Source organism: Acinetobacter sp. V102_4, assembly GCF_031799005.1.
GTDB classification, from domain to species: domain Bacteria; phylum Pseudomonadota; class Gammaproteobacteria; order Pseudomonadales; family Moraxellaceae; genus Acinetobacter; species Acinetobacter calcoaceticus.
On the sequence record NZ_JAVQNR010000043.1, the window covers coordinates 1 to 42,516 of the forward strand.

Sequence of the window (42,516 nt, forward strand, 5' to 3'; positions counted from 1 at the left end):
ACCGAAGGTTGTGGCTGAGCTAACTTATCCGGTAACGGGTAAACACTGTGTGGATCGTATTTACACCGATCTTTGTGTGATTGATGTGACCAAAGATGGTTTGAAAGTGATTGAGAAAGTGGAAGGTCTTAGCTTTGAAGAGTTGCAGGCTTTGACTGGTGCAACTTTGATTGATGCGACTCAAAGGTAAGATTTAAACAGCCCCAAATTACGAGTTAAATCAAAAGTTTTTTGTATCAGTAATGCCTTACTTTTTAAGGATAAAAAGTAACAAAAATCCTTTGTTACTCAGACACAACATCCCTGTTGTGCTGAGCAACGAGGCTACATCCATGTCGCCAACGCGAAACACTGAATGGAACTCTTTGAATACGGTTCTTGCTTATTAATTTGGATTTTACCGTAATTCGCTATTGTGACAGGCGACATGGATGTCGCCCGTTGGACAGGGAGGCATGGAAACCTCCTCTGTTCAACAAAGGTTTTTGGTTACTTTTTTTAAAAAAGTGACAAGAATTAGCTACTGGCATTTGGCTCAACACGATAAGACTCCGTCATGACTACTCCTAATTTAGTAATGACGATGAACTCCAGCAAATGCTGAAAAAGAGTCTAACGATGTGGCAATGACAGCAACAGATTTCAAAATGGAAATGTAAGAATGAAAAACGCTTATATCATCGATGCCATCCGTACTCCATTCGGCCGTTATGCCGGTGGCCTTGCACCTGTTCGTGCCGATGACCTTGGTGCTGTGCCAATTAAAGCTTTAATCCAGCGTAACCCAAATGTAGATTGGGAACAGGTCGATGATGTGATCTATGGCTGTGCCAACCAAGCCGGTGAAGACAACCGCAATGTTGGTCGTATGTCAGCACTTCTAGCTGGTTTACCGTATCAGGTTCCAGCAACCACTATTAACCGTTTATGTGGTTCATCACTCGATGCGATTGCCATTGCTGCCCGTGCCATTAAATCGGGTGAAGCAAACTTGGTGATTGCTGGTGGTGTAGAAAACATGAGCCGCGCACCTTATGTGATGGGTAAGTCTGACAGTCCTTTTGGTCGTAGCCAGAAGATTGAAGACACCACCATGGGATGGCGTTTCATTAACCCTAAACTTAAAGAATTATATGGTGTTGACACCATGCCCCAGACTGCCGAAAACGTAGCTGAACAGTTCAACGTGAATCGTGCAGATCAGGACCAGTTTGCCTTGGTGAGCCAACAACGCACCGCAAGCGCGCAAGCCAAAGGCTTTTTTTCTAAAGAAATCGTGGCAGTTGAAATTCCTCAGCGTAAGGGTGATGCTGTTGTGATTGATACCGATGAACATCCACGTGCATCGACCACACTTGAAGCTTTAAGTAAACTTAAGCCTGTTGTCAAAGCAGATGGTTCTGTGACTGCGGGGAATGCTTCAGGGATTAACGATGGTGCAGCAGCTCTATTGATTGCTTCTGATGATGCAGTTCAAGCTTATAACCTAAAACCGCGTGCCAAGATCATTGCTTCAACAGCAGTGGGCGTAGAACCACGTATTATGGGTTTTGCTCCTGCACCTGCAATCAAAAAGCTTCTTAAACAAGCCAACCTGACTTTAGAGCAGATGGATGTGATTGAGTTGAATGAAGCTTTTGCTGCGCAAGCATTAGCAGTGACCCGTGATTTAGGCTTGCCAGATGATAGCAACAAGGTAAATCCAAATGGTGGTGCAATTGCATTGGGCCATCCACTTGGTGCTTCAGGTGCACGCCTCGTGACCACAGCCTTAAACCAGCTTGAGCAAACAGGTGGTCGTTATGCCTTGTGTTCAATGTGTATTGGTGTAGGTCAAGGTATTGCTTTGATTATTGAACGTGTTGAAGCACTTTAAGGAGAAACAAATGCCATCTTTTCAATCTGCAGATGCACAAATTAACTATCAAACCTTTGGCGAACCTTCTTCCCCTGCTCTAGTGTTTTCCAATTCTTTGGGTACCAATTATGGTATGTGGCAAAAGCAGTTTAATGAGTTGAAAGATCAATTTTTTGTGATCTGCTATGACACACGTGGTCACGGTTCATCATCTACGCCTGACGGCCCATACACTGTAGAGCAATTAGGTGAAGATGTTGTCCGTTTACTTGACCATCTAAATATTACTAAAGCTGCTTTTTGTGGTATTTCTATGGGCGGTTTAACGGGTCAATGGCTTGCAATTCAATACCCTGAGCGTTTTAGTCATGTGGTTGTAGCAAATACTGCCGCTAAAATTGGACAAGAACAGGCATGGCTTGACCGTGCAAAATTAGTACGTGAGCAAGGTTTACAACCAATCGCAGCCACAGCAGCTTCGCGATGGTTTACAGATCCCTTTATCCAAAGTCACGCTTCAATTGTCAACAACCTGTGTAACGACTTAAGTGCTGGCAGCGCAATGGGTTATGCCAATTGTTGTGAGGCTTTGGCTAAAGCGGATGTCCGTGAGCAGTTAAAAGACATCAAAATTCCTGTATTAGTGATTGCTGGAACTCAAGACCCTGTAACTACAGTTGCAGATGGTCAATTTATGCAGCAGCATATTCCCCAATCAAAGCTTGCAGAAATAGATGCCTCACATATTTCAAACGTAGAACAGCCAGAAGCCTTTAATAAAATCCTAAAGGATTTTTTTATTAGGTTAATTTAATGATTCAAAAAAATGGCCTATAAGGGCCATTTTTTATATCTGCATTTACTTCTTTAAATTAATACCGAATCATGACCGATTTTAACTCGGTGTAATCTTCAATAAATGCATCTGAAAACTCTCTGCCAATTCCTGAAGCTTTCACGCCGCCAAATGGAACTGACGGATCTAAGAAAGTATGCATATTGACCCACAAGGTCCCTGCTTCAATTTTAGGAATTAAACGCAAAGCTTTGGACAGATCATTTGTCCAAATACTTGCAGTTAAACCAAAGCGTGACTGATTCATAAGCTGAATAAGTTCTTCATCGGTTTCGAATGGCATTACCCCAACCACTGGTCCAAAGGTTTCCTCTGAAAATAATGGATCATCAGTATTTTTGAAGGAAATCAAAGTCGGCTGTACAAAATATCCTGTCTGATCTAAAACCTCACCACCTGCAATAATCTGGTTGTTGGCTTTTGCCATATCTAAATAATGTTTCACTTTATGAAAATGTGGCTGATTAGACAGTGGGCCAAACATACTTCCTTCATCCATAGCCGATCCAATTTTGAATTGAGATAGTGCTTTAGAAAGTTTATCGACCAGTTCATCATATTTTGTGTGGTGTACAAAAAAACGCTCTGGAGATGCGCAAACTTGACCTTGATGCACAAAAGTTGCTTGCAACAAAGTTGGTAAAATCTCATCGATATTTGCATCAGCCAAGATGGCTATGGCATTTTTACCACCCAACTCTAGACTTACGCGGGTTAAATCACTGCTCATCGCGAGCTTACCAATGGCAATGCCTGTTGGTACTGAACCTGTAAATGAGACTTTCTTAACTAACGGCGATTCAATTAAATATTGTCCTGTATCCCCTTTACCCGTAACCACATTAATCACACCAGCTGGAATACCTGCCTCAATGGCAAGTTCGGCTAACCGTAATAAAGACAAGCTGGCAAACTCACTTGGTTTAAGCACAATGGTACAGCCAGTTGTTAAAGCTGAGCCAATTTTCCAAACACCAATCATGAGTGAAAAATTCCAAGGCACGATACCTGCGACCACACCAATCGGTTGTCTTAAAGTAAAGGCCGTATATTTTTCACCTTGCATTGATGGAATAGAAGGTTGCATGGTTTGGCCATTAATTTTGGTTGCCCAACCAGCAAAATATCTTAAGAAAATAACAGATTGTGCCACTTCAAGATGGCGGGAAATATTGATGAGTTTTCCAGTAGATAAAGTCTCGAGCTGAGCAAGTTCTTCACCATATTGTTCAATTAAATCTGCCAACTTGTTTAGTTTAACGCCACGTTCATACGGCGTAGTTTCAGCCCAAGCATTTTGAAAAGCATGTTCAGCACTTTTCACGGCACTTTCGACATCGTGTTGACTACCAATACTAATTTGAGCAACCACTTGTTCAGTCGATGGATTTACAATATCTACTTTATCTAAATGCTCAGCAGCAACTAATTTTCCATCAATAAAATGTCCATGTTGACGCGCCATAAATTGCTGTACGCTTGCTAAAATCTGAACTTCACTCATTTTTATTTCTCTCAATTCATTTAAAAGGATCTATTAATAGATGTATTGCAGAATCAACTGTGCATACACATTGGTTTTGTCATCGTAGTTTTGAGTGCCGCCACTCTGGATATCCTGTTTAGGCTTATAGAGTCCAACCAACGGAATAACGTTAAGTTTTTTATTGACGGACCAAACCGAGAACACATCCAGCTCATGTCCATCCACATTACTTAAAGACTTATTTACTGTTTTGAACTTATAGGCCAAAGCACCTAACATGAAATTTTCTTTTAAGTTCATCATGTAAGAGACTTGATGGATATCTGCATTTTTATTAAATGGGCCAGCATAATTTCCAGCAACTTCTCCCTGAAACCACGTGCCAAAACCGACCGTATTCCCATAAAACATTGGATCGTATTGGTCTGAAAAATGGCTAAAACGGTAACCTAATGAGGGCGTATATTTTGAAGATAAAAAGTTATAGTTCAGCCCTACGTAACCTGCATTTTCTTGACTATCTTTTTTATCTTGAATAACAAACTCAGACTTAACTTGTAACTCAGGTAAAGGTTGATAATTCAAACGCAAAGCATAATTTTTAAGGTCTTCGCGCCCTGAGACGTGTTCAGCATCTTCAAGGTCTAATACATTTAAGTAAGTAAACCCAACGCCCTTATCTTTAAGCTGATACATCAGATCGGTTACAAAGAGTTCAGATGAAAATTGTGCTTTATTATTCGATTTTAAATAAGCCAGTTTTAGCGTTGTATTCTCTTGCGGTTTGTATTGAAGCAGACTGGTAAAATCAAAGCTGCGTCGTGCTGCCAGATAATATGCCCCGCCTCGGTCTAAGGCGCCATCTGCTGGAGGTCTGCCGAGATTTAATGCATCACCCGCAATGAAAAAACCATCACCAATCATGATATTTTGTCGACCAATACTTAAATCATAGGTAGTCAACTCATCTTTATTGGTACCGTCTTTAAAGCCAATGATCCATTCATTTACATCTGTTTTACGTTCTTTGCCATTACTATTTTGGCCTGCGTCGCCATCGCCAAATGTTGCCGAGCTAATACCACTCAAGCTTGCATAGAGCTGATTGTTTTTAAAGGTATATTGACCCTTAGCACCATATTTAAGATGGCCTTCTTGCCAATTGATTCTTTCATCATCTAGGTTTTCACCGTTGTAACTTTTACCGCTGCTAAAAGCCCCAAAAGTTGCTTCAAAAGTCGGTTTAATTTCAAGCTCACCAGCATGAACAGTTGAAAAAAATGAGACAAAGAGAGTCCCTCTCATCACTTGAGAAAGTAGATTTTTCATACAGAATTCCTTTTTGCGAACGGCTTACCAGCGCTCAGGAATGGGTAACTTATTCTTTACCCATTCTGGCTCATGCACATTTTTAGTGATGGTCGTGCTGCGTGTTTTGCTCTTCTTCACCCAAGTTTAAAGTCGGGGTGCTGTCAAAGAAGTTCCAAGGTTTGATGAGCGTATTGACCCACTCTGTAGGCATGATTGGCCATTCTTCAGCACGTGCCACATGCGTTGTCCCAGTTGTCATCCAAACCACGAGGTCTTTATTTTCAATATTTTCGTTGTTGCCAATGAATTGTCCTAACCCGGTATCATGAGTCGAACGGTTTGAATATTTACCTTCAGGATAGCGCTCGTCTGGATTGTACTGAGTCACCCAAATTTGCTTATCCATAAAGTTCAAACGTTTAAATAACCATTCGTCTTTAGAAAAATTAGCACCTTTCGCAACAGGGTGTGTTCCACCCGCAAACGGAATCAATTGGTAAGAAACTGGATTACCTAATTTATTTTCCTTGTTGAAGTTTGTGAGTAAGCGAATAGTTGATGGATCAAATTTTTCAGCTGCATTTTGCTCATTCGTAATGACCTTACTATCAATTTGCATTGTGCTTGTACGCACACCACCTTTGTCATTAGCTTTCACCACAGGGTCCATATGCATAAAGCTGTTGTTTTCCCCGTCTACATCCATATCTAAGCGGAAGTTATAGATGTGCTGATGCGTTGTACCCACAATATTATGGTCAATTAAAGTTCCATATTTAGTGTCTTCTTTTGCGGTACTGTCATGCATGGTGCGTGATTTAACGCCTTTAACAGCTTCAATACCCGTTGCACCCGCATTAATCCCAATTACACCATTTTGGGCAAATACCCAATCAAACATGTAGTCGTAGTTACCCACTGTACTAATCCAGCGCACCACAAGTTCACGGCGGGCTTCACTCGCATCTTGGTTACCAAAAATTTCGTGATGTTTATATTCAGGTCCAGCATAACGTTCAAATACAGCAATGGCATTTGGAATTACTTGTGGCTGGCCTTTATAGTCTGCAATCACAGCATCAAGTAAAACTGCGTTGTCGGGCGCATCTGTTCCCGGAAGAATAGATGAGGTCAGCGTACCCATACCATATTCGCCAGAGTCTAAATAAGATTTGAAGTACCATCCAATATCAGGGTCGCCATATGGGACCACCATTCCACCCAAATTGCCTTCATACATGACTTTGCGCTTTACGCCTTTGTCTTTATAAGTCACGGTTGAAAGCTGTAAGCCAACACGAGAATCTAACGCCACATGTAAACACCAGTTCCCCCAATGTATGGTTTGACCTGTAATGCTAAAGTTCTTACCCTCTGGTTCAGTAATATTGAGTGGTTTTAGCTTACTTGCTACCGGCTTATTCGACATATAAGGTCGATTTGCCATTGGCACAGGAATGATCGCACCTTCTTCAATCTTAATAATTTTTTCTTTATCTAAATCGACTACAGCAACTAGGTTCTCAATAGGATGTGCCCAGTAGTTACCATCTCCAGTGTCTAGGTAAGCGACAACTTTTAATATATTGAGTTGTTTATCAAGTCCATCTTTACCGCCAAAATATCCAACAGTTAGTGGTGTAGCAATCACTTTCTTCACATCACTAATGCCACGTTTGCGTAACGCGTCTTGATATTCTTTACTCGTCTCAATTACACGCTGTACGGCTTCAAAATTATCGAGCAGCACCATTCCATGAGTGTCTTTAAGGACATTCCATTTGGTAACTTGTTGAGTGTTAAGATTAACTTCACCTTCAATCGCTTGACTCCCCTTTAATAAAATAAATGAGGCAATACGATCTTCTTTAAATTCTTTGTGATTAATAAAATAATCCCAAACTTTAGCTTTTTCTGGTTCTTTTAACTTTAACTCGGCAAAACGCATATTTTTATAGGCGTATTTCGAGCGATTAATGACATCAAATGTCTTTTTAATTTCGTCAGAATTTAAACTATTAAGAGGATGAAACGTATTTTCAATTTTGAAAGTTTGATCTAAACCAGACTGAAATACTTCATTAAAAAAGTCTTTTCCAATAACAGGTTTACCATCTTTGATTAATAAAGGCACACTGAGCTTGAAAGGTTTGCCATTCACCAAAACCTGATCTGAATTGGGTTTGGCTCTAACCACCATAGAACCCTTGGTAATCATATAAGTATTGGTAAAATCATCTTTTACAACTTTGGCGCCCTGCTCACTCATATTTTGATAAAGTGACACCATTTCGGCCTTTCCACCATGAGCATAAGCTTGAGTATTTAATCCCCAAAAGCTAGCAGCTATTGATAAGTTAAGTGCCAATATTTTTTGTATGTCATTCAATAATCGTTGTTTACGCATTGGTTTCATCCTTTTCATCTATCCCTGAACTATCTGAATCAGACAGTTAAAAATGCACTTTCCTGTGAGTGAAATTCATTAGACCAACTTAATAGTTCTATAGTTATTAAGCTTATCTAACCTGCTCTAATGAATTTAATTTCAACACAGTTACATAGGGCTAGCTTGTTCAGGAATGACCCAGAACTTGTCTAAAAATGACATCAAAAAATGAAAGGTTTAAGCCGACACACCGTCTCTAAATTCTTTAGGAGAAATACCGTAAGTCTTTTTAAAGATTTTTGAAAAATGAGCGCCGTCCCAAAAACCCCACTTCAAGGCAATTTGGGTAATCGAGCTTTGTTTATTTCTTTTATCGAGTAAATCTGCTTTGACTTTTTCTAAGCGTTTGAGCTGTATATATTTGTTAATAGATAAATTTTCTTGAAGAAACAGACGATAGAGATGACGTAGCGATACCCCTATATGTTCTGCAATTAATTTAGGTGTTAAATCCGGTTTTGCTAAGTTTTCTATAATATAGCGCTCAGCTTTTTCCATCAGATTATTTGAGCTATTAATATTTTTATAATTAATTGTAGGTTTGATTAAAGCAATTAGAGCATCTTCAAAAGCATTACCATCTTCGGTTGCATACCAGAGTTTAATATTTTCAGCAGACATGTTTTTCAAAATATTCTTGAGTAAAAAACCACTCATATTTTGAGTAATCAGCTTTCCAAAATATTCAGTACTAATATTTTCTTTAAGTAATTTTTCACGCGACAAGTGCACTGAAATCTGGCTGACTAACCCTTGCGGATACATAGAAATGGTTTCGACCGGATCGACCAACACAATATCGCCTTCATTCAGGCTTAGCGTTTCATTTTTATACTCGAGCAGCATTTTTCCCGAATACTGCAAAATCAAAAAGCAAAAACGATTATTCACTCGATCGATTTCATCGGCTTTTCGGACAATCTTATTTGCATTATTTCTAATGAACGCAATTTCGGTATCACCCAATAAAAAGCATTGAACTTCTCCAATGAATAAATTACGGGTGCCGTCAAAATCTGTTTCAAAATTTCCGCAAACATTCTTGATATGGTGTGTCCAATTCAACAATGCATCACTTACATATTGGTTCATCCCTTACCTCTCTATACACGTGCCACCGCGAAACATTTTCTTTCGCTGTAGTTCACTGTCTTGGCTTATTTGCAATCATGTTTTATTGATAAACAAATTGTGTGCCAAAAATTCCTTATCCTTGGAATTCTTTTGATTATAGTCAGCTAGATGTAAAGAAGCTGATAAATCAATTCAATTTATCAGCTTAATGAGGCTTATGCTACTCCTGCAAAGTCTCGCAGCATGGTAATAAAAATATCCTTTTGTTCCTCAGAATATTTTTTAAACACTTCATTTTGGTGGCTATCGGCAATATCAAATAAATACTGCGCCGTTTGTTTACCTTTCTCGGTCAGTGCGTATAAATTATCGTGATCGACCAGCAATCCTTCAAATTTTAAAATTTCAGCCGATCTTTCTACCTCTTGCATTGGCATGGCAATATCTCGTGGTAAATCTTCTTTACTTGAAGCAGTACCACTGGCCAAAACCAGCAACAGCCGTGATTCACTGGTTCGAAAGCCAGAAGCCATTTGCTTAGGAATATAGTCAGTCTGATAAGCTTTAAAAGCACGACTCATCAAGTAGCAGACATTATTATATAAGTGACCATAATGTGTTTGGTCTACGCCGTTTTCTTCAGTTTGTTTCACTTGAAGGCTTGGATGCGGCATGACACAAGAATATGCGCCTTGATGATAGACTAACGGGCTTCGACCTTGGTCATGAAAACGAACCACTTTACCAACAATAATCCAGTGGTCACCGCCTTCAATAACTTGATAACGTTCGCACTCAAACACCGCAGAACAATTTTCTAAAATTGGTGCGCGTCCTGCACCAAGTTGAAAGTTCGTGTCTGCAAATTTATCAATATTGCGTCTCGAAAACTTATTAGACAGTTCAATTTGCGTGCCCGATAAAATATTGACAGCAAAATGTGTCGCTTCTTCAAATACCGAAAAACTTGAAGATTTTTTATCAATACTCCACAAAATAAGTGGTGGATCGAGTGACACCGAGTTAAAACTATTTGCGGTTACACCGACTTTCTCGCCTTGTGCATTTTGTGCAGTAATAATAGTAACGCCTGTTGCAAAATTTCCTAATGCTCGTCGGAACTGTAGTGGATCGACCGTAAACTCATCTATTTGTTGTAATACATTCATCATCTTTCTCCTAAACCTTCTCTTACATCCATATAAATCACGAGAGCATTAGATATCTAAAACTAACCTCGGTGTTTTAGAGCGCGAACAGCACACCAATATTTGCTCATTGCTGGCTTTTTCTTCATCAGTAAAATAAACATCTCGATGATCAGGTTCGCCTTCAATCACATCGCACATGCAGGTTCCGCATACGCCTTGCTCGCAAGACATTTCAATCTCGATACCTTCTTTAGCTAAAGCCTGCAAAATAGTTTCGCCAGCTTCTACCATAATGATTTTTCCGCTACGCTCAGCCACCACCTCAAATGAATCTCCCGAGGTGTCGGTTTCGACTTGGAAATATTCTTTATGGATTTGCTGCTCAGGAAAGTCGTGAGTCGTGGCAAGGTTAATCACCCAGTCCATGAAACCGACTGGACCACAGGTGTAAATATGGCTCTCAAGGTCAATACCTTTAATGGCAGATTCAAAAAACGCTCTGTGGCTTGCACCTTCGGATTTAAAATGGAAGGTTGTGTATTTTGCTAACTCACCATTTTTAATTTCATCAACAAAAGCACAGTTTTCAGGGCTAGCTCCACAGTAGTGAAGCTCAAAGGATGTGCCTTCAGAGGCAAGTTGATATGCCATTGTGATTAACGGCGTAATCCCAATTCCACCGCCAATCAATACGCTGTGTTTGGCTTTTAAAAGTGGAAATAAATTTTTGGGCTCACTGACCTGAATTTGCATGCCATCTTTAATTTCATCAAAAGCAGATACTGAGCCGCCACGTGATTCAGGGTCACGTAAAATTCCAAGGCGGAACTTACCTTCATCATTTGGATTTTGGCAAAGTGAATATTGACGCACCATCCCATTTGGTAAATGCACATCAATATGCGCACCCGCTTCAACTTTTGGCAATGTTGCAGAAGTTGCAGATTCAAATTCCATGACTGCAATATTTCCGCCTTCAACATGGCGATTTTTAACGACAACATCATAAAGTGTAGTCATGATTTAACTCCCTTTTCATGCGTTAAGCTCATGGCTTAACGCATGAATAAACCACCGTTAATATCCCATGTTGCACCAGTCACAAACCCCGCATTTGGACTCGCGAGCAACCCACAAGTTTCAGCAATAAAATGCATGCTACCTAAGGCTTTAACAGGAATATTCTGGATGAACTGTTCCATTTTTTCGTCTGGCACCACGCTATGAACGATTGGTGATTCCATTGGTCCCGGTGCAATCGCATTGACTGTTACACCTTTTGCAGCAAATTCTTTAGCAAAAATTTTGGTTAAAGTGACAATGGCACCTTTGGTTGCCGCATAGTGTGCGCCCGTTGCAGTGCCACCGTTTTGCCCCGCTAAAGACGCCATATTAATGATGCGTCCATAGCCTTTTTTAGCCATATATTGACCAATAATTTGGCAAGCCTGAAAAGTGCCACGTTGATTGACTTGAGTCACCCAATCAAAATCGGCTGCGGTAATTTCTAATACCGGAGTTGCCTTGGTGACAGTTGCATTGTTAATCAACACATCAAGTTTAGAAAATTTCTCTTCAATCCATTGCACCACGGCATGAAAATCTGCTTCGACTGAAATATCTAATTTCACTGGAAACATATTTTGTGCATATTGACTTTGTGCCTTGGCGTTTTCGGCTTTTTCAAGCGTACTTGCTGACAAAATCACTTGATGGCCTTGGCTCGCAAAATATTCAGCAATGACATTACCGAGTCCAGAAGCAGCACCTGTCACTAAAACAACTTGTTTCATGTTACCGCTCCTAAAGAATGTAACTAATACCAGCTAAGGTATCGGTAGAATTAACCAAGTTAATGATTTTACGGTTAATTTTAAAACCAGTATCGGCATCACGAGTTAGATGGTAAGTAATATCTGCGGTGTAATGCTTGAGGTTTTCTTTACGGAACTCACGTAAGTTTTGAGCACAGCGTAAAACGATTTCATTATCTTGGTCTTGAATAACTCGTACACGAGAAACACTACGTACCGTATTTGCTTTCGGCGCTGTAGAAATCGCTTCACCATTTTCAAGACGCTCTACACGTAAAGTACGCATATGGTTATCGTCATAGGCATAATTTAAGTTGTTTTCGTAGTCAGTTAGGTTTGGGTCAATCGGAATGATATAAACGCCTTTTTCATTCCATAAATTGAGCCATTCACGATATTCACTATGGTCTAACATGTCTGCTTCAGCCCAGATGAAAGCAGTGACTTCATTTAATAATTGCAGATTCATATCCATTGCTCTCTCCTTAAGCCGTCATCATCTTTTTCCACTGCTGATAGGCTGCACGCATACCTGTTTCAGCACTGACATCACTTTTTAAACCATCCTCGGTTTGCACTTCGCCCGGTAATCCACGGTTCAACATGATCCATAAATCATTGCCTGCATTGGCGCCGTGTTGTACGCGTTCCCAAGCTTCAGAATCATCTGGCGTACCAAAACCAAATGGGCCTTGGAAATGTTCATGCAAACGTAAGCGATATTGGTTGGCAATTTGCGGACCACCATCCATCGTAATCACCGAGTGATGAATTTCTGTTTCAGCAACTGAAATTGGCTGCAACACACGGAAGAACGCCATTGAACATGCAATATTCGGGAATAAATTTAAGTTAAAGCCAGAACCACCGACTGCACGCACAATACGGCGTACTTCTAATTCTTCATGACCTTCTTCACGCAAAGCTTGAGCCAAGTCTTCAAAACGTTCTTGAATTGGACGCTCCATGAGTTCTTCGTCTAAATCAACCAGTTCAGGAATCATCACCATCACACTGTGACCATTTCCTAAATCTTCAACAAAACCCGGCTGGTTTTCGAAGTTAAAGAGTTCTTCAGTTTTTTCATCAACAGAGCTTAAGAATGACTTGTGTACCAACGGGAAGTGATATGCATCGGTGGTATTTTCAAGCTGGATTTTCCAGTTACCAGGGAAACGGAAACGGTGTTCACCTAACACTTTAATTGGATAACCAGCCCCTTGTTTCATAAACAGGTCAATCCATTTTTTTGCAGGTCCAAGGAACTCTTCAAGCGGTTGAATGTCTTCTTTAAATGAAGCGAAGATCATGCCGTTATATTCTTCTACACGTAGACTCACCAGCGGTAACTCAGATTTATCTAAACAATCACCGTAGCTTTCTGGAGATGGCACACCGCGTAAACTACCATCAAGTGCATAACTCCAACCATGGTACGGACATACAAAACTGTTGGTTTTGCCTTTTTTATGTTCACATACGGTTGCTGCACGGTGACGGCAACGGTTTAAAAGTACATGGACTTTCTTTTTACGGTCACGTACCGCAACAACGGGCTGTTTACCGATGTTAATGGTTTTATAGCTTCCACCTTCTGGAATTTCGCTGGCATGAGCAACCCATACCCAAGTGCTATAAAAGATTTTTTCCATTTCTTCATCAAAAATGCGTTCATCTTTATAAAGAGAAGTATGGGCACGGTCACTTTTAACTAAAGTTTCGTAATCAGCGCCAATGTTATGCGTTGGGATAATACTGTTCATATCAATAGTCCTTTTAAATATTCCTGGGTCATTCCTGGGAAGGTACTGGCAGTTCGGCTTCACTGTGCCAATGCGATACGGGACGACTGAAAATATTCTGTGTCTGGAAATGTTTAATCTTCCATGTTCCATCTGCTTGCTTTTGAAACTTCACATTGAGCTTTGCTGTATTCAGATGACTACGGCCATCTTTAAACGTTGAAGTTTGCAACATAAGCCATGAAGCATTTGCATGGTTTTGATCTACATAAATTTGTTCTGAATTTACAAAGTGCGCATTCATAACAAAGTGAGACTCTTTTTGGGTATAGCTTTTAAACATGTCGTAAATCGACTGCCAAGAATCATATCGACCAAACGATTTGGCATATTTCTCGCCAATACCTTCCCAAATGCAGTCCTGATCAAAAAGATTCATTAACTCATCAAGATCTGTATTTGCATTGAGCTCATCACAGATTTCCATATAACGGTTCAGGCAGTTACGAATGGCGTTATGGGCTTCTAACTGTTCTAGCCGCTCTATGATTTCTGCAATATTCACTTTGTCATTCATTGCGGTCGCCTTAACGTTGGATAATCAATTCGCGTCCAACACGAGCTTCAACTTTGCAATATTTCCAAAGTTTGTATGGACCTTCGCCAACCACTGTAGTTCTAAACAAATTACAAGCCGCGTGTACGATTTCAATATCTGGAACATCTGCAAGCAAGTATGTCGTCCACGGCCAACCTGCACTTGGACCAACCATACTTTGGTCATCATCAAGATTTCCAAAAACATGAACACCCGGTAAGTCATGAATGCCATTCCACATTTCACCAAACGCTGCCCAAACCGCTTTTGCTTCAGCAGGTTCTGCATCAAAAAAGTTTTGGTTAATACCCATGCAGAACAAAACACGTAATGATTTTTTAGCTTCCATCTCAATATCCTTTTTAAAAATTAAAAACTTATAAATAACCTGGGGTTGGCTTTAACCCAAAACTGATTGATCCTGCATTTTGTAAAGTCGCATCACCCATAAAGGCATGCTGGGTCACCACGTTGGTGTCATTCACAAAACGGCTAAATGGATTGTTGGTATAGATCGCTGTCATGCCAGCTAGCATTTGCATTTTTCGCGTCACTTTGGCGCAAACTCGAGCTGCATGGGTACATGCCAGACGCATATCGCTAATTTGTTCAGCAGTTGCCTCATGTCCAGCAATAATTTCATTCCAGACAATGTCCATGGTTTGATAAAACCAAGATTTTGCCGCCTGAAACTCTGCATCTGCCTGAGCAAACTCATATTGAGTTACTGGGCGGTTGGCAATTTCTGATCCGCCTGTAATGGATGCTTTACCGGGTGCCAATTTTTCAAATTCTTCTAATGCAGCAGCTGCAACACCAATACCCACCACCGTTAATACTTGAGTAGCTAAAGACAGTGACGGATATTTAAAAAATGGTTCGCTTAGTTTTGAAGGTTCACCACGTACAAAGGTCCATTTCTTTTCGACCAATACATCTTCGACGACTAAGTCATGGCTTCCCGTGCCTTTTAGGCCAACGGTATCCCAAGTCATTTCAATTTTGGCTTTTTTGGCAGGCATCACTGCCATGCGTGGTAAGCCCTGCATTTCATTATTTTTAAGTGGTGAAATTCCTACCCCAACAATGTCAGCTCCCATACACCCACTTGAAAATTTCCAACGTCCACGAACCACTACACCTTCATCGGTAATTTCAGCAGGTTGTGGTGGAAAAATACCTCCAGCAAACACCACATCTGGGCCGTTTTGGTACAATTCTTTAAGTGTATCTTCAGGCAAACTTCCTAGGTACGCAGGACTCATACCGAAACTTGCCACCCAACCCACTGAACCGTCAGCTTTAGATAAAGTTTCGATTAATTCACAAAACTGTCGTGGTGACCATTCTTCACCGCCAAAACGTTTAGGAACTAATGCACGGTAAACACCAATTTGTTTAAGTTTTTCGATAATGTCTTGGCTCACATACGCCTGATTATCGAATTCGCCTGTACAGGCACGCTCACGAATTTCTTGACACAAAGCATCTAAGTCAATTGCTTTGTCTTGAGAAGCAAACTCCATTTTAGACAACTTATTCATCATCTAACTCCTTGTAATTTATTGCATTGCATCAACACAAAATTTAGCTATAGCGCATAATTGCTCATCTTTTTGATGCTTCGATACGATCTGTAAGCCCACAGGTAAACCTTCACTGGTTTCAAGTGGCACTGAAATGGCGGGATGTCCTGATAAATTAAATGGACGAATTAAACCCGTCAGATTCAAAAAAGCGACTGTATTTTCAGCTTCAGCAACTTTTGGTGGAATTTGCGGAAGTGTCGGTAAGATCAATGCATCATACTTTTCTAATAAAGCATCAAGTTCTTGAGTCAGCTGCTGCTTCACAACTTCGGCTTGCTTTACTTGCTCTAAGGTAGTTTCAGCAGCTTTTAAAAGGCGATTATTTACATCAGTACCAATTAAACCTGTTTTGGTTAACTCACCAAAAGCTTGCCAGTTTTCATAATTAATAATCTGCATGCCTGCATCATAAGCAGCTTCAAAATATTCAACTTTTTCTGAAGTGGTCTGTAAATTCGCTTTTTGAAGTGCTTGTTGAATGCAATTCCAAATAACCTCATCTGCTTTTACATCTAAAACAGCAAGTTTTGGTGCGCTAGTACATTCAATAGGCTTGAAAGTTGGGTCAATAATTTGCATGGCTTTTTCAATCATCTCGACTGAATTTGCAAAAGGACCAACGCAATCTAAAGAACTTGACGGCGGATATACGCCTTTTCGACTTACACGACCAAACGTTGGTTTTAAACCAAAAACCCCACAGCATGCAGCGGGCATACGTATAGAGCCACCCGTGTCGGTACCTAAAGTAAAGTCAGCTTGTTTTGCTGCAATAGCCGCAGCCGAACCACTTGAAGACCCACCAGGAATAAGTTCAGGATATTTTGGATTAATGGGTGTACCAAAAGCGTGATTAATGCCAGTAATGCCAAAAGCCAATTCGTGCAAATTCGTTTTCGCAATAATTTCACAATCTGCTTTTAATATGTTTTTAACGACCTCAGCATCATCCTGAGCAGGCTCAACATCTAATAAAGCGCTACTGCCAGCAATGGTTTTTAGACCCTGAATATCAATCGTATCCTTCACCATCACCTTGAGCTTGCCATTTCCTTTATGCACGCTTTGGCTAATAATATTCATTCACTTTTCCATGTATTTTTATCCATTGATTAAAATATGGGAAAATTTAATGGAATTGTCAAGTATTTTTTATAATTTGTACTCAAGGAAATATGCAAAATTTTGTTTATAATAGGATTACCCTTTTTTCCTAAGTTATTGCTTAGCTATGCTTGATCATTTAGAACAATTTCTTCCTAATAAAGAACCGTCGAGTATTCAAAATTTCCCTTTTTTTTGGATTTCCCAAGTTAATGGAAAGTATTCACAACTTATTGAAAAATCAATAAAAAAACTAGGTATCGACAATACACGCCGTAAAATTATTTTAAGTACCAATGCCCTTGGAGAAGCAAGTATTACCGATATTGCTAATCTTTCGACGTTAAAATTAACCACTGCAACCAAAGCTGTATATCGGTTAGTTGAAGATGAAATTGTTGAAGTCTACTCTTCTACTTCGGATGAACGGATCTCAATGGTGAAATTGACCGCTAAAGGTGTTGAGCTAGTTGAACAGATTAATCAGATTAGTGTTGTGACCTTGGCTGGTATTTTGAATGCTTTTTCAGAAGATGAACTCCACAATCTAAATAACCAGTTGAAGAAATTATTTGATCTTATGCCTTCAAGCTAACTTAGGTCTCTTCTTCATCTTGTTTTAAACATGCAAGAGTAAGCAGAAAACCGATATGATCTTCTGCTTACTTTTTAAAAATTATTAATATTTATCAAAAACTTAAAATCATAAAACATCATTTTTTTCCTACAAATCATAATAATTTCTAAATTTTTCGACTGTTTAAATACCTATTAGGTATCCAAACATACTTAATAAGTAATGGAATTTTACATATAAAAAGAAAATAATATTTCCATCATATAGAAATTCTAACCCTCTTCTTTAACTATCTTTGTCTGTATATGCAGTTTGTATGTAAGGCAATTCTTCAATCAAACAGGTTATTTATTTTTCAAAAGTTATTGGGGGGACACCAAACTATCTTTTAGGAAACATAGATAGCCGAGATTCAACTTCTCTAAAAGAGTTTTATACATAAGGATTAAGTGTATGAACCAAAGTAATATTGCTGTTGAAAGGACACAAAAGAAAACCAATGCATATGCATGGTACGTGGTCATACTTTGTATGTTGGCCTATATATTTTCATTCATTGATCGCCAAATTCTGGCGCTTATGATCGAGCCGATCAAAGCCGATCTTCAACTTTCAGATACCCAGTTTAGTCTATTACATGGCCTTGCCTTTTCACTGTTTTACGCCGTCATGGGCTTACCTTTAGCCTATATTGCCGACCGTTTTTCACGCCCAAAGCTTATCTCAATCGGTATTATTGTCTGGAGTTTGGCAACAGCCACTTGTGGTTTAAGTAAAAACTTTATTCAACTATTTTTAAGTCGTATGGCTGTTGGTGTAGGCGAAGCTGCCTTATCTCCTGCTGCATATTCAATGTTCAGCGACATGTTTAGTAAAGATAAACTCGGTCGCGCTGTTGGTATCTATTCTGTTGGAGCATTTTTAGGTGGCGGTATTGCCTTTTTAGTCGGCGGTTATGTCATTAATTTACTTAAAGGCGTGACTTTAATTCAAGTTCCTTTAATAGGCGCACTTAAGGCATGGCAAATCGCTTTTTTAGTGGTGGGTTTACCCGGCATCATTATTGGTTTGTTATTTATTCTGACGGTTAAAGACCCAGCACGTAAAGGTCAGCAGCTCAACCAAAACGGACAAGTTGATCAAGTCAAATTCAAACAATGTCTTCAGTTTATTAAAAAGCATTCAAAAACCTTTGCCTGTCACTATTTAGGTTTTACCTTCTATGCTATGGCGCTCTACAGTCTTACTAGTTGGACACCTGCATTTTATATCCGAAAGTTTCAACTCGCTCCAACAGAAACAGGTTACATGCTCGGTACCATCCTGTTAATTGCAAATACATTAGGGGTGTTTTGTGCAGGTTGGTTAAATGATTGGTTTATCAAAAAAGGACGCCAAGATGCTCCGATGATTACAGGTGTGATTGGTATTGTTGGTCTGATTATTCCAATTTCATTTTTTACTCAAACAGATCAGCTTTGGTTGTCGGTTAGCTTATTGATTCCTGCGATGTTCTTTGCGTCTTTCCCTCTGGTAATTTCGGCAACTGCCTTACAAATGTTAGCGCCAAATCAATTTAGAGCACGCCTTTCAGCTCTCTTCCTTTTGATCAGTAACTTAATTGGGCTAGGTATTGGCACAACATTGGTCGCAATCATTACAGATAAAGTTTTTGCTAATCCTTTAATGGTTGGCTCATCTTTATCTATTGTCGGTGGGTTCTCTTGTGTGCTGGCTTTAATTTTACTTTTCAAAGGCTGCAAATTCTTTAGTGAAAGTATGAAGCTTGAAAAATTAAATTAATTGAAGAAATCACCCGCTATTTAACAGTGCTCCCTTTAAGAACTTAGGGAGTACTACACAAATATTTCACAATACGTAATGCCTAGGACTGGCGCATCTATTTTGGAAATGGATTATGGAATTATTACACCGCTTTAAACCGCAGACTTTAGCTATAGCAACTTTAGTATTGATGTGTGGCAATTCATGGGCTGCAAACCCGAATCAGCAAACTGAAGATGAATGGAAACTCACTTTAAAAAATGCCTACATTAATCGTAATTTTGATAACGATGCACTCAAAGACACAGGTAGCTGGTCGCAAGCAGCATCGTTATTTTATAAGTCGAAAATGCATGACACTCCGTTAGTCATAGCTGATAAGCCTATCACGATTGGGGCTGATGCTTCTGTCCAATACGCTGTGCGCTTAAGTTCTGACAAACACGTCGCAGATACAGTTTTGCCTTTTAATAAAGAAACACAATCTCAAGCATCCGACTATTTAAAATACGGCGCGACCTTAAAGCTAGGCTATGATAAAACTTTATTAAGTGTTGGTGAGCTTTGGCTGGATTTACCTGTAACTGCCGTAGATGCTAGCCGTCAGTTACTTACTTCGTATTGGGGAACCAATCTTAAATCACAACTTTCAGATCAGCTTTATGCCGAAATTGGTCGGGTTGAAAAAGTCTCGCCACGAAATGAAGAAGACTTTAAAAAGTTTTCTTTCACTGCAAATGGAATTACTAAAGAATCTGATGGTTTGAATTATATTGACCTGCGTTATCAATTTACGCCGTCTTTAAAGGGTGAATATTACTTTGGTAATTTAGAGGATCTGTATAACAAGCATTATGTAGGACTTGAGCATACATGGAAGCAGCCAACTTTTGCCCTAACTTCCAAGTTTAAATACTTCAATGCCAAAGATGATGGCAATACTTTTGATATCGATGCGCAGAACATCGGCCTACTTGAAACTGTAAAAGTGAAAAACCATACCTTTGGTTTAGGCTACCAACAAATTATTGGTGAATCAGCTTATCCACTACCAGATGGTTTCTTACCAGAAACCTATTTCATTAACTGGAATGCAACTGGATTCTTTAAAGAAGATGAAAAGTCTTACCATGTCATGTATGGCTACGACTTTAAGGACTATGTACCAGGCTTAAATGCGATGGTGAAATATGTTTATGGCCATGATTTCAAAGCAGCCAATGGCGAGAAAAATCACGAAACTGAGTCAAATGTGATTTTGAACTATGCATTTCAGCAGCCGTTCTTAAAAGGTGTTGCCCTGCAATACATTCGTATTGATTACAACGTCAAACATGGCAATGATTTTGGTGAAGACCGTTTATTTGTCAATTACACCAAGAAGTTCTAAATATAAAAAATTACCCCCTAAAATTTAGGGGGTAATTTTTATCCTAATTTATTGACCAACCTTAAAGGCAAAACCTTCATTGCAATACTCATTGGCAACCATGGCCACTGCGGTACATAAGCTTTTACAGGTTGTTTTTCGATAGCTTTGACGAGTGCTTTGCACCCTGTTTTAGCATCGACTTCAAATGGCAAATGTTTAGCACCTTCATTCATTTCAGTGCGAATGTAACCTGGGAAAATGGTTGAGACTTTAATTGGTGTATCCAGTAATTCAGCACGAATACCTTCAGCCAAGTGAGCAACCGCAGCTTTACTTGCTGCATAGGTTGATAAATGTTTTGGTAATCCACGCATGGCACTCATGGATGACATCACCACCAAATGACCTGCGTTTTGCTCTCTAAAAATTTCAACCGCAGCTTCACATTGTGCTAACGCAGAAATAAAGTTGGTTTCAGCGGTGGCTTTGTTAATTTCAAAATTGCCTTTACCAATACGACGACCATTTCCGACTCCAGCATTGACAATAATTCGGTCCAAATAACCAAACTCTTGCTTAAATGCACGAAAAACTTCGAAAACCTGATCGTAATGAGTCACATCCAAACTTTTTGCAATTACTTTTATACCATACTGATTTTCAAGTTCAGTTTTTAAAGTCTCTAATCGGTCTAAACGGCGTGCACAAATCGCCAAGTTATAGCCTTTCGCTGCAAATTCATGAGCCATACCCGCACCCAACCCAGAACTTGCACCTGTAATTAAAATTGTCTTTGCCATGCTTTTATCCTTATTTTTAAATCCATGTCAGCAAATCTGGACGCTCAGCTTTTATAAAATGATGTTCATTTAAACTTAAAACCTGAGCTTCATTTCCAACTAAACGTAAAGTGGTGAGACTTGTATTGGTAATTGCCCAGTTCAAGGCAAAAGTTCGATTGGGACTCAGTTCAAGTAATTTGCCAATTGCTACAGAAATCACACCACCAGAGGTAAAAACAACTGCATAACGAGGTTTGGTTTTTGCCAATTCATCACAAAGTTGTTGTAGTGCCGTTTCAACTCTATCTTTAAAATGCGGCCATGACTCATCATATTCATGATGAAAATCGCCATCAGTCCATCGTCCAATTGCGCCTTCGAATATTTTGGCAAGATAGGCACGCGGGTTCTGTTCTTGTGCTACGTCAGCTTTTAACAATTCCGGTTGTTCAAAACGCGGTTCATAACGTGCAAAAACCTGCTGATGATTAAACTCGTTCCATAAACTATTGTGATTAATCACTGCATCTGGAAAGCATTCATTTAATGCGAGTTGTGCGGTTTGTTGATGGCGCTGCATGGTTCCGGCCACAACATAAGGTTGTTCTTTCAATATTTGCTTAAAGTATTGCCCTAATAAAGTCGCTTGAGCCTCCCCATTTTCAGACAACTCATCATAGTTACTTTTACCAAATGATGCCTGCCCATGTCTTACCAGATAAATTGTGGTCATTTTCTTAAAATACCCTGTATTTTCTGTAGAGATTGCTGGGCAAATTCCGATTCTTGAATTTTTTGCTGCCCAATAAGTTTTAAAGCTCTTATATGTAACGCATGAATGACGATCCAGAAGTCTTTAAAAGCTGGGTTTCGCGTTTGTTTATGGTAATAGCGGTAGTAAATTTGCTGAGCAATCACTGCTAAACGGAATACGCCAAATACCTCGTAAAAAACCCAATTTTGAGGGTTCAAACCTGTTTTTTGTAGGTAATAATCAACAACTTCTTTACGAGAGAACATTCCCTTCAAATGGGTAGGCTGACGGCGTGTCGATCTGAAAATCATATTATCCGTAGGCTCAACCCAATAGGCTAAAGCACTGCCTAAATCCATTAATGGATCACCCAGTGTTGCCATTTCCCAATCCAGCACGCCAATCACTTCAGTTGGATGCTCTGGATCTAAAATCACATTATCAAATCGCCAATCGTTATGAATAATGCAAGTCGTGGAATCTTGAGGGACATTATCTTTCAACCATTTTCGAACATATTTAAATGAAGGAACGTTGAGCGTTCGGACCTTTTCATAACGCTTATCCCAACCTTCGACTTGTCTACGGCAATATCCTGTACCTTTGCCCAGTTCAGCTAAAGGCGTGTTTTCATAAGGAACTTGATGTAACTCGATTAGCTTATCAAGCACATTTACACAAAGTTGGTGAACATCCTCTTCATTAAATCTAAGCTCTGGCGGCAATTTTGCACGGGGAATAATTCCCTCAATGCGTTCCATGACATAAAAATCACAGCCAATAACGGTTTCATCCTGACAAAGTGCCACCATTTTAGGAAGCACCGGATAATAAGGCGCAAGATTTTTTTGCACCATAAATTCACGGGCCATATCGTGGGCTGACTTCGCTTTTGTTCCTTTTGGAGGACGTCGTAAAATTAAATCGGTATTTTCATACTTTAAACGATAAGTCCAATTTGAAGCACCACCTGTATATTGGGTCACGATTGCTGCGCCAACCAACTCAACACCTTGGTTCTTTAACCAGCTTTCAACTGCTCCAATATCAAGTTCTTCACCTTCACGTACTTCACCGCCTATATCAATTACCGACATTCTAATTTCCTTTAAACTTATACTTTCTTATGACGACCGTAACCACGTTTGGCTAACTCTAATTTGGCAATCATGCCTTTATGTACTTCATCTGGACCATCAGCTAAACGTAAACTACGCGCTTGAGCAAAGAAACCTGTTAATGGTGTATCTCTTGAAACGCCCGCGCCACCATGTAGCTGAATTGCCATGTCGACTACTTTTTCTAAAACACTTGGAGCCACCACTTTAATTGCAGATATTTCTGTTAAAGCGGCCATATTCCCTAAAGTATCCATTTTATAGGCTGCATACAAGGTTAAAAGCCGAGCTTGGTCTATCGCTACCCGTGCATCAGCTACCCGTTCGAGGTTCCCACCGAGTTTTAAAATTTCTTTGCCAAACGCAGTTCTAGACATACCACGGTCAATCATCAGTTCTAAAGCTTTTTCAGCAGCTCCAATACAGCGCATGCAATGGTGAATACGTCCCGGCCCTAAGCGGCCTTGAGCAATTTCAAAACCTTGACCTGCACCACCAATAAAGTTTTCAATAGGTACTCGAACATTATTAAAATGAACTTCACCATGTCCATGTGGCGCATCGTAGTCACCAAACACTGGTAACATACGCTGAATTTCAACACCCGCCGTATCAATAGGCACTAAAACCATGGAGTGTTGATGATGACGGTCTTTGCTTTCATCTGGGGTATGAGCCATAAAAATAATGACTTTGGCATTTGGGTCACCTAAACCAGACGACCACCACTTTTTGCCATTTAAAACGATTTCATTACCTTGTATGAGTGCAGTAGCTTGCATATTTGTTGCATCACTTGAAGCAACGTCTGGTTCAGTCATACAAAAAACCGAGCGAATTTTTCCATCTAATAACGGCTGTAACCATTGCTGTTTTTGCTGTTCACTGCCATAGCGCCATAACAATTCCATATTCCCTGTGTCAGGTGCGTTACAGTTAAAAACGGTGGGTGCCAATAAACTACGACCAGTTAATTCGGCAATGTGAGCATATTCCTGAACTGTTAGCCCTGCACCAAGCTTGTCATCTGGTAAAAACATATTCCAAAGGCCAGCTTGCTTCGCTTTAGATTTCAGCGTTTCTAGAAGTGCTGGCCACTGCCATTTTTTCCAGTTTCCATCCGGATTTAGCTCATGAACTTCTTCCCAAAATTTTGCTTCAACAGGTTCTATTTCTTCTAGAATAAATCTTCTTGTTCGCTCGACAAAATCTTGAGCTGTTTTTGAGAGTTCAAACATTATTTTTCCTTTACATCATTATCTTGTCTTTACATCAACATAACTTGAAACTTAATATGAATGAAATGATTTTATTAAATAATACATCATGAATAATATTCATAACCTGCATGGGCTCGACTTAAGCTTTTTCCATCGAATAGATATCAATTTATATCCGCTTTTTATCGCGATTTATGAGCAAAAAAGTATTTCCAATGCTGCAAGCAGCCTTAATATTACGCAATCGGCAGCAAGCCACGCCTTGCAAAGGTTACGTCAACAACTTGAAGATGATGTATTTATACGTGTAGGCAATAAAATGTCTGCAACGCCTTTTGCAGAACAGATTTACCCCACTGTGAAGCAAGCGCTTTTAACCATTCAAAATATTAGCCAGCAGAAACATGCCTTTGACCCAACCAGTTTAAAAAACTTAAAAATCGCCGTGCATGATGAAATTGAGCCTATTATTCTTCCAAGACTTGCTCAACATTTTCAAAATCTTAATTTAGATTTGCAGTTTGTGAGTATGAAGCTAGATCGAAAACATATTATGGCAGACTTGGCGACACAACAGCTCGACTTCGTGATTGATTTGGAACAATACTTATCTCCGAAAATTACCTTTGACCATCTGGTAACAGATGAATTTGTCATTTGCAGTCAACTTAAAGAAGTCGATTTATCTAGTTATATCAATGGTCGACACATCGGTGTTTCGTCACGCCGTACGGGTGCTTTACTTGAAGATATTTATTTAAACCAACATCAAAAAATTTCAAGAAATGTATTCATGCGCTGTCAAAACTACTCAACGGCGTTACAAGTTTTGGGAGCTCAAGCTAACGCAATATTGACTATGCCCCGAATGATTTTGCAGCATTTATCCTATAGTTCGGAAATTCGTTTGCATTCACTCCCATTTGAGATGACCAATATCAAAATGGGGATGTTTTGGCATGAAGATTTAAGGGATAATTTAAGGCATCAATTTTTGCGACATGAAATTATTAAACTTTTTCAATAAAGCAAATTGATCTACTAACGCCTACATCGTACAAGGACCTGTCATGAGTAAAGATGAACGAATAATCCAGAATCAGGACAACAAGAAAACTATTCGTCATGAAGATTACATTGCTGGTATCGGTAAAGGCATGGCGATTTTAGATAGTTTTAGTAGCAATCAACATCGCCTAAACATTTCTATGGCTGCTGAAAAAACCGGACTTACCCGAGCGGCAGCAAGACGTCATTTATTAACCTTAGAATATCTAGGCTATCTTGAGTCAGATGGTCACTATTACTATTTAACCCCTAAAGTTCTTAAATTTTCGGGGGCTTATTTAGGTGCAGCCCAACTTCCAAAAGTATCGCAGCCTTTATTAAACCTATTAACTAACCAAACCTCTCTTATTTATTCGGTCATGGTACTTGACGGTTATGAAGCCATTACCATTGCACGTAGTGCGGCGCACCAACAAACTGACCGTGTAAATCCATACGGCTTACACTTGGGTAATCGCTTACCTGCTCATGCGACCTCGGCGGGTAAAATTTTACTGGCACATTTAAGCCAAGAAGAACAATTGGACTGGCTTCAAAAATACCCACTACAGCGTTTAACCAAATATACGCATATTGAAAACGATAAATTTTTAGAGTTACTACAAGAGATTCGAGAACAAGATTGGTGTTATTCACGTGAAGAACATGAATTAGGCGTTCACGCACTCGCCGTACCTATTTATGGGCAAGACTTTAAAGTCGTTGCGGCTTTAAACATTGTTTCTCCAACCATGAAAACAACTGAAGAATATTTAATTCAACACATTTTGCCTTTATTGCAAGAGACTTCGCGGGATTTAAGACAAGTTCTTTAAATTTTGCTTAGGCTATTTCTAAAAGTAATTAAATGGGATTTTTAAATAACGGACGCCATTCGCTTCAGGTTCCGGAAAATTTCCTGCATTCATATTAATTTGTATTGAAGGCAAGATTAGTTTTGGCATTGCTAAAGTTGCATCTCTTTCTTGACGCATTTTTATGAATGACTCTTTAGAAACTTGTCGGTTTAAATGAATATTGCTTTGCTTTTGAGTTTTAATGTCTGTTTGACAGATGTATTCATCTCGACCTTCTGGCTTATAGTCATGGCACAAGAACATACGCATCTCATCAGGAAGTGCATAAAGCTTTTGTACCGAGTCATAGAGCTCAGCAGCACTTCCTTTAGGAAAGTCACATCTAGCCGAACCATAATCAGGCATAAATAAAGTATCACCCACAAAAACAGCATCAGCAATTACATAGCTTAAGCAAGCAGGTGTATGCCCTGGCGTAGGAATGTTATAGGCTGCTATATCCCCTATTTTAAAATGCTCATGATCTTCAAATAAATAATCAAAAGGCTGATTTTTATTAAATTTTTTAAAATCAAAATTATAAATAGCAGAAAAAGTTTCTTGTACTACTGAGATTTTTTGACTAATGGCAATTGTGCCACCCAATTTAGATTTTAAATATTGAGCAGCAGTCATATGGTCGGCGTGGACGTGAGTTTCTAAAATCCATTGCACTTTAAAGTTTTGAGCCAAGACATAATCGACAATCAGATCAGCATTGGTTGTTTTTGTAGTCGCCGAAGCTGCATCGTAGTCAAGCACACTATCAATAATCGCGCATTGACGCGTAACCAAATCCGCAACAACATAGCTAAAAGTATTGGTATTTTCATCAAAAAAATCTTTTACTAGAGGTTGTTGCATAGGTTTAATTTCCTTTATTTAAGACTCGGTAAATCAACATTCCTAATAACATTGCGCCAATAAAATAAAGCGCTTCAAAATGTCCTAACCCAATAAGCGTTAAAGCCGGCGCTGGACATATGCCTGCTATTCCCCAGCCTATACCGAAAATAAAAGCCCCGACAATTAACCTTTGGTCAATCTGTGTATTCATTGGTAATTGAATTTGTTCATTAAAAAGTGTTTTAGGTCTTTTTATAGCCTTTTGAAACGGAATAAATGCCACAGCAATAGCACCTAACATTACAAACATTAAGCTGATATCCCACTGCCCAAAAATATCTAGAAACCCTAAAACTTTTTCAGGATTAGACATACCAGAGATCATTAAGCCCAATGAAAACAAGCTACCAAATATAAAAGCAAAGATATTTTTCATAGGATTACCCCAACACATGACGAATGATATAAACAGTTAACATGCCAGCAAACATAAAAACTGCTGTCGCTATCATCGAACGTTTTGATAACCTGCTCATGCCACAAATACCATGACCGCTTGTACATCCAGAGCCTAGCCGTGTTCCAAAGCCCACAATTAGACCTGCTAAAATAAGTGCATATGTGTTGGCTTTGATTTCAATTTCAGGCTGATAAAAATAGCCATATATGAAAGGTGTAATTACCAATCCCGCAATGAACCAGAATGCAGAATTTTTAAAGGTGTCTTTAGTGGGATTTATGATTTGAGCAAGCAATCCACTAATTCCAGCTACACGACCATTTATATATAAATATCCAACTGTTGCGATGCCGAGTAATAAACCACCAAAAAAGGCATAGACAATATTTGACATATAACCACTCTTAACAATATATGTTTTTATAATATGTATTATACGCTGATTCTTTTAGAAATACTTAATATAAAACTTTTGAGTTTATAATTCTTCTTAACAAGAAAAAGCCCCAAGGTTTTGGGGCTTTTGTCATTAAATTAGATCTTTAATGCCTAATTGTTCAGGCAACTTTTCCATGACTTTATTCAGTCTATTATTTGCTGGAGAGATACAACCTGTGTAATGGCTTAATTTTGTTTCCGTGCCATTTGGTTGAATCCAAGTAATGTGATAGCTAGACATATCAGTTGCAGTTTGCTGACAACCCGCAGTTTTTGATTGTGTACCCGTTTCAGGGCGATAAGTTTTTAGATCATCTGCAAGTTTTTTATAATCTTTTACACTACCTTGAATTTCTTTAACGCCTATAGCTTTAGTGTATTGTTTACCTTCAAAGCGAATTAAACCTGTAGGTGTTACTTCTACAGAATAGATTGGACATGCGCCAAAGCATGGACTAGAAGCATAACGAATAGTTTCTTGTGTATTCGGTGCTTGCTGAACAGATGCACAACCCATCAAAGCTAAACCAGATAAAGTTGCAAGAACCAAAAATCTCATCGTATCACCTATTATTATCAAGTGGCTTTAATTTATCAAATCATACACTTCTTGTCATTAAAGACTATTTTTTGTGATTGTTCTCATTAATTCACACACCATTATAATACTTAGGCTATTTTCATAATAATCAAATATCATAATCTAAATTGCATAAAAAAAGGCCCATCTTGCGATGAGCCTTAAGCCAATAAAAGCTTAAAATCCTGAAATACAAATTATTACTGGGTAGTAATAACCTGCAACACCATTCTAACGTAATGCTATAAATTATATAAATATAATATAAATATATATTTACGCTTGTTTTTTCAACAAAAAAAACCTGATTTTTAAGTGTAATAAGTTAATAATGTTTATTTCTAATTAAAATTCACCACCTTAAGTTAAACAAAACTTAACAAAGAAATAAGATTTATTTATAGGTAAAACATTGTGAAAAAAAATCTCACAGTTCGGCTACATCTAGGGTTCAAGCATTATCAATCTTAGGAATATTTTAGGTTTTGCAATAAGTTAAAGCACTTTTTTACTATTTGGTAAAGCTATCTAGTTAAAATAATAGAACTTCCTCTCAGGCTTTAATACAAAAAATATATTAAAGTTAAAGGCAAAAGAGAAATGCTCTCTTTTGCCTTATTTAATTACTTTTCCAAACTATAAGCGACTACATAATCACCATGATCAGGAGACTGACGAGCACCGCCTGCCGTAACAACCACATATTGTTTACCTGTTTTCGGTGAAACATAGCTGATTGGGGTTCCTTGGCTACCTACTGGCATACGTGATTTCCACAGTTCTTTACCTGTAGATGAATCAAAAGCACGTAAGTAGTAATCTTGTGTTGCAGCGAAGAATACCAAACCGCCTTGTGTTGCCATTGGCCCACCAATAGTTGGCATACCAATTGGTGCTTTTAAGCCCATTTTGATACCCATAGGTCCAGTATCCTGTACTGTACCAAGCGGTACTTGCCATGCAATCTGACGAGTTTTTAAATCAATCGCAGTCATGGTACCAAATGGTGGTTTTTGACACGGAATGCTAAGAGCCGACATAAAGCGGTTTTTATTCACTTTATATGGTGTACCTTTCATTGGCACAGCGCCCATACCTGTATTTACTTTCTCTCCACCACTCGCCTGAATCTTAATATCTTCAGGGGTCTGTTCCATTAACTGAATCCATAACCCAAGACGCATATCGTTTACGAACATATAGCGATGTGTCGGATCAAAAGCAATGCTACCCCAGTTCATGCCACCCAAAGAACCTGGGAAGCTTAATGAAACGTCAGTACCTGGTGCAGTAAATAGACCTTCGTAACGCATTGACTTAAAGTTAATACGACACATGAGCTGATCAAACGGCGTTGCACCCCACATATCTGATTCAGTTAAAGTCTGATTACCAATTTGAGGCATTTCAACAGAACGCGGTTGAGTTGCACTGTATTGCTCACCCGGAATATTGGCAGGCTTAACTGGCTGTTCAATCACTTTAGTTAATGGTTTACCAGTTACACGGTCAAGCACAAAGAATTGGCCTGATTTGGTTCCAATTACAACAGCAGGTTTAGTCGTACCATCTTTTAATGGGAAGTCGACTAGGCTCGGTTGCATTGGCAAGTCAAAGTCCCATAAATCATTATGAACAGTTTGATATACCCACTTTTCTTTACCTGTTGTCGCATCAAGTGCCAAAACAGAAGTATTATATTTATGATCTAACGGATTACGGTTACCACCCCAAATGTCGACAGATGAACTACCCATAGGTAAGAACACCGTATTCATTTGCGGATCATAAGACATTGCAGCCCAAGAGTTTGCTGAACTACGTTTATACGTTTCACCCGGTTTAAGAACATAGTTAGGGTTCGGATTACGTGCGTCAAATGCCCAGCGAAGTTTACCGGTAATCACGTCATAACCACGGATAACACCACCCGGCATATCTGCAGCAACGTTATCGGCAATACGGCTACCCACTACAATGGTTGTACCCGCAATAGTCGGTGCAGAAGTCACTTCAAAACGTGGAGCTTTGGTTCCAGCCCCAAGACCTTCTAACAGATCAACCGTTCCATTTACACCAAAATCAGCACAGCGCTGACCGTTATCTGCATTGACTGCAATTAAACGACCATCAGGTGTATTTGTATATAAACGGCGTGGACATGCCGTATTGGTTGCAACTGTGGTTACTGCATTTGCACCAGCCAAAGTTGGTTGTACAAGTGGCTTAGTCGAATCAAAATATGCAACACCACGGCAGCGCTCCCAAGCATCGGCTTTAGAGTTCACCTCAGCTTTCCAGAGCTGTTTGCCTGAATCAGCATCGATCGCAAAAATATTATTATGCGGTGTACATAAAAAGACTTTATTCCCAACTTGTAGTGGGGTCATTTGGTCTTCCGCACCATTACCGCTACCCGTTGTAAAATCACCGGTTCTAAAACGCCAAGCTTCTTTTAGTTTATGAACGTTATCTCGGTTAATTTGATCGAGAGCAACAAAGCGACTACCACCTGCATCATTTCCATAATTTTCCCAATTCACCTGTTTTTTAGCAGGGTCAACTGGTACTAAAGGTAGCTTTTCACCTGAACTTGCTACTGTTGGATGTGGTTGAAACATTTGGTAGAGCGCAATCAACATACCAACAACAACTAACCCACCAACTGCATAAGATGAAGATGCCAAGCTAGTTTGAAATTGGTAACGTCGAATTGAAGGCAAGGTAAATAACAATGCGGCAAAAAGACCAGCAGGAAACATTAACCGCGAGAATAACGGCCAAAATTCCCAACCTGCATCAATCAGCGACCAAATTACTGTGCCAACGAAAACAGCCGCAAAAATCCAGACACCAAGCGCCTTTTTACGAAAAATACTAAATGCAGAAATGGTAATAAACAGCCCTGCGACGAGGAAATACCAAGATCCACCTAATGACACTAGCTTTCCACCGCCTACGATGTAAAAAACACCAGTAGCCAATAAAACTAGGCCTAATAGAAAACACCATATTTTGAATAAGATATGAAACTTAGAATCTGACTCAGACATAGATCCTACTCCACATATACTGAACACAATAGTTCAAGCATTTGGGCCAGTTAAACTATGTCTAACCAGCCATCAACATTGTTAAAAATTGACTTTCACGCTAAGACCAGCCACCCAAGCATCATCGACCGCTTTTACACCAGCAGGTTGATGGATATATTGAATGTTTGGACGTAACATAACGGCCGGAGACCATTGATAGGTATAGTTCAACTCGACATTTAGTTCGTCGTCTTGAATTGGAATATAGTCAGATGCAATCGCATCATAGCTATAATATCCACGACTTTCGTTCGTTGCGATCTGCTTATCTTTAGCACGATCATTGACCACATAATTGGCAATACCAAAACCAATCGAATCATTTGGACGGCTATCAAACGGCCCTTTATACCAAAGTGCAAGTTGTTGTGTACTTTGAACAAAGGTAGTTGCTTTATCATTTACAACACCGTTCAAGCTTAGGTATAAACCACGTTTAGGGTCTTCACCTTTATGGGTAAGTTGTTGCTGAGCATTAATCCAGAAACTTTGTTTTCCGTCATGAACTTTGCCGGCAGTTTTAATGTCATTCGCTTCTGCTGTTGAGTACAACGCCCCTACTTTATATTCACCCGGTAAGCCATTAAAAGCAGCAAGTTTTGGTTTCCATGCAAGCTCAACAGGTATGGTTGCACCCTTCACGTTGTTCATATCCAGATTAAAACCATCACTGTTTGATTCGGTTTTAATGTTGTCCGGATTTACCTCATAAACACCGACACCCAATGTCCACTCAGGCGCAAACTGATATTTAACGTTTGTAGCCCAAACACCGACTGGTGAGTTGTACCAAATTGAACCGATTGATTTTCCTAACTGCCCACCGCAAAGCAATAAGTTCTGAAACTCACATTGAGAACTATTAAAGTCCTCTGACATACCCATACGGCCCACTTTGACCTGTACTGTGTTATCAACAAAACCTTTTTTGACCCATGCCTGAGACAGACGCCAGATTTTACCGCGACCATAAATCTCTTGGGCATTGCCCAATTGGCTAGAACGCGGGTCTTTAATACGCTCGAGAGTTAATGCATTCCCGTCACGTTTAGTCACGACTAGGCTCGCTGTTGTATCTTTCCATCCAGCAATTTTTTCTAAGTCGAAGTTTGCACCTAAAGAAAGTTGTGCAGCATTTTCAAAAGTATTGCTGTCGTTGTAACCACCATCTAAATTTGTGGCAGCTTGGCTCATAATAGAAGCTGTAAATTTATAGCCCTGTTGCTCTAGCTGCTGGCGCTCACCATTCCAGTCACCAAGTAACCATTGACGGTCTTGCGACCACGGCTCATTCGCAAGCGCAAATTGGCTGCCTAATACGGCGATTGTTAATACACTCAGTTTCATTAAATTCGGCATCTTAAGTCCCTTTTATCATTTCTATATTTCTATACTGCGCCTCAGTTTGAGGCGCTTTCCTTATTGTTATTTAACACTTGTAAAACCAAGCTCAGAAGTTGCACCAAAACGATCAGTGATATTCGCTGTAATTGAGGCAACTTTTACAGTTGGCTTCCAATTCGCTTTTGCAATTCCTTGTGCATCTGTAGCAACTGTTATTGCCCCTAAATATTGCTCAGCTTCTTTTGATGCCGCATTTTGATTACCAAAAAATTCAACTTGGTAACGTTGATTTGGTAAACCATTAACTTCTACTGCAACTGAACCTTTATTCGCAGTTAATTTAGGAGCTTTAATACCCTGATTAGGTTGAGCATTACAGCCTTGTTGATTTGGTTGAGTACATGTTTTTTGTTGTTTAGATGGATCAACAACCACACCACCACCACGAGAACCTACGAATCCTTCATGCTCAAGTGCAGGTACACCAAATACAATTGCACCTAAACGCTGATTCGGTGCACATGAACCACCCGCTTCACAGCGTTTAATATCTTTACCATTGTCCCAAATCAGGTTTTTAGTCAATGTAATTTTTGCATTTGCATCTTTTTCAGAGCGAATCGCGACACCAATACGGTTACCATGAACTCTGTTGCTATCGAGAATGTTGCCATCGCCAGTCATGTTAAAACCAATCGAGTTATTGGTCATTTCATTGTAGGCAATATAGTTACGCTTACCCCAGTTAATCTGTAAGCCATCCGAATAGTTTTCAAATTTATTACCGACTACGGCATTGTCATTACCCCACAAAATTTCAATACCTTGTGATGGCTCTGGGTTTGCTTTAGTTGAAACAAAATGGTTATTTGCAATCAGGTTAAAAGCAGCACCGCGGGTTAGTTCTAAACCATCGCCATTATCTTGGAAGATGTTGTCTAAAACTTTATTGTTATTAGTCGTGGTTGCCGTTGGGTTACCTTGTCCATCATCACCAGTTAGCATGACACCCGCACCACCATAGTTATTACTAATACGGTTATGTTGAATAAGGTTATTGCTTGAACGGTTAACCAATACACCAATACAGAAACGATGAATATCTAGACCTTTTAAAGTGACGTTATTTACATCGCGTAGTACTAAGCCCGGTAAAGTCATCGTACGCACATTGGTCCCATACTGTTCAGGGTTTGCGCCCGGGCAAGCTTTCGCACCTTCGCCTTTAATATAGTTTGAACCATCGATCGCGATATATTCACCAGTTTTATCCCACTGAGTACCAATGATTTTGACCGGTGCTTTAATCTCAGGAAGCGCGCTGTTTAATTTGATTGCATAGGGTGCTTTGCCCACTGCCTGAATCAAGATTTCGCTCGCATCGGCTGGGTTAGCATTGGCTTGCTCAATTGCCCAACGTAAAGAACCTTTGTTGCTGTCGTCCTGATAACGGTCAACAACATAAGTTTGCGCAGCAGCTACACCTGAAACCATCAAACCTAATGCAAGAGTAGTTAAACGTAATGTATTCATTTCATCATGTCCTTATGATTTATGGGTTTGTTGGTTGAACGGTTTTTAAAATCTGTTTGAGCTTGGTCACATCAATTTGACCGGGTGCAGAAGCCTCACCAATCATGCCAAAGCTATAACTTCCGCCCATATTGGCTGTCGCAACACGAGAGATCGTCCCTAACTGCCCCATTGACATGGTCAATAAAGGTTTAGTGGTTTGCTGACTTACTTTTAAAGTCGCATTCATTAGAGTGAAAACGTCTTGTTTAGATTTTGGCATTACTGCAATTTTAAGAACATCTGCACCCATCTGATCTTGTTTTAACAAGCGTTTTTCAATTTCATCTTGGCTTGGTGTTTTTTGGAAGTCGTGATTAGACATCACAACCAACACTTTCTTTTGATGCGCTTTTTGAACAATTTCTGAAACTACTTTTTGATCACGGAACATTTCAACGTCTAACCAGTCCATGAACGGATTTTTTAAATAAGCCTGATAGGTCTTACCATAATCCACATCACTAATTTCAAGTTGACCACCTTCGTTTTTAGTACGAATTGTGGCAATCATTGGCTTATTGCCTAAAATCTTTTTCAATTCATGACCTAACGCAATGACTTGTTTTGTATCACTAGCAAAACTGAGTAAATCAATACGAAACTCTGCCAAATCAGCATCTGCCGTATTTGCAATAACTTGAGCTTGCGCTAAAGCTTGTTCTTTAGTTTTTGCTGTAATCGGAACAATCGTTTTAACAGCTGTAGTAGCAGCCTGAGTCTGGGTAGCTAAAGCGACAGGTTCAGCATTCACCTGTGCTGTAAAAAATGGGAGTGCAAGCAAACTTAAGCTTAATAATGTTTTCATGTTCATATCATTCATCCTTAAAAAGGCTACACGCATCCATAGACGAGCATGTGTAGCCTTGGGTGTTTCTTAAATATCAAAAAATACAGTTTCGTCATCGCCTTGAATACGAATATCAAAGCGGTAAACAACTTCACCGTTTTCTTCAAAGCGCTTTGCAATAAGAGTTTGACGACGTGGTGCCCATTCAATGCTATTTAAGATTGGATCATTGGCATTTGCTTCTGCTTCATCTTCAAAATAAACACGCGTATTAAGACCTAAATTAATACCACGAGCAAAAATCACTAAAGCGATATGAGGTGCCTGAGTTGAACCTTTACGCCCCGCAGTTGCACCCGGTTTAATAGTATTGAAACTCCAAATACCCGTTTCAAAGTCTGCACCAGTACGGCCCCAACCTTGAAAAGCTGGGTCAGCTTTTTGCTCACGTGTATCAGCCTGACTTGGGTAAATACCATTTGCATCGGCCTGCCAAATTTCGATAAGCACATCGCGTAGAGGTAAACCTAACCCGTCAAATACTTGCCCTTCAAGACGGATACGCTGGCCTTGGGTCTGGTCTTGTACAAGCTGGTTATTAAAGTTGTTTTCAAAAACTTCGATATTTGCTTGTTGTGGTAACAAACCAATGTGAACGTAAGGACCACCCGTTTGAGATGCTGTTTCTTTTAATTCCTGAAAATTCCAGTTATTCATGCTAAGGCTCCTGATTAAGTCAATTCGTTTTCGAAGTAAGTCGCTCGACGTCCACGTAAAGTGATGTCAAAACGGTAACAACGGCTATCAGCTTCGATAAAGTTGTTTTTATCTTCTAGTGCAATTAGTGCACGACGTTGATCTTCAGAAGGAATGGTTTTTAAAATCGGACAAGAGTCGATTAAAGTATCACCTTCAAAATAAAACTGTGAAATCAGGCGCTGAGCCCAACCATCAGCAATTAAAGAGAAATGAATATGTGCCGGACGCCATTCATTAATACGGTTACGCCACGGATATGGACCCGGTTTAATGGTACGGAAAATATAAAAACCGTTTTCATCCGTTAATGTACGACCACAACCACCGAAGTTAGGGTCCATAGCACCAATAAATTTATCGTTTGGATGACGGTAACGACCTGAAGCATTGGCTTGCCATACTTCTAAAAGCGCATTTTTTACAGGACGACCAAATTGATCACGAACATAGCCATGAACAATGACACGCTCACCAATTGGCAAACCATCTTTGGCATAGTTCAAAATCAAATCGTTATCTTTTGGGCCAAACAGATTTGAAGAAAAATGCGGTGCAGTGACTTCAGTTAAAGTCTCGTTAATAGAGATCAATGCATTTTTTGGCGAACGTAATACACTTGTTTTATAACCTGGCGTATACGCTGGTGGATGATCATCTGTATTACGTTGGGCGTAAGCACCCCAGCTATGTTGTGACATCTTTATCTCCTTAATCCTGTTCTTTCGCTGCAACTGGGCTTACTTCTATCCCCAATTCTTTAAAGACTTCTTCAGCCATATGCATTGCAGCGTTTGCAGCAGGTAAACCTGCATAGAGTGAGCTATGTAAGATCAACTCTTTTAAATCTTCTTTGGTTACACCATTGTTGAAGCAAGCACGTAAATGCATGCGTAGTTCATCTTCACGACCAAGCGCCAATAAAATTGCGATAGTCACTAAACTACGTGTGTGACGTGGTAAGCCTGGACGAGACCACACCTCACCCCATGCGTAACGGCTAATAAAATTTTGAAAATCTTGGTTAAAGTCATTCAAGTTCTGCAAAGACCGACCAACATGCTTTTCACCTAAAACTTCAGTCCGCACTTCAATGCCTTGTTTATAGCGTTCTTCATCATTCATTGTGATAGACCTCCATTAAGTTGCATCGGTATGCGCAACAAGTGATTTAACAAATACAGCAACAGCCGCAGCAGTCGCTGGAATCAGTAATAAACTGAGAATGGCAGTAAACGACCAATCATTACCGAGTAGTACTGCACCAATCCAAGCACCAAATACTGCACCGAAACGTCCAATACCCGTCATCCAAGACACACCCGTTGCACGGCATTGGGTTGGATAGAAACGTGCACTTAAAGCTGGCATTGAAGATTGCGCACCGTTAATCGCGATACCAGCACAAAGCACCAATACAGCAAGTAAAGTTGAATTTCCTAAGCTTTGACCGACAGCAATCGCAAATAGACCTGCGGCAAAGTAGAAAATAGCAATCACTCGGTTCGGGTTGAATTTGTCCATCGCCCAACCAATGAATAATGCACTCACCACACCACCGAACTGGAACAATCCACCGATAAATGCAGCACGCTCCATTGAAGCACCTGTTTCACGCATGAGTGTTGGTAACCAGCTTGTAAGCAAGTAAACAACAACCAATCCCATGAAATAGGTCAACCAAAGCAAAAGTGTTCCTTTCGCATATGGTTTAGAAAACATAATTCCAAAAACATTTTTCTTTTGAGCCGTTTCAGTTTTCTCTTCTGGAACATAAAAAGTGCTTACGTCTTTAACTTGTGTTGGCGCAATATGATTTAAAATTTTGCGTACTTTCTCTGGGTCTTTACCTTTAACAATTAAAAAGCGGTAAGACTCAGGTAAAACGAAAATCACTAAAATCATTAAGATCAGAGGTGACCAGCCACCCAGCAAAAATAGACTGTGCCAACCGTAAGTCGGAATGAGCCAGCTACTAATAAAGCCACCTGTTGCCATACCTAAGTTGTAGCCACAGAACATACATGTCACCAGTAGTGAACGAATGCGTGTTGGACAGTATTCAGAGAATAATGTGGTGGCATTTGGCATAGCGGCACCCAGCCCAATACCTGTCAAAAAGCGTAATACAACAAGGCTATCCAGATTTGTTGCATAGGCAGATGCCAAGGTAAAACCACCAAAAATCAGCATTGAAACGGCCAAAACAATTTTGCGACCAAAACGGTCAGCTGTCGGGCCAGAAACCAAAGCTCCAATAATCATTCCACCAAGTGCAGCACTCATTACTGGGCCTAACTGAGAACGATCAACGCCCCAGTCCTGAGCCAAAGCTGGAGCGATAAAACCCATTGCAGCAGTATCGATCCCATCAGTAAAAATAATTAAGAAACAGATGATTGCGATCATCCATTGATACTTACTGAGTGGAGCATCATTAATCAGTGCTTGAGCATCGATACTTTTGTTTGGTGCAGCGTAATCCTGAGACGCCATATTTGCCTCCTTAAGGCCAATTCCTTTTAAATCACTAAGCTATTAGATTTGCTGAATAAACCTAGTCAATTCCTGAGTAAATCTTTGTGGTTGTTCAATATTAGAAAGATGAGATGCTTCCAGTTTTGCAAGTTGGCTATTGTTGATAGCACGCTGCATAAACTCAGCGTCTGCTACTGTAGTCACCGGATCATATGTCCCTGCAACCAGCAATACCGGAATCTGGATTTGTGCAATTTCATCTCTTAAATCAGCATGTGCTAAAGCACGACATGCATTGGCATAACCTTGTGCTGGTGTGTTTGCGAGACTTTGAATTGTCGTTTGTGCAACCACATTATGTTGATAGTCGAATTTTTCGCTAAACCACCGTGTGTGCGTGGTCTTAACCAATTCAGCTAGTCCATTTTGTTCTACTGATTCAGCACGGCTTAACCAAGCATCAGCCTGCCCAATTTTGGCTGCTGAATTTGCAACAGTAATGCTATGAAAGCGCTCTGGATAATGAATACCTAACCAAAGCCCTGTAATTCCACCCATTGAAATTCCACAAAAATGAGCTTTTTCAACATTTAAGGCATCTAAAATATCAGCAACATCTTCACCTAAATTTTGTAAAGATGATTCAGCGATCACATCACTTTCGCCATGACCACGTGTGTCGTATGTAATGACATTAAAATGACTTTTAAGCTCATCTACTTGTGGCTGCCACATTCCATGATCTGTTCCTAACGAGTTAGATAACACAAGTGCTGGAGCATCTTTTAATCCATCGGTATATACAGCGAGCTGTTTACCTTGTCGATTGGTTATAAGCTGTTTCACTTTATGTCTCCTCCTTGTGCTTCTTGCAGAACAGCATCAATTTGAGCTTGAATGTTGCCCAAATAGTTTTCTGCTTTAAATATTTCCAAAATTTCTGTTTGACTAAAATGTTCTTTTACTTCATCTAACTGACTAACCACCTCAGATAAATGCTGCTTTTGAGCCACGGCTGTTTTACAAGCTGCTTCAACAACATGATGTGCATTTAAACGTCCAATTCTTGGAGCCAGTGCCATCATCACAGCTTCCGCCATAATCAACCCATTGGTACATTCAAGGTTCTGTTGCATATGCTCAACATTAACTTCAAAACCTTGTAAAACTTCACCAGTACGACTTAAAGCTCCAGCACAAAGCTGAAAAATTTCAGGGATTGCTAACCATTCTGCATGCCACGCACCTAAGCTACGCTCATGTTCCTGCACCATACTTTGATAGATGCTAGACATAAGTGCTGGTACGCGATTCGCTGCTGCAAGTACTGAAGCTGCTGCCACTGGATTACGCTTATGAGGCATGGTCGATGAACCACCACGACCTTTTGCAGTTGGCTCAAACAATTCAGCAATTTCTGTTTGCATCATGAGTGACCAATCACGTGCCATCTTGCCTGTATTCCCAACAATCATGCCGAGTACACTTGCGATTTCTACAATACGATCACGCTCACCATGCCACGTACTTGTTGGAACGCTCAAATTCAGCTGTTTAGCAAATGCACTGACCACAAGTGAACCTTGATCTTGCAAAGAAGCTAATGAACCCACAGCACCACCTAACTGAGCAGTAAGTACACGTGGTTTGATTGCTTGTATACGGTCCAAATCACGTTTAAATGCAGAAGCCCAACGTGCAAGCTTATGTCCTAAAGTAATTGGCAAAGCTTGCTGTAACCATGTACGCCCAATCATGACCTGATGGCGATATTGCTTAGCTTGTTGTAATGCAGTGGTATAGCACTGTTGAAGTTGTGCTTCCACAATGTTTAACGCATCGCGGCATTGCAAAATACATGCTGTGTCTAAAATATCTTGACTCGTTGCTCCCCAATGCACATAGCGTGAAGCATCTTCATCGACATCTTTAACAATTGCCGTAAGTTGTTTCACAAATGGAATTGCGATATTTCCAGCTAAGCCAGTTGCCACTGCTAAAGCTGGAAAGTCAAACTTTTCTAGTGCTTGTTTAGCCACTTGTGCAATTGTATGAGCAGCATTTTGAGGAATCACGCCAACTTGTGCCTGTGCTTGAGCTAGCGCAACTTCAACCTGAATCATATATGCGATTAAAGATGAGTCACTAAAGATGTCAGTGACGTCTTTTTGATAAAACAAGCTGGCATATAACTGGCTCATGATTAAACTCTCTCAATAATGAGTGCAATACCTTGGCCTACACCAATACACATTGAACATAAGGCATAACGACCGCCTGTTTGCTCAAGCTGGTTTAAGGCTGTAGTCACTAGGCGTGCACCTGACGCACCAAGTGGATGACCCAAAGCAATTGCACCACCGTTTGGATTGACCTTGTTGCTATCATCAGGTAAGCCTAAATCACGGGTCACTGCTAAAGCCTGTGCAGCAAAAGCTTCATTGAGCTCAATCACATCCATCTGATCTAAAGTCAGGTTGGCTTGTTTAAGAAGCTTTTTGATTGCTGGCGCCGGAGCAAAACCCATAATGCGTGGTTCTACACCCACCGCTGTTGAAGCAATGATCTTGGCACGTGGTTTTAGGTTATAAGTTTGAACTGCCTCATCAGAAGCAATAAGCAATGCGGCTGCACCATCGTTAATGCCTGAAGCATTACCCGCAGTGACAGTGCCATCAGCTTTTACAACTGGTTTAAGCTTGCTTAAACCTTCAAGGGTTGAAGCACGTGGTTGTTCATCGGTATCAATCACAACAGCATCACCTTTACGCTGAGGGATTTCAACTGCCACGATTTCTTTAGAAAAAAAGCCTTTGGCTTGCGCGCTTGCGGTGCGTTGTTGGCTCGCCAAGGCAAACTGGTCCTGATCTGCACGATTCACGTTGAACTTTTCAGCCACGTTTTCGGCAGTCTGGGGCATGGTGTCTACACCATACAATTCTTTAAGTTTTGGGTTAATAAAACGCCAGCCCATGGTGGTGTCTTCAATCTTCTGGCTACGGCCAAAAGCACTGTCTGACTTACCCATCACATAAGGTGCACGGCTCATGCTTTCCACGCCACCTGCAATCACCAAGTTTGCTTCACCTGCTTTAATAGCACGGGCAGCAATGGCAATCGCATCGAGTGATGAACCACACAAACGGTTAATAGTGGTTGCTGGAACCTGATACGGTAAACCAGCCAGAAGTGCTGACATACGGCCCACATTACGGTTGTCTTCACCGGCTTGGTTGGCGCAGCCATAGATCACATCATCGACCTGTTCCCAATCTACATTCGGGTTGCGCTGCATGAGGGCTTTAATCGGTACAGCACCAAGGTCATCGGCACGAACAGGAGCAAGGCCACCGGCATAACGACCGAATGGAGTACGGATGGCATCGATGATATAAGCGTTTTTTAATGTCATTTCCTACTTCCTTACCCTTGTGTCGCATCAATCAAAGTTGCACCTGTCAAAGCTTGCAACTCATCAAAGCTAAGACCTTCCACTTTCTCAATCACTTTTAAACCATCTTTGGTCACATCAATCACGCAAAGATCGGTGTAAATACGGTCCACGCAGTGTTTGCCCGTAACCGGATAGCTCAGCTCAGCCACAATCTTCGGC

Annotated in this window: 41 protein-coding genes; 8 read left to right on the forward strand and 33 right to left on the reverse strand. The window is 40.0% G+C overall.

What is annotated here, in order from left to right; translation table 11 throughout:
• From RMB13_RS12615 to pcaD (RMB13_RS12625), 3 genes are all read left to right on the forward strand, one after another.
• The coding region (locus RMB13_RS12615) for a 3-oxoadipate CoA-transferase (RefSeq protein WP_311085400.1) at positions 1–190 on the forward strand (190 nt) is incomplete at its 5' end.
• Positions 191–661: 471 nt separating this feature from the next.
• On the forward strand, positions 662–1,876 hold the full coding sequence (gene pcaF / locus RMB13_RS12620) for a 3-oxoadipyl-CoA thiolase (RefSeq protein WP_311085401.1): 1,215 nt from the start codon (positions 662–664) through the stop codon (positions 1,874–1,876).
• Between the two features lie 10 nt (positions 1,877–1,886).
• On the forward strand, positions 1,887–2,672 hold the full coding sequence (gene pcaD, locus RMB13_RS12625) for a 3-oxoadipate enol-lactonase (RefSeq protein ID WP_311085402.1): 786 nt from the start codon (positions 1,887–1,889) through the stop codon (positions 2,670–2,672).
• Positions 2,673–2,730: 58 nt separating this feature from the next.
• Here pcaD (RMB13_RS12625) and RMB13_RS12630 read toward each other — a convergent pair whose 3' ends face one another.
• The 13 genes from RMB13_RS12630 to RMB13_RS12690 form a co-directional block, all read right to left on the reverse strand.
• Complete coding sequence (locus tag RMB13_RS12630) at positions 2,731–4,218, reverse strand: NAD-dependent phenylacetaldehyde dehydrogenase (RefSeq protein WP_311085403.1); 1,488 nt, start codon at positions 4,216–4,218, stop codon at positions 2,731–2,733.
• Between the two features lie 33 nt (positions 4,219–4,251).
• Entirely contained in the window at positions 4,252–5,529 is a 1,278-nt protein-coding gene (locus tag RMB13_RS12635) for a hypothetical protein (RefSeq protein WP_311085404.1), read from the reverse strand.
• An 82-nt stretch (positions 5,530–5,611) separates the two neighbouring features.
• Positions 5,612–7,927 (reverse strand): primary-amine oxidase, encoded by a 2,316-nt coding sequence (gene tynA, locus RMB13_RS12640; RefSeq protein WP_311085422.1) that lies wholly within the window; start codon positions 7,925–7,927, stop codon positions 5,612–5,614.
• A gap of 210 nt (positions 7,928–8,137) precedes the next feature.
• Positions 8,138–9,052 carry a transcriptional regulator FeaR gene (gene feaR, locus RMB13_RS12645; protein ID WP_151740789.1) on the reverse strand — a complete coding sequence of 305 codons (915 nt, stop codon included), beginning with the start codon at positions 9,050–9,052 and terminating at the stop codon, positions 8,138–8,140.
• 197 nt (positions 9,053–9,249) lie between these two features.
• Positions 9,250–10,206, reverse strand: coding sequence for a p-hydroxyphenylacetate 3-hydroxylase reductase component (locus RMB13_RS12650; protein ID WP_081401280.1), 957 nt, complete (start codon positions 10,204–10,206; stop codon positions 9,250–9,252).
• 45 nt (positions 10,207–10,251) lie between these two features.
• Positions 10,252–11,205, reverse strand: coding sequence for a PDR/VanB family oxidoreductase (locus tag RMB13_RS12655; protein WP_262728663.1), 954 nt, complete (start codon positions 11,203–11,205; stop codon positions 10,252–10,254).
• A gap of 35 nt (positions 11,206–11,240) precedes the next feature.
• Positions 11,241–11,978: an SDR family oxidoreductase gene (locus RMB13_RS12660; protein WP_311085405.1), complete on the reverse strand. Its 738-nt coding sequence runs from the start codon at positions 11,976–11,978 to the stop codon at positions 11,241–11,243.
• 10 nt (positions 11,979–11,988) lie between these two features.
• A complete protein-coding gene (locus RMB13_RS12665) occupies positions 11,989–12,474 on the reverse strand; it encodes an aromatic-ring-hydroxylating dioxygenase subunit beta (protein WP_311085406.1) in 486 nt (161 codons plus the stop codon).
• A gap of 10 nt (positions 12,475–12,484) precedes the next feature.
• Complete coding sequence (locus RMB13_RS12670; protein WP_311085407.1) at positions 12,485–13,762, reverse strand: aromatic ring-hydroxylating dioxygenase subunit alpha; 1,278 nt, start codon at positions 13,760–13,762, stop codon at positions 12,485–12,487.
• A gap of 28 nt (positions 13,763–13,790) precedes the next feature.
• Positions 13,791–14,318, reverse strand: coding sequence for a nuclear transport factor 2 family protein (locus RMB13_RS12675; RefSeq protein ID WP_311085408.1), 528 nt, complete (start codon positions 14,316–14,318; stop codon positions 13,791–13,793).
• A gap of 10 nt (positions 14,319–14,328) precedes the next feature.
• A complete protein-coding gene (locus RMB13_RS12680; RefSeq protein WP_311085409.1) occupies positions 14,329–14,688 on the reverse strand; it encodes an IacB protein in 360 nt (119 codons plus the stop codon).
• A gap of 28 nt (positions 14,689–14,716) precedes the next feature.
• Positions 14,717–15,865, reverse strand: coding sequence for an acyl-CoA dehydrogenase family protein (locus RMB13_RS12685; RefSeq protein ID WP_311085423.1), 1,149 nt, complete (start codon positions 15,863–15,865; stop codon positions 14,717–14,719).
• 36 nt (positions 15,866–15,901) lie between these two features.
• Entirely contained in the window at positions 15,902–17,011 is a 1,110-nt protein-coding gene (locus RMB13_RS12690) for an amidase (protein WP_311085410.1), read from the reverse strand.
• Between the two features lie 148 nt (positions 17,012–17,159).
• Here RMB13_RS12690 and RMB13_RS12695 point away from each other — a divergent pair, with 148 nt between their 5' ends.
• The 3 genes from RMB13_RS12695 to RMB13_RS12705 all read left to right on the forward strand — a co-directional run bounded on the left by RMB13_RS12695 (position 17,160) and on the right by RMB13_RS12705 (position 20,784).
• Positions 17,160–17,627, forward strand: coding sequence for a MarR family winged helix-turn-helix transcriptional regulator (locus tag RMB13_RS12695; RefSeq protein WP_004642999.1), 468 nt, complete (start codon positions 17,160–17,162; stop codon positions 17,625–17,627).
• Between the two features lie 435 nt (positions 17,628–18,062).
• Positions 18,063–19,412 (forward strand): MFS transporter, encoded by a 1,350-nt coding sequence (locus RMB13_RS12700; protein WP_311085411.1) that lies wholly within the window; start codon positions 18,063–18,065, stop codon positions 19,410–19,412.
• 115 nt (positions 19,413–19,527) lie between these two features.
• Entirely contained in the window at positions 19,528–20,784 is a 1,257-nt protein-coding gene (locus tag RMB13_RS12705; RefSeq protein ID WP_262728655.1) for an OprD family porin, read from the forward strand.
• 38 nt (positions 20,785–20,822) lie between these two features.
• On the opposite strand, the gene RMB13_RS12710 is transcribed toward RMB13_RS12705, so the two are convergent.
• From RMB13_RS12710 to RMB13_RS12725, 4 genes are read right to left on the reverse strand one after another with little or no spacing between them, the layout of a single operon-like run.
• The gene (locus RMB13_RS12710; protein WP_045431317.1) at positions 20,823–21,566 is read right to left on the reverse strand and encodes an SDR family oxidoreductase; all 744 of its coding nucleotides are present in this window, start codon (positions 21,564–21,566) and stop codon (positions 20,823–20,825) included.
• A 16-nt stretch (positions 21,567–21,582) separates the two neighbouring features.
• Entirely contained in the window at positions 21,583–22,281 is a 699-nt protein-coding gene (locus RMB13_RS12715; RefSeq protein WP_056480441.1) for a histidine phosphatase family protein, read from the reverse strand.
• Complete coding sequence (locus tag RMB13_RS12720) at positions 22,278–23,399, reverse strand: phosphotransferase family protein (RefSeq protein ID WP_311085412.1); 1,122 nt, start codon at positions 23,397–23,399, stop codon at positions 22,278–22,280. The genes RMB13_RS12715 and RMB13_RS12720 overlap by 4 nt, the downstream gene beginning before the upstream one ends.
• Positions 23,400–23,416: 17 nt before the next feature.
• Positions 23,417–24,658: an acyl-CoA dehydrogenase family protein gene (locus tag RMB13_RS12725; protein ID WP_311085413.1), complete on the reverse strand. Its 1,242-nt coding sequence runs from the start codon at positions 24,656–24,658 to the stop codon at positions 23,417–23,419.
• Between the two features lie 88 nt (positions 24,659–24,746).
• On the opposite strand from RMB13_RS12725, the gene RMB13_RS12730 reads away from it, so the two are divergent.
• Together RMB13_RS12730 and pcaU are read left to right on the forward strand one after the other, a co-directional pair.
• Entirely contained in the window at positions 24,747–25,667 is a 921-nt protein-coding gene (locus RMB13_RS12730; protein WP_311085414.1) for a LysR family transcriptional regulator, read from the forward strand.
• Positions 25,668–25,710: 43 nt separating this feature from the next.
• A complete protein-coding gene (gene pcaU, locus RMB13_RS12735) occupies positions 25,711–26,523 on the forward strand; it encodes an IclR family transcriptional regulator PcaU (protein WP_003652006.1) in 813 nt (270 codons plus the stop codon).
• A gap of 18 nt (positions 26,524–26,541) precedes the next feature.
• On the opposite strand, the gene RMB13_RS12740 is transcribed toward pcaU, so the two are convergent.
• The 16 genes from RMB13_RS12740 to RMB13_RS12815 form a co-directional block, all read right to left on the reverse strand.
• The gene (locus RMB13_RS12740) at positions 26,542–27,408 is read right to left on the reverse strand and encodes an MBL fold metallo-hydrolase (protein WP_311085415.1); all 867 of its coding nucleotides are present in this window, start codon (positions 27,406–27,408) and stop codon (positions 26,542–26,544) included.
• A gap of 4 nt (positions 27,409–27,412) precedes the next feature.
• On the reverse strand, positions 27,413–27,826 hold the full coding sequence (locus tag RMB13_RS12745; RefSeq protein WP_035364254.1) for a DUF6691 family protein: 414 nt from the start codon (positions 27,824–27,826) through the stop codon (positions 27,413–27,415).
• A 4-nt stretch (positions 27,827–27,830) separates the two neighbouring features.
• A complete protein-coding gene (locus tag RMB13_RS12750; RefSeq protein WP_005040162.1) occupies positions 27,831–28,244 on the reverse strand; it encodes a YeeE/YedE family protein in 414 nt (137 codons plus the stop codon).
• 135 nt (positions 28,245–28,379) lie between these two features.
• The gene (locus RMB13_RS12755; RefSeq protein ID WP_311085424.1) at positions 28,380–28,838 is read right to left on the reverse strand and encodes a DUF6438 domain-containing protein; all 459 of its coding nucleotides are present in this window, start codon (positions 28,836–28,838) and stop codon (positions 28,380–28,382) included.
• A gap of 653 nt (positions 28,839–29,491) precedes the next feature.
• Positions 29,492–31,921, reverse strand: a complete 2,430-nt coding sequence (locus RMB13_RS12760) for a glucose/quinate/shikimate family membrane-bound PQQ-dependent dehydrogenase (protein ID WP_311085416.1) — start codon at positions 31,919–31,921, stop codon at positions 29,492–29,494.
• An 81-nt stretch (positions 31,922–32,002) separates the two neighbouring features.
• Positions 32,003–33,322 (reverse strand): carbohydrate porin, encoded by a 1,320-nt coding sequence (locus RMB13_RS12765; protein WP_311085417.1) that lies wholly within the window; start codon positions 33,320–33,322, stop codon positions 32,003–32,005.
• A gap of 66 nt (positions 33,323–33,388) precedes the next feature.
• A complete protein-coding gene (locus tag RMB13_RS12770) occupies positions 33,389–34,840 on the reverse strand; it encodes a right-handed parallel beta-helix repeat-containing protein (RefSeq protein WP_311085418.1) in 1,452 nt (483 codons plus the stop codon).
• A 19-nt stretch (positions 34,841–34,859) separates the two neighbouring features.
• Entirely contained in the window at positions 34,860–35,687 is an 828-nt protein-coding gene (aroD, locus tag RMB13_RS12775) for a type I 3-dehydroquinate dehydratase (RefSeq protein ID WP_080758406.1), read from the reverse strand.
• Positions 35,688–35,756: 69 nt separating this feature from the next.
• Complete coding sequence (pcaG, locus tag RMB13_RS12780; protein WP_003652024.1) at positions 35,757–36,386, reverse strand: protocatechuate 3,4-dioxygenase subunit alpha; 630 nt, start codon at positions 36,384–36,386, stop codon at positions 35,757–35,759.
• Positions 36,387–36,400: 14 nt separating this feature from the next.
• On the reverse strand, positions 36,401–37,126 hold the full coding sequence (gene pcaH, locus RMB13_RS12785) for a protocatechuate 3,4-dioxygenase subunit beta (protein ID WP_003652026.1): 726 nt from the start codon (positions 37,124–37,126) through the stop codon (positions 36,401–36,403).
• 10 nt (positions 37,127–37,136) lie between these two features.
• Positions 37,137–37,550, reverse strand: coding sequence for a 4-carboxymuconolactone decarboxylase (gene pcaC, locus RMB13_RS12790; RefSeq protein WP_005040148.1), 414 nt, complete (start codon positions 37,548–37,550; stop codon positions 37,137–37,139).
• Positions 37,551–37,565: 15 nt separating this feature from the next.
• Positions 37,566–38,921: an MFS transporter gene (locus RMB13_RS12795; RefSeq protein WP_005040146.1), complete on the reverse strand. Its 1,356-nt coding sequence runs from the start codon at positions 38,919–38,921 to the stop codon at positions 37,566–37,568.
• A gap of 42 nt (positions 38,922–38,963) precedes the next feature.
• Positions 38,964–39,749, reverse strand: a complete 786-nt coding sequence (gene pcaD, locus RMB13_RS12800) for a 3-oxoadipate enol-lactonase (RefSeq protein WP_017391413.1) — start codon at positions 39,747–39,749, stop codon at positions 38,964–38,966.
• A complete protein-coding gene (pcaB, locus tag RMB13_RS12805) occupies positions 39,746–41,104 on the reverse strand; it encodes a 3-carboxy-cis,cis-muconate cycloisomerase (RefSeq protein ID WP_311085419.1) in 1,359 nt (452 codons plus the stop codon). The genes pcaD (RMB13_RS12800) and pcaB overlap by 4 nt, the downstream gene beginning before the upstream one ends.
• 2 nt (positions 41,105–41,106) lie before the next feature.
• Positions 41,107–42,315 carry a 3-oxoadipyl-CoA thiolase gene (pcaF, locus tag RMB13_RS12810; RefSeq protein WP_311085420.1) on the reverse strand — a complete coding sequence of 403 codons (1,209 nt, stop codon included), beginning with the start codon at positions 42,313–42,315 and terminating at the stop codon, positions 41,107–41,109.
• Between the two features lie 11 nt (positions 42,316–42,326).
• On the reverse strand, positions 42,327–42,516 hold a 190-nt coding region (locus tag RMB13_RS12815; RefSeq protein WP_311085421.1), incomplete at its 5' end, for a 3-oxoadipate CoA-transferase.

What these genes read in the sequence shown, in the direction of transcription:
- pcaF (WP_311085401.1), top strand. Translation starts at nt 662, where the DNA reads ATGAAAAACGCTTATATCATCGATGCCATCCGTACTCCATTCGGCCGT.
- pcaD (WP_311085402.1), top strand. Translation starts at nt 1,887, where the DNA reads ATGCCATCTTTTCAATCTGCAGATGCACAAATTAACTATCAAACCTTT.
- RMB13_RS12630 (WP_311085403.1), bottom strand. Translation starts at nt 4,218, where the DNA reads ATGAGTGAAGTTCAGATTTTAGCAAGCGTACAGCAATTTATGGCGCGT.
- RMB13_RS12635 (WP_311085404.1), bottom strand. Translation starts at nt 5,529, where the DNA reads ATGAAAAATCTACTTTCTCAAGTGATGAGAGGGACTCTCTTTGTCTCA.
- tynA (WP_311085422.1), bottom strand. Translation starts at nt 7,927, where the DNA reads ATGAAACCAATGCGTAAACAACGATTATTGAATGACATACAAAAAATA.
- feaR (WP_151740789.1), bottom strand. Translation starts at nt 9,052, where the DNA reads ATGAACCAATATGTAAGTGATGCATTGTTGAATTGGACACACCATATC.
- RMB13_RS12650 (WP_081401280.1), bottom strand. Translation starts at nt 10,206, where the DNA reads ATGATGAATGTATTACAACAAATAGATGAGTTTACGGTCGATCCACTA.
- RMB13_RS12655 (WP_262728663.1), bottom strand. Translation starts at nt 11,205, where the DNA reads ATGACTACACTTTATGATGTTGTCGTTAAAAATCGCCATGTTGAAGGC.
- RMB13_RS12660 (WP_311085405.1), bottom strand. Translation starts at nt 11,978, where the DNA reads ATGAAACAAGTTGTTTTAGTGACAGGTGCTGCTTCTGGACTCGGTAAT.
- RMB13_RS12665 (WP_311085406.1), bottom strand. Translation starts at nt 12,474, where the DNA reads ATGGATATGAATCTGCAATTATTAAATGAAGTCACTGCTTTCATCTGG.
- RMB13_RS12670 (WP_311085407.1), bottom strand. Translation starts at nt 13,762, where the DNA reads ATGAACAGTATTATCCCAACGCATAACATTGGCGCTGATTACGAAACT.
- RMB13_RS12675 (WP_311085408.1), bottom strand. Translation starts at nt 14,318, where the DNA reads ATGAATGACAAAGTGAATATTGCAGAAATCATAGAGCGGCTAGAACAG.
- RMB13_RS12680 (WP_311085409.1), bottom strand. Translation starts at nt 14,688, where the DNA reads ATGGAAGCTAAAAAATCATTACGTGTTTTGTTCTGCATGGGTATTAAC.
- RMB13_RS12685 (WP_311085423.1), bottom strand. Translation starts at nt 15,865, where the DNA reads ATGGAGTTTGCTTCTCAAGACAAAGCAATTGACTTAGATGCTTTGTGT.
- RMB13_RS12690 (WP_311085410.1), bottom strand. Translation starts at nt 17,011, where the DNA reads ATGAATATTATTAGCCAAAGCGTGCATAAAGGAAATGGCAAGCTCAAG.
- RMB13_RS12695 (WP_004642999.1), top strand. Translation starts at nt 17,160, where the DNA reads ATGCTTGATCATTTAGAACAATTTCTTCCTAATAAAGAACCGTCGAGT.
- RMB13_RS12700 (WP_311085411.1), top strand. Translation starts at nt 18,063, where the DNA reads ATGAACCAAAGTAATATTGCTGTTGAAAGGACACAAAAGAAAACCAAT.
- RMB13_RS12705 (WP_262728655.1), top strand. Translation starts at nt 19,528, where the DNA reads ATGGAATTATTACACCGCTTTAAACCGCAGACTTTAGCTATAGCAACT.
- RMB13_RS12710 (WP_045431317.1), bottom strand. Translation starts at nt 21,566, where the DNA reads ATGGCAAAGACAATTTTAATTACAGGTGCAAGTTCTGGGTTGGGTGCG.
- RMB13_RS12715 (WP_056480441.1), bottom strand. Translation starts at nt 22,281, where the DNA reads ATGACCACAATTTATCTGGTAAGACATGGGCAGGCATCATTTGGTAAA.
- RMB13_RS12720 (WP_311085412.1), bottom strand. Translation starts at nt 23,399, where the DNA reads ATGTCGGTAATTGATATAGGCGGTGAAGTACGTGAAGGTGAAGAACTT.
- RMB13_RS12725 (WP_311085413.1), bottom strand. Translation starts at nt 24,658, where the DNA reads ATGTTTGAACTCTCAAAAACAGCTCAAGATTTTGTCGAGCGAACAAGA.
- RMB13_RS12730 (WP_311085414.1), top strand. Translation starts at nt 24,747, where the DNA reads ATGAATAATATTCATAACCTGCATGGGCTCGACTTAAGCTTTTTCCAT.
- pcaU (WP_003652006.1), top strand. Translation starts at nt 25,711, where the DNA reads ATGAGTAAAGATGAACGAATAATCCAGAATCAGGACAACAAGAAAACT.
- RMB13_RS12740 (WP_311085415.1), bottom strand. Translation starts at nt 27,408, where the DNA reads ATGCAACAACCTCTAGTAAAAGATTTTTTTGATGAAAATACCAATACT.
- RMB13_RS12745 (WP_035364254.1), bottom strand. Translation starts at nt 27,826, where the DNA reads ATGAAAAATATCTTTGCTTTTATATTTGGTAGCTTGTTTTCATTGGGC.
- RMB13_RS12750 (WP_005040162.1), bottom strand. Translation starts at nt 28,244, where the DNA reads ATGTCAAATATTGTCTATGCCTTTTTTGGTGGTTTATTACTCGGCATC.
- RMB13_RS12760 (WP_311085416.1), bottom strand. Translation starts at nt 31,921, where the DNA reads ATGTCTGAGTCAGATTCTAAGTTTCATATCTTATTCAAAATATGGTGT.
- RMB13_RS12765 (WP_311085417.1), bottom strand. Translation starts at nt 33,322, where the DNA reads ATGCCGAATTTAATGAAACTGAGTGTATTAACAATCGCCGTATTAGGC.
- RMB13_RS12770 (WP_311085418.1), bottom strand. Translation starts at nt 34,840, where the DNA reads ATGAATACATTACGTTTAACTACTCTTGCATTAGGTTTGATGGTTTCA.
- aroD (WP_080758406.1), bottom strand. Translation starts at nt 35,687, where the DNA reads ATGAAAACATTATTAAGCTTAAGTTTGCTTGCACTCCCATTTTTTACA.
- pcaG (WP_003652024.1), bottom strand. Translation starts at nt 36,386, where the DNA reads ATGAATAACTGGAATTTTCAGGAATTAAAAGAAACAGCATCTCAAACG.
- pcaH (WP_003652026.1), bottom strand. Translation starts at nt 37,126, where the DNA reads ATGTCACAACATAGCTGGGGTGCTTACGCCCAACGTAATACAGATGAT.
- pcaC (WP_005040148.1), bottom strand. Translation starts at nt 37,550, where the DNA reads ATGAATGATGAAGAACGCTATAAACAAGGCATTGAAGTGCGGACTGAA.
- RMB13_RS12795 (WP_005040146.1), bottom strand. Translation starts at nt 38,921, where the DNA reads ATGGCGTCTCAGGATTACGCTGCACCAAACAAAAGTATCGATGCTCAA.
- pcaB (WP_311085419.1), bottom strand. Translation starts at nt 41,104, where the DNA reads ATGAGCCAGTTATATGCCAGCTTGTTTTATCAAAAAGACGTCACTGAC.
- pcaF (WP_311085420.1), bottom strand. Translation starts at nt 42,315, where the DNA reads ATGACATTAAAAAACGCTTATATCATCGATGCCATCCGTACTCCATTC.